Genomic DNA, 47,401 nt, shown 5'->3' on the forward strand with positions numbered 1-47,401 from the left:
ATCATGATTTCAGGGGCTGTGCTTGCCAGCCCTTTTGTACTGTGGTGTTCAGCAAACCAGTAGCGCTTGTAGCCCCATTGTTCGGCAAGCATTGCAAGCTCGCCACTTTGAACCAGGGTCTCTGAGGCGGTTTGTCCTTTAGAAATGGGGACTTGATCAAGTATGCTTAAGTGCATGAAAAATATGCCTCCCCGCAAGGTCTTATGTAGTCAGTCAAAAGGCTGCTTTTAATCGATTTGATTCCACTTATGAACGTGACGATCATGAATAAGAGGTTTGATGTTAATCCGATAGGCTTTGTAATGAGCTGTATCCATATGGCGGTCGAGGGACTCCTGGCCGCTCCAAAGTTCATACAGCATAAAGGTTTGCGGGTTATCTTGTTCTTGATGCAGGTTATAGTGAAGACAGCCTTCTTCATTTCTGGAATGTTTCATGACTTTGAGCAATACATCCTGTGTTTGTTGTTCTTTTCCTGATTTGGCTTTCAATGTAGCTATAACAGCAACAGCACTCATTATTCTTTCCTCCCGTTTTTTGGTTGTTTATGCCACTATACCGGACGTGATTTAAAAAGTCATTTGATTTGCCCATGAAAAAGCCAGTCTCTATAACTTAGAGTCTGGCTTTTTTATTATTCTGCTGAAACGTGAAGAGTAACCGCAATATTTCCACGAGTCGCCTTAGAGTAAGGGCAAACCTGGTGAGCCTGTTCGATCAGTTGCTCTGCTTCTTCCTGGCTTGTTCCTTTCACCTTTGCATGTAAAGCGACGGCAAGGCCAAAGCCCCCATCTGTATCTTTCCCGATGCTGACTTCTGCTGTCACGCTGGATTCAATCCGCTTTCTTGCCTGGCGGGCTGCAAGCTGAAGAGCACTGTCGAAGCATGCCGCATAGCCGGCTGCGAATAATTGTTCAGGATTGGTTGCACCTGCTTCTTCCTTTCCGCCAAGTGATTTTGGCATCGACAATGAAAAGTCGATGGTGCTGTCACTGGATTTAACTTTACCCTGCCGTCCACCGTCTGCTGTTGCTTTTGCTGTATATAAGGCATCTAACATAAAAAATCTCTCCTTCACCATTTATATTGTGTGCAATTTAATTGCTTGACGATAATTTAACACACCTCTAAACAATTGTCAAAAATTAAATTTTGCACAACTTAATTTGACGCATCTTTTTTCAAGGATTATAGTGTAGTAAGGAATTGAAAAGAGAAATGAGGTGTTAGAATGGAACAGGACCAATTAAAATTGGAAAATCAAATCTGCTTTATGGTTTATGCTGCTGCTAGGGAGATGACCAAACAGTACCGTCCGCTTCTGGAGAAGCTCGATGTAACCTATCCCCAGTACCTGGTATTGCTGGTGCTTTGGGAACAGAAGAAACTTTCGGTCAAAGAACTCGGAAAGAAATTATTCCTTGATTCGGGTACGCTGACACCGATGCTGAAACGTATGGAGTCACATGAGCTGATTTTTCGGCAGCGGTCAAAACAGGATGAGCGGAGTGTCATGGTTTCTCTGACAGAAAAAGGGGAAGCCCTGCAGGAGGAGGCGGCATGTATACCAGGCGCCTTGCTCGAAAATATGAATCTTGATGACCAGGAGGTTTTTCAATTAAAGAAATCACTCGGAAAAATACTCAACAGCATTCAGAAAGATTAAAAAACCTCATTCCGCCTGGAGTGAGGTTTTTAATCTAAAAATACATTTGTAAATTTGCGGTGTCTGGTGCGTTCACGGAAACTGCTCGGTGATTCACCTGTATACCGCCTGAATACCTTGCTAAAGTAATTCGGGGTATCAAACCCGCTTTGCCGCGAGATTTCCTGGACCGGAATGGTGGAATTCGACAGCCGGGCCATTGCCTGTTCGATTCTTTTTTTTGTAACGTACTGCATAGGGGTTGTCTGGAGGTGGGATTGAAACAGCTGGATAAAGTAAAATTTGGACAAGCCAGCCACATCAGCCAATTCCTCCAGGTGAAGAGGCAAGCCGAGATTTTGATGGATATGGGTAATCGCCTGCTGCAAGCTTTCCGGCATGGAGTCGGTATCCTCGGTATACCCCTGGCCAAAACGGTGCAAGGCCATGACAAATTCATAGGCGCGGCTTGAGGCCATATAGGCATCCTTGATTTCTTTGTTGGCAGCTTCCTGGTTGATTTGATGAAGAAGCTGAATCACGCGGGAAGAGTAGGGGATCTTGAGGACGGGTCCCCTTTTTTCCGTGAATGCCTCCCAGCACATTTTTGTGCTTTCGCCCACCAGGGTGATAAACATGAATTCCCATTCACTGCTCTCATCCGGCAGCCAGTATTCGTGGTCACTTGGAACATCCACAAGAAACGCGTCTCCCGGAAACAGAGAATAGGTTGTTTCATTCACCCTGATCTTTCCTTCCCCCTTTGTTGTGTATTGAAAGATAAATGTGTTATCACCATCATTCCTTGTATTCCCATTCCACCGGTAGGCGGAAGAGGTTTGGAGCTCCCATCCTGCATACCACAAGTTAGCGGGCATGGATATATCCTTTTTCCGATATTGAAATACACTATTGCCGTATGGCTTCTCTAACACCTGGTTCAGCAATTTATTACCCTCCAAAAACAGTTTTTTACCATTGATAATAGAATGTAAGCGATTTAATATTGAGTATAACAAATATTCTTACAAGTATCTTTTAAAAAAACGATAACAATAAATTGCATGTTGGAGGAGAGCGTAATGAAAAAGATTACCTTTATCGGAGCAGGAAGCACCATTTTTGCCAAAAATGTTTTGGGAGATTGCATGCTGTCACCTGCGCTGCAAAATTTTGAATTTGCGCTGTTTGATATTGACCTTAAACGTCTCAGTGAATCAGAGGCCATGCTGAACCAGCTTAAAAGGAATTTGAAATCTGACGTCACGATTAAGTCATATACGGAGAGAATCCCCGCTTTAACAGGAGCTTCCTATGTTATAAACGCGATTCAGGTGGGAGGCTATAAACCAAGCACAGTGATCGACTTTGAAATTCCGAAAAAATATGGCCTGGAACAAACGATTGCTGACACAATTGGAATCGGCGGAATTTTCCGTGCTTTGCGAACGATCCCGGTTATGCTTGATCTTGCAAAAGACATGGAAAACGTATGCCCGGATGCCTGGCTTCTGAACTACACCAATCCGATGGCCTCCCTGACAGGAGTTGTTTTACGCTTTACGTCCATAAAGGCTGTCGGTCTTTGCCACAGTGTGCAGGTTTGTACGAGAGACTTACTACAATCGCTGGATCTTCCGGCAGATGGCATAGAAGAGCGCATTGCGGGGATTAACCATATGGCGTGGCTTTTGGAAATCAAACGCAACGGGGAAGACCTTTATCCGGAAATCAAGCGCCGTGCAAAGGAAAAGCAAAAAGAAAAACACAATGATATGGTGCGCTTCGAGTTGATGGATAAATTCGGCTACTATGTGACGGAGTCTTCAGAGCATAATGCAGAGTACCACCCATATTTTATTAAAAGAAACTACCCTGAACTGATCGACAAATTCAATATCCCGCTGGATGAATATCCACGACGATGTGAGCAGCAGATCGCGGAGTGGGATAAAATGCGTGACAGCATCGTGGAAAATGAACAGCTGTCTCATGTGCGTTCACATGAATATGGATCAAGGATTATCGAAGCAATGGAAACGAATCAGCCGTTTGTATTTGCCGGAAATGTGCTGAATGTAGGAAACTTGATCTCCAATCTTCCGTCAAAAGCGGTCGTTGAAGTTCCGTGTGTCGCAGACCGGAACGGAATCAAACCATGCTATATGGGTGAGCTTCCGGAACAACTCGCAGCCCTTAACCGTACCAATATCAACACACAGCTGCTGACAATTGAGGCAGCAGTTACGGGGAGCCGCGATAACCTTTACCAGGCAGCGTTTTTGGATCCTCATACCGCTGCAGAGCTATCACTGGATGATATCGTAGCGCTATGTGACGATCTCATTCAAGCGCACGGAGACTGGATTCCGGATTTTTCCAAAGAAGAGGCAGAAACCATTAATTCATAATCCATAAAAAAATGGGTTAAAGGCTCATAGCGGGAGCAAAACGGGTTGAATTCTTCCACCCGTTTTGCTCTGTCTATACCTGGCTTTTTAGAAGCACTTCAATTGCTTTTCCGATTTTTTGAATCCCTTTGGGGATCAGATGTTTATCAACCTGAGAGACGCTGAGCCGCACGGTATTAAACTTTTTGAAATCAGGCAAATACATTTCCTCCATGCTTTCCAGCAAGACTCCATCTTTCTTTACACGGTGAATAAAAGGGTTTGCTTTTAATGGATAGGGCAGCTGAATACTTGAATAAAATCCAGAGTTAGAACCTGTATAGACAGTATTTGATGGTAAGTAATGTTGATAAGACTGCTGTACAATTTTTCCTTTTTGATGATATAAACTTCGTAATTTACCAATATGAGCTCCGTACATTCCGCTTTTTAAATAAATTTCAAGTGCCCCTTGAGTAAGAACGGGGGTATGGACATCCATTCCGAATTTTCCCCGTAGAAAGTTCTCTTTTAATGACTCAGGAAGGACGGCTAAACCAAGCCGTAAGCCGGGGAGGAGCACCTTGGAAAAGCTTTTTGTATAGATCACTCTTCCGGATGGGTCAAAAGCAAACATCGGATCTTGCTTTTTGTTGTGGTCCAAATCTCCCATATAGTCATCTTCCACGATAAATACATCATATTTCTGGGCGAGCTCAACGATTCTTTTTCTTTGTTTATTTGAATAACTGTAGCCGGTCGGATTGTGAAATCGTGAAACGGTATAAAAAAATTTAATATCTTCGTTTTGAAAAAAATACTCCAATTGCTGCAAATCAGGACCGTCTCTGTGAATCTCGATACCTATCGTTCTCGCCTTCTGGTGACGCAGGGACTCTATCATGCTGGGATGGGTCGGCTGTTCAACGCAAATGGCATGCTTTCCATTCGGGAAAGGAAGTGAGATGAGGAGATGGAGCGCCTGCTGAGAACCGGTTACTACTATAATCCGATCAGGGTTGGTGAATACTTGAAGCTCTTGCAATTGCTGTGCCAGTTCGTTACGAAGAGAAGGGAGTCCCTGGATGTCAGAGTAGGCAAACATGTTTTCTTTATAAAAATCAATCGCTTCGTTTATACAATGCTTATAATCGATGTACGGCATTAGTTTGTAGTCGGGTCCCGCAGAATGAAAATCAATCAATGGCTCATCTTCAGATCTCTTCAATACCGGACGGTGATCTTTAACTACGTAGTACCCGCTTTGCGGGACAGAATAGATGACATGCCGCTGTTCAAGTTCCTGGTATGCTTTTATTACCGTATTGATACTGCATGAAGCAACCTCTGAAAGTGCCCGGATGGAAGGAAGCCGGCTTCCTGGAGCAAACTCACCCTGAATCACTTTGTTGTGTATCATGTCCATTATCTCTACATATTTCTTCATACTCTGGTAACCCCCTTTGTATCTGTATGGGTACAGCCACTCAAAAGTGTAGTTTTTCTTGCCGCTATGTACAAGTATACTTTAGATATCAGATTTAGTGAGCTAAGTTTGTAGCCGGAGTGAAGGCCTGCACTGCGGAAATTAAAACATAGGAGATAAAGAGATGAAAGGTTTAAAAAGAGTTCTGTTATTCTTTGTAATCTTGCTTGTTTCAGGTACAATTGGCATTCAATTTACTTCGGCAAGTGGTCTGAAGGAAAAGAAGCTGGATGATCGAACGGTATTTAATCATACAGAAGGAACTTCCGTGATCAAGAACCTCAAAACGGGGCAGACCTATATTTTTAATCCGAAGAGGAGCAAGGAGCGCTTTACTCCGGAATCAACATTCAAAGTGCTCAATGCACTGATTGGCCTCCAAGCCAAAGCGGTACGAGATGAGTATGAAGTGAAGCGATGGGACGGGATTACTCGTGAGATTCCGGACTGGAACAGAGACCATACACTCGCATCCGGAATGAGGTATTCTGTCATTTGGTATTATCAGGACATGGCTCGTGATATAGGACAAGAGAGAATGCAAGACTATGTCACAAGAGTTGGGTATGGAAACCGGGACATCAGTGGTGGAATTGATCATTTTTGGTTAAGCAGCAGTTTAAAGATTTCCGCATTGGAACAGGTTCAATTTATGGAGAGACTCGTCAAAGAAAAGCTTCCTTTTGATGAACAGGTGATGAGAACCGTTAAAAGAATCATGATTAATGAGGAAGCTGATTCGTACGTTATCCATGGAAAAACGGGCACACGTTTATCTGATATGGGACTAGGGTGGTATTCCGGATATGTCGAAACCAAGAAGGGGAAGTGGGCGTTTGCCACCAATGTAGACAACAGCGGTACGGTGGCAAAGACCATTACTTTAGAGGAACTGAAAGACTTGAAAATTATTAAAGACTAAGAATAAAAGGACGAACGGGTTTTGTTCGTCCTTTTTCTTGTAGAGTTATCGTGATATTCCCAGTAGGCTAAGTTCTTCATCAATTTGCTTAAGGTCAATTCGTTCAAACAGCGGGGATACGCCGGAAACAACAATATCTTTTGGAGTAACCATTTTCCATGATGCACCACCGTCCAGCTTGAGCGCCTCACGTACTTTTTGACTGGAAAAAGGCAAAAAGGGTTCCAGAAGCTGTGCGAGATTAGCAATGATAACCACACAAGTGGCGAGTGTCCCGTTGACCCCTGTTTGATCTTCATCCTTGATCTGCTTCCAGGGCTGCTGCTCATCAAAATATTTATTGGCAGAACGGATGTAGGAAAAGATCTCGTCCAGTCCTTCTCTAAAGCGCGATCCTTCGATAAGAGAGCCAATTTTATCATAGAGAGGAGGCAGCTCGTCTATTGCAATGCTGGCGATTTTTCCATCCGGAACTCGGTCCTGGAACGACCTTTCGATAAACTTCAAGGTGCGGTTAACGAAATTCCCGTATGCTCCAAGTAGTTCACTGTTGTGGCTGTAAATAAACTCACGCCATGAAAAATCGGTGTCACGATTCTCTGGTGCATTGATCGTCAGAAAGTAACGAATGGAATCGGGATGATATCGTTTTAAAAGATCCGGAACCCATACTGCCCAGTTTTTGCTGGTTGAAAGCTTTTTCTTTTCCAATGTCAAGTATTCATTCGAAACGATATGCCGGGGAAGGGCAGGATTCTCAATTCCATGCAGGATCGCCGGCCATATAACGGTATGAAAGGGAATATTATCTTTGCCATGTACATAATAGGTTACGGTATCCTCCTGCCAGAACAGAGAATCATCTTTCCCTGTCAGCTGCGCCCAAAGTTTACTGGCAGAGTAATATCCGGAAACCGCTTCAATCCACACGTAAACTTTCTTATCTTCATAGCCTTCAATCGGAACTGGAACACCTACAGGAAGGTCACGCGAAACGGCCCGGTCGATCAGCCCTTCCCGCAGATAACGTTTGGTCAGCTGGATGGCATTAGTACGCCAGGCGTGCTTCTTATCTGCTTCTTCCACATCTTTTTCGAGTACCTGTTGAAAGGAGCGGAGAGCAAAGTATAGATGATCGGTCCGCTTGAAGACGGGTGGCTTTCCGCAAAGTTTGCACGTTCTGTCAAGGAGGTCTGCCGGATCAAGGATCGTCGAGCAGTTGTCACATTGATCTCCCCGTGCATGGCTTCCGCAAACCGGACAGGTGCCTTCGACATAACGGTCAGGAAGAAATTGTTCATAGGTTTCGCAATACGCCTGTTCGATTTCTTTAGAATAAATGTATCCTCCCTTGTATAGAGAAAGAAAGATTTCTTGAACAATTTTATGATGATGAGGATGGTCTGTGCGGGTATAACAGTCATACGAGAATCCTAGCGAGTTAAAGCTATTTTCAAACTCCGTGTGATAGCGGTCCGCTACTTCCGCCGGTGTTATGCCTTCCTGTCTTGCCCTGATCGTAATGGGGGTTCCGTTGCAGTCGCTGCCTGATACATACAGCACCTTTTCGCCTTTTAACCGGTAATAACGCGCCAGTATATCTCCGGGCAGCAAGCTTGCAATGTGACCTGTGTGAAGAGATCCGTTCGCATAGGGCCATGCCCCTCCAATAAAAATAGCCATCAGTATTCCTCCTCATTGTTGAGCCCGGTTCGTACTACCCTTTCCCGGAGCTGCTGTTATTCATACTAAACAACAAAAAACCCGCCCATATCTAAAAAACAGATAAGGACGGGGTCGGTCTGCCCGTGGTACCACCTTTATTCATGAGAGGCTTGCGCCTGTCATCTCAGCAAGTACGGAGTGAGTAAAAAGAGCACTCGTATACTGTGGTTTTGATAACAAGTGCCACCACTCGCTGCTCCCTACTTACAAGGTTCTGATTTCAGGACAGAGCTCTGAGACCATGTTCGAATCTTCATTATTGCTTCTTTTCAGCTGCCGAAGCTCTCTGTGTAAAAATGGTTAGATTCTACTCTTTCTCATCATCGCTTTTTTTATAAAGGAATTGTTTCCTTATTATAACAGGTTATTCTCTTTCAGTGAAAGCCTTTGTATATTCGGGTAAAAGAAGTAAACTATGGGAATGGATAATAAAACAAAGGCACTGATCCAACCAAGAGGTGTAGAGATATGAGAAAAGGGAAATGGAGCCTGCAGTTCACCATTATGATCCTGGTTTGCGGAGTCGTGGCGCTCTCGCTTTTTGTAACGGATATTCTGATCAGCCGCACAGTTTCCGAAACGATTGAAAAAAGCCAGGGTGAAAAAGCGGAGAATATTGCACGTACTGTTGCCCGTACTCCTCTGGTTATGGGGGCTTTGACAGGAAAAGATCCGGAAGGGTCTGTGCAAAGCTACGCCAATAAGATTCGAAAAGCAACAGGTGTGGAGTTTATTGTTGTCATGGATAACAAAGGAATCCGCAAATCCCACCCGGATCCCTCCAAGATTAACCGTAAGTTCGAAGGTGGAGATGAGGGACAGGTTCTAAAAGGAAAAGAGCATATTTCCATTTCGAAAGGAACTTTGGGGAGATCGCTGCGTTCGTTTACTCCGGTTTATGATGAAAAAGGCAAACAGGTAGGAGCTGTGGCTGTGGGCATCTCATTACAAACCGTTCAGGAAGCTGTAATAAAAAACAGGCTTAATATATATACCGGTACACTTTTTGGAATTTTAGCCGGTATTCTTGGCGCCGTTTTACTGGCAAGATATATTAAAACCATATTGTTCGGGCTCGAGCCGGTCGCGATTGCCAAACTGTTGAAAGAGCGCAGTGCCATCCTGCAGTCGGTTCATGAAGGAATTATCGCTGTTGATCCTGAATCAAGGATTACCCTTGTCAACAAAGCGGCGAGGAATACATTAAAAAAAGCAGGCATTCCCGATAATCCGTTTGGGAAGAAGGCGGAGTACTTTTTTACGGCATCGAAGCTGGAAAAAGTACTGAAAACAGGGAAGGAAGACCTGAATGAAGAGATGGACTTAAAGGGCACGCATCTTTTGGTAAACAGATTGCCGGTCATCGTGAATGATCAAATCGTCGGTGCAGTATCAACCTTCCGGGACAAGACGGAAGTCCAGCAGCTGGCTGTTCAATTAACCGGCGTGCGAATGTATGCCGAAGCGCTGAGATCACAATCGCATGAATTCATGAACAAGCTCCACGTCATCCTTGGCATGGTACACATGAAGGATTATGATCAATTATCCCAATATATCAGTGAACTTGTAGGACGCAGCAGGGATGAGATGAATTCCATAACCGAGTACGTTAAAGATCCGGTACTGGCCGGGTTTTTGATCGGGAAAATGAGTCATACACGGGAAAGGGGAGCACGATTGAATGTATCCTCCGATTTTCCCTTGCCGGAACCTGCTGACTCGGAAATCACCCATGAATTGATTACGATCGTCGGGAATTTAATCGATAATGCTGTGGATGCGGTCGAGAAAAGGCCGGTAAAATCCATACACGTTATGTTTGATTATGCTGACGAGATATTAACCATCGAAGTGCGCGACACCGGAACGGGCATCTCAACGGCCGATTTGGATAACATTTTTAATAAAGGATACTCGACAAAAGGAGAAAACAGGGGTATAGGTTTGCATTTGTTGAAGGAAAGTCTGGCAAAATTGGGAGGGGAGCTGGACTACTCTTCAAAAGTAGAGGAAGGAACGAAATTTGTGGTCTATATTCCATATAAAGCAAAGGGGATACAGGATGATTAGGGTAATGATTGTGGAAGACGATCCAATGGTAGCGGAATTTAACAAGCGTTATCTTGAACAAATTGAAGGGTTCGAAGCGGCTGTCATCTGCCGTTCTGCAGAAGAGGCGATGAAGGAACTGGAGAATCACAGTGTAGAGTTGCTTTTACTCGATATTTTTATGGCTGGGCAAAGCGGTCTCGACCTTCTTGGGTATATACGTAAAAGTGAGAAGGAGATAGACGTGATCGTTATTTCTGCAGCATCGGATAAAGAAAGAATCCAAAAGGCCATGCGGCTCGGGGCGGTTGATTACTTAATCAAACCGTTTGAATTCCAGCGCTTTAATGCGGCTTTGTCTTCCTATAGGGAAAAGTCGCTTTCTTGGAAGGACCAGAAGACGTTAAACCAGGAAGAACTGGATCAGCTGATTCACCATCAAGAGGACAAACTGCTTCCCGAAGAATTGCCAAAGGGTTTATCACAGGAAACGCTTAGAGTCATCTGGGACGTTATTGAACAATTAAGGTCTACGGCATTCTCAACAGATGATATTGTGTCCCAAACAGGGATTTCCAGGGTTTCCGTGCGAAAGTACCTCAAATTTTTAAGCGACATAGGTTTGCTTGAGGTTAACATTCATTATGGAACAGTTGGACGGCCGGTTTCACAGCATACCCTTAAAGAAGATCAAACGCATAGAATTCACCATTATTTGTAAGCAGCCCTTCCCGCTGCTTACTTTTTTTAATTACATAATGCTTAACTAAGTGAAATAAACTGGTGGAATGTGCGTAATGCTACTAACATAATACAAGTAAAAATGAAGTGTATACCGCTGTAATAAGCCTGACTGATTACAGGCTGAATATACGTTTTTTTGATAGGTGAATGGCTGAGGTTCGAATCGCAGCTGTTCTTTATTTTGGTTATGCTTCAGTAAACTTTTTAGAAAGAAGGATGTTTCATGACGAATGCAGTTATGACAAGAAAAGTTCTCAAAACAACCTTGAAGGGGAAAGAGGTTCTCAGCAACCCCTTTATCAATAAAGGCGTTGCTTTTACAAAGCAGGAAAGGGAAACGCTGGGTCTGCAGGGCTTGCTGCCATCTCAAGTGCTGAACCTGGATGAGCAGGCCAAGCGTGCGTATGAACAGTTTTCTGCTCAAACAAGCAATATCCGCAAAAATGGACTTCTTTATGATCTATACAACCGAAATGTAGTTCTTTTTTATCGATTGCTTCAGGATCATTTAAGTGAAATGCTTCCTATTATCTATACGCCAACGGTCGGGGAAGCGATTCAAAGGTACTCACATGAATATCGCCGTCCAGGTGGACTGTATCTTTCCATTGATGATCTTGAAGGTATGGATCAGGCATTTGAAAATCTGAATCTTGCAGGAAGCGGTGTTGACCTGATTGTTGTAACAGATTCCGAAAGTATTTTGGGGATTGGTGACCAGGGAGTGGGCGGTATTAACATCGCGATTGGCAAATTGGCCGTTTATACTGCAGCTGCAGGAATTGATCCAAGCCGTGTGCTTCCGGTTGTGCTCGATGTAGGTACCAATAATCAGGCGTTGATTGAAGATCCTCTTTACATCGGTAACAAATTCAGCCGGGTTCGCGGCAAACGCTATGAGGATTTTATTGATGAATTTGTTCAGAAGGCCACCACATTCTTCCCTGATGTCCTGCTTCATTGGGAAGACCTTGGCAACGTGAATGCAAGAAACATCATCGACAAATATGGTGATCAGATTTTAACCTTCAATGACGACATTCAGGGTACCGGTGCAGTGACGCTCGCGGCCATCATGTCTGCACTTCAGGTAACGGAAGTTCCTCTGAAAGATCAGCGGGTTCTTGTCTTTGGACCGGGAGCTGCAGGAATCGGGAATGCAGATCAGATCGTTGAGACCATGACGCTTGAAGGATTATCTCTACAAGAAGCCTATGACCGTTTCTGGGCTGTAGATTATCGTGGCCTTCTTACCGATGATGATGATGTATTTAAATTCCAGAAGCCTTACACTCGAAAAGCGGAGGAAGTGAAAGACTGGGAACGAAATGAAGAAGGCATTATTCCCCTATTGGAAGTCATCAAACAAGTGAAACCAACCATCTTAATTGGTACTTCTGGACAAGCAGGAGCGTTCTCAGAGGAAGTTGTAAAAGAAATGGCTAAGTATGTGGAACGTCCGATTATTATGCCAATGTCCAATCCAACACCTTTAGCAGAAGCGACTCCGGAAGACTTGATCAAATGGACAAACGGCAATGCCTTAATCGCAACAGGAAGCCCGTTCCAACCTGTTGATTATGAGGGTGTGTCCTATGAAATTGGACAATCCAACAATGCTTTTGTTTTTCCGGGTCTGGGACTTGGGGCAATTGTCGCAAAAGCAAAAGTTATTTCAAAAGGAATGCTGGCAGCAGCTGCAAACGCGGTAGCCGGAATGTCGGACAGCAGTACACCAGGTGCATCGCTTCTGCCTTCCATTGACCAGCTTCATGAGGTTTCGAAGGCTGTGGCCATTGAAGTGGCTAAGACAGCAATCGCAGAAGGCATTGCCTCGGCCGATAGTTCTGACATTGAGCAGGCGGTATCCGAAGCGATGTGGAAACCGGAATACAAAACCATCACAACGCTTGCGATGTAAGGTTTATCCTATTCAGGGAGTACCCTGCCTCCGCCTCATTAAAAAGCTAAGGCGAGTTCTTCCTGCCATTTTTAAGCAACGCCAATTTTAGGGGAAAGTGAAGTGCAGTTATTATGTCTATAGGGAGTATTTTTTTAACATTGATCCCGATCTTTTTTACGATCATCATCGGATATATGGGCGGCTATTTTAAGGTCTTTAACAAAGATTCCTCGAAGGGCCTGAATACACTGGTGACCAAATTTGCTTTGCCAGCCCACTTGTTTATCGGAATTACGTCAACATCCAAAGAAACGCTGATCAGCCAATGGGCGTTCTTTTTAACAATGACGCTTTGTATTATCGGGTTTTACATCATTATGCTGATTATCGCCCGTTTTGCCATTAAATACGATTTAACAAAAGCGTCCATGTTTTCATTGAACTCCACCCAGCCAGCATTTGCTTTCATGGGGATTTCCGTTCTGGGAAGTTTATTCGGTGCTCAGGAAGTGGCCATTCCGATTGCAGTAACTGGTATTGTGGTCAATGCACTGCTTGATCCACTGGCTACAATTGTTGGTACCATCGGACAAAGCGGCAAAGGAAAAGCAGAAGGTGAGAAATCAGGCAAACTGGGCATCATTCTTCATGGACTGAGTGAACCGTTGGCTTGTATTCCATTGATTGCCGTGGTTTTGACCTTGTTTGGTTTCCAGGCACCTGAACTGATGAAAAGTGCTTTGGATCAAATTGGTTCAGTTACATCTGGTGTCGCTCTGTTCGCGGTCGGTGTAACGGTCGGTATCCGCAAAATCAGCTTCCAGCCAGTTGCGGTCGGCATTTCAGTGTTAAAAGTAGTAGCTCTTCCGTTATTCATGGTTTTGGTTTCAAACGTGATCGGACTTAATCACGCTGATACCGTAAAGGCCATTTTGCTTGTGGCATTTCCAGGCTCCGCCGTTGCTGCTATGATATCTACTCGTTTTGATTCTTTATCTACTGAAACAGCTTCTTCGTTTGTTATCAGTACAATTTTATCGTTAATTTCATTGCCGATTTATATCTCTTGGTTAATGTAGAGCCCTTTTACTCCCTCCCGATCACGGAGGGAGTTGTTCATAAAAAGTATGCTCAGTTTTTCACAAACTTATTATAGCGCACTTTTTTCTTTTTGAAAAGTACTTTCCCCTGTTGAAAAATATCCAAAACCTGTAAAAATAGCTCATTGTGTCTATTGCCTGGTCCTATTTTTACAGCATACAATTAAGTTATCTGAAAATTTAAAATAGAACAGGGGATAAAGAGATGATGAGAAAGAAAATGATTTGGCCCGCTGCAGCAGCTCTCGTTATTACCATGGGTGTGTCTGTCTGCCAGCAAGGAAGCTCTACCGCTCCAAGCTCAATGGTAAAAGCTCAAGAAATCAATGCGAAAGCAAGGGCGGATGCCTATTTAAAAGAACAAGCGGGCGCATTAAAGCTGCCTCAGGATCTGTCCGGTCTTTCTTACGTCAATACCGTGCAGACAGAGGCGGGGAGCTACGTGAGATACCAACAAACGGTCAATGGGTACCAAGTATTCGGCAGACAGCTTGCAGTAACAGTAGATCCTTCTGGAGAATTTTCTCTTGTGGTTTCGGACTATATTCCCTACACATCAGTTGAACAGGTGGAGGACAAGCTTTCCAAAGGCCAGGCGGAGTCCAAAGCTCATAAATGGATAGGAGACAAAGGGAAGGGAGATTGGGGAACGACAAAGAATACGTTTGGCTATGTGATCCAAAATGGAATGGCCATACCAGCATACAAGGTTATTGTTCATGCAAAAGAACCTTTTGGCGCATGGGAAACCATTGTTCACGCAGGAACAGGAAAATTGTTGAAAAAGAAAGACTTAAACCAAAAAGCGATAGGGTCGGGACATGTATTTTATCCGAATCCGGCAGAGTCAAGCGGAAGTGCCTCTAGTCTTGTGGATAATAACGATGCCGATTCCCCGGAATTAACCGCACAGCTTAAAAGGGTGGCGTTGCAGGGACTTGATGGATCAGGTACACTTACAGGTGATTTTGTTAATGTCTATTCCAAAGCAAAAACAAAAAACAAAAGCAATGTTTTCCATTATACCCGGTCCGATGACCGGTTTGAAGATGTCATGGCTTACTATCATATCGACCGGCTGCAACGCTACATTCAGTCGCTTGGCTTCACAAATATCAATAACCGCTCTATAACAGCCAATGTGAACACATATAAAGGAGATAACTCTTTTTACAGCCCGACCAAAAAAGACCTGACCTTTGGATCAGGCGGTGTAGATGATGCAGAGGATGCAGGGGTTATTGCCCATGAATATGGCCATTCCATGCAGGATAACCAGGTTCCGGGGTTTGGAGATTCAATTGAAGGTGGCTCCATGGGTGAAGGCTTTGGGGATTATCTCGGTGCTGTTTATGAAGACGCACTTTCCGGAAATTCCTTTGGAAGAGCTTGTGTAGCCGAGTGGGATGCGACCTCGTATTCCGCAGGCGATCCCCCTTGCCTGCGAAGGCTCGATGAAAACAAAGTGTACCCGAAAGATGCGATAGGGGAAGTTCATGCCGACGGAGAAATCTGGTCTCAGCCTCTTTATGAATTGGCAAATGCACTGGGACGGGATGCTGCCACCACAATCATATTGCAGTCTCATTGGTCGCTTACCCCGAATGCATCATTTAATGAAGGGGCCCGTGCCATTAAACAGGCAGACGAGCTTCTTAACCGCGGGAAAAATGGAAAGTTGATTGACCGGATCTTCAATGCCCGGGGATTATCTACAAAATAATAAAATCCATAAAAAAAGAGCCGGCCGGCTCTTTTTTTGATTAAAGATGTGTTGGAGTGTCGCGGATTACGCCGTGCTCGGCCTCAAAGCTTCCGTTACTTGCAACTGCACCAATAAGCGCAGTCAAAACCAAAAATGTTCCAAAAAGAATTTTTGCTGTCTTCATCTTAAATACCCCATTTCTTCGATTTTGGTTTTAGCGCGGAACGCCTGGTAAAAATAAGTACTGGCTTTTTCAAATTGTTTTTCATGATGAAGAAGGGTAGCAAGAGATTCTGTATAGTCCTGCACAAAACCCCAAAGCTGTTTTTCTTCAAAGTATTTCAAATGCTCACTAACAATCTGTTCAATTTCCTCAAAAGGAAGATCAGAGTACTGGGCATTTAAAATTTGGAGGTGATGGAGATACTCTTCATTTTGAACGTTGCTGCACACATCCATGCCCTGATGAAGATAATAAAATCCATTTCCCTTATCATTCATCTTGAAGTATTCACGTGCAAGCAGAAAGGAAAGCTTGTGAGGAATAAACTTTTTACTGTACAGTTCGCCGAGATGCCGGATGGCGATATCGGATAAATTTTGTTCAGAATAAAGAAATCCCAGGTTATAGCGAATAAAGTTAAGCAATTCTTCGTTTTTAAACTTTTCTGCGATATCCAGAGAATCTAAAAAATGCTCTTCTGCCTGTTCATATTGTTTGAGGCTGAGGCTGCACAAGCCCAGGATGTTTTCACAATCAGCGCATCTTAAATCATTCTTTGAAACTTCTTCAAACGTTTCCCTTGCCATTTTTGCATAACTGATGGCAAGCAAAAATTTGCGGGTATGGTAGAAAGCGGCAGCCGCTTTATAATAGAATTCGGCTACTTCAATTTTATCCTCCACACAGCCTAAAAAACGCTCTGCGATCTGATATCTGGAAACAGCATCCACGTGCCGGTTCATGCTGGATGCAAACATGCCGTTAAAAAAGTGATAATAAAATGCCATTTCAGGGGAAAGTTGTCCTTCAAGCAGTTCCAGTTGCTGCAAAAGGACTTCGGTGTCGTCATACCTTTTATGGATGAGTGTATACCGCGTCTCCAGCAGAGAGTGCCACAGCAGTTCCTGATGATCCAATTCGGCAGGATCAAGCAGTTCCTGTATCTCAATATTTAATTCCTCGATAACTGCCAGATTCCGATCCCTCATACTTACATTCCATCGACTGAACAATTCAATGACTTCAGACGCCTTTTCTGTTTGTAATATCATGATAACTCCCCTTAAGAAGGTTATATAAAAATAGTAGCATATAATGGAAAAAGTAAACTTGGGAAAGTGAACCCAAAAATATTATAATAAGTGAGGTGTTTATGACCCCATTTTCCCAAGTTTTTATAAAATTTAGATTTAATTGTTTCGCATAATGGTGTTTATGATTGTTGCTGCCGTGGTATGTAGCTATGAGGAAGGTGTAAGTAATGTATAAATTTTGGGTGGCCATACCGCTTCTGCTGTTGGGGATATGGCTCGGATATGAAGGACAGGATAAGGCGGAAACCTCCGAAAAAAAGGCAAAGGCAAAGGATTCTGAGTCCATCCACACGCTATCCAGTGTAATTGTTTCAACCAATCAATTACATCATACCGACCAAAGGATTTTGTTGGAGCAAGTCATTTCAACGGATCAGCTCTTTCAGGACCAGCCGGTGAGGAAAATTCAGCCCCAAAATAATAGAAATCAGGCTGAAAAAGAAAAGGTGGAAAAGACGGAGCGTAAAGCATTAGAATCTAAGTCCGAAAAGAAAGAGAGAAAAAATACAGAGAGACCAAAAGACAATAATGACCATAAGGGCAAGGAAAAAAAGGAGAAAGAGAAGCAAAAAGGAAAGCAAAAAGGAAAGCAAAATGGAAAGCAAAAAAAACAAATCAAAAATATGAAAGAGATAGAATCTTCTGGGCCTGATAAGCACCCGTCTAAAGGAAAGCCGGACAAAACGGAAAAGAAACCGAAGAAACCGGAACCCCCGCAAAATGAAGATCCAAAGGATAAACCGGTTGTCGAGAAGAAGCCGGATCCTGCAGGAGATGAAGAAGCAAATGATCCTGGTGATCAAAAAGGGGCGCCGCCGCCAAGTGAAAATAATGGGAATGATCAGCACGAAGGCTCAAATCCATTAACTATGGAAAAACAGGATACTGAATAAACAAAAAAGCCTTTACTAAAGAAAAGGCTTTTTTATTTCCAAAAATCAGCTGTTTATTGAATGATTGGAGGCACTGTAAGTGTATATATTTACCGGAGCTGAAATTAAACAAATCGATAAAGTTGCTCAAAAAAGCGGGCTTGATGTTTTCGCATTAATGGAAAACGCCGGGAGAGCCTTATTTGAGGAAATGAAGAAGCACATTGGCGAAACAGACCGGATTTTGATCATGTCAGGAAAAGGAAACAATGGCGGTGACGGAATTGTACTGGCCAGGTATTTGCAGCAGCATGGCTATTTATGTGAATTGGTTTTTCCTGTAGGTACACCTAAAAGTGAAACGGCACTGAAGCATTTTGCCCACTATACCTCTTGCGGACGTAAAGTATCGGAGATCGAGGGAACATACGATGTTATTGTTGATGCACTTCTGGGGGCAGGAGCGACTCCTCCACTACAAGGTGAAATACAAAAGGTGATCCACTGGGCCAACGAACAGCATGCTCTTAAAATTGCAGTTGATCTTCCAACGGGTGTATCGGCAGATGAAGGAGGAGCTGACGAAGCGTTTCAGGCGCATTATACGTACTGTCTCCATGGCTATAAGCCTTCCGCTTTTTTGGAAGGCAGCACGGATTTTTATGGAGAAAAAAAAGTGCTATCCATTGGGCTGCCTCAAGAATCAAAGTGGCAGGTATGGACAGAAGAACAGGTGAAACGGACCTTTCATAAAAGGGAGCAGGGTGCGCATAAGGGAACGTTCGGAACAGGCCTGCTGCTAGCTGGTTCGGATGAAATGCCGGGAAGTGCTCTTCTTGCAGGCATTGGCGCTTTGCGGAGCGGGATAGGAAAACTGACGATTGGGACAAGCCGGTTTGTGGCAGGCATTCTGGCTGGCCGTATTCCAGAAGCTATGTATGCGCACGACGGGCTTGAAAAAGTAGTGGACGGCCAGGTGCCTAAAGGAATGAAAGCTTGTGCCATCGGGCCGGGGCTTCAAGATCAAGAAGCCGTCGAAGGGGCATTAAAGGTTTTGTTTCAATCCGATCTCCCCCTTATTATTGATGCCGGTGCACTTGGAGAACGCCAATATCCGAGCAGGAAAGCTGAGATTGTCCTGACTCCCCATCCTGGAGAATTCAGCAAAATGACAGGAGTTCCGGTACCTGATATTCAAAAAAAACGTCTGCATTATGCCCAAAAGTACGCACAGGATCAAGAAGTTATTACTGTTTTAAAAGGAAGAAATACCGTCATTGCCTTTCCGGATGGAGATCTGTTTGTCAATGAAACTGGGAATGCAGGACTTGCGAAGGGAGGCACCGGCGATACACTAACCGGTATGCTGCTTGCTTTTGTCTCTTCGGAAAAAGACATCAAATCGGCCGTGGCAAATGCTGTTTATTTTCATGGCTGCAGTGCTGACCTCTGGGAAAAAACAAAAGCACAGCGCGGATTATTGGCCAGTGATGTAAGTGAACTGCTTCCCGTAGTCATGAAGAAGTTTGAATAACAAGCAAAGGAGAAAAAGTGGTTTTAAGGAGGGGGAGAATGGATAAACATTGATTATGTATGTTTTGTCAGATTAAGTCGAAAAATACCGAAAGGAGGAGAAGAAGGGTTAACGGAAATCACTAAGGAGGAAATTATGTCAGACCAAGGACCATTCAAAAAATCGATATCATTGTTAGATCTTATACTCATTGGACTAGGAGCTATCTTCGGATCAGCCTGGCTGTTTGCTGTAAGTAATGTGGCATCAAAAGCTGGGCCGATCGGCAGTTTCTCATGGATTATCGGCGGCCTCATCGTTCTCCTCATTGGGTTTGTTTATGCCGAACTGGGTGCGGCTCTCCCTCGTACAGGAGGTATTTTAAGGTATCCTGTTTATTCTCATGGACCGCTGGTAGGCTATTTGATTTCTTTTATCACCATTGTTGCCTACACAAGTTTAATATCAATTGAGGTTACGGCAGTACGACAGTATGTTGCCTATTGGTTCCCTGGCCTGACAAAGTCAGGATCGGATTCTCCCACAATCGCCGGGTGGCTGCTGCAGTTTGCATTGCTATGCTTATTTTTTCTCTTAAATTATTGGAGCGTTAAAGCTTTTACGAAATCCAATATTATTATTTCGATCTTTAAATATTTTGTTCCTCTAACCATTATTACCGTGCTGGCGTTCCATTTTAAGTCGGGTAACTTTTCTGCAGAAGGGTTCGCACCATTCGGTTTTCAAGGGGTTCAGGCGGCCATATCAACGGGCGGTGTGATGTTTGCCTATCTTGGTCTTCATCCCATCGTTTCTGTTGCTGGAGAGGTGAAAAATCCACAGCGGAATATCCCAATCGCGCTGATCGTATGTATTGTACTCGCGGCCATCATCTATACACTTCTCCAGGTTTTGTTTATTGGAGCGATTCCAACCGATATTCTTTCAAACGGATGGCCAAAAATTGCACAAGAGTTCTCGCTACCATTCAAAGATATTGCCGTTGCCCTTGGATTGGGTTGGCTTGCCACCATTGTCGTGTTGGACGCCATTATCTCCCCAGGTGGAAACGGAAATATTTTTATGAATACCACATCCCGCCTTGTGTACGCCTGGAGCCGGACGGGGACGCTGTTTAATGTCTTTTCAAGAGTAAATGAGAAGACAGGGATTCCAAGGCCATCATTGTGGCTGTCTTTCGGAATGGCGGTTTTTTGGACGCTTCCGTTTCCATCATGGAATGCCCTGGTTAATGTATGTTCCGTTGCATTGATTCTTTCTTATGCGATTGCTCCGATTTCTTCGGCAGCGTTCCGCATTAACGCCAAAGATCTTCATAAGCCTTTTACATTAAAGGGAATGAATATTATTGCACCTTTATCGTTTATCTTTGCCACGTATATCGTTTACTGGTCGGGCTGGAAGACGATTTCATGGCTGATTGGCTCGCAGCTTCTCATGTTTCTCATTTATTTGTTATTCTCCAAATTTGTTCCGAAAAAGGATGTCAGCCTTGGTCAGCAAATTAAGTCATCCTGGTGGCTCATTGCCTACTATATAATGATGATGCTAATCTCTTACATCGGATCGTTTGGAGGCGGCAAAGGAATATTGAGCAATCCATGGGATTTGATTATTATCGCCGTCGGTGCGCTCGCCGTTTATTTCTGGGCGAAGCATTCAGGTCTTCCGAAAGCTATCATTGATAATGATGACGAAGATCTTGCGGGGGATGAGAATCCAGAATTAAAAGGACCCACGGTCTAGAGCCAGGTAAAGAACGGAGGAGCCTTCTCTGACAAAGGGGAGGGTTCTTTATCCATTTAAAGTTATTATAGTTGACAGGTGTGTAGTAAAGAATTAAATTTAATTTTGCGTTGCAAATGCAGATAGGAATATTGGAGGGAAATACATGACATCACGAGAGTTTACAGAAGTGCTAAATGAACGGCATTCCGTTAGAAAATATGATCCTGAAGCAGAACTGACAACAGAGGAAATCACAGAATTACTTGAAGATGCGGCAAAGGCTCCATCATCATGGAATCTGCAGCATTGGAAGTTTCTTGTGATTCATGACCAGCAAGCTAAGGAACAATTATTGCCAATTGCCTACAACCAGCAGCAGGTGGTGGAGGCAGCGGCTGTTGTTGCAGTTTTGGGTGACCTTGAGGCAGACCAAAATGCTGACAGGGTCTATCAGGGGGCAGTCGATGAAGGTTACATGTCAGAGGAAGTAAAAACGACTCTTGTGAGCCAGATTAAAGACGCGTATGCTACAAAACCTGATCTGGCAAAGGATGAAGCCATCCGTAATGCTTCTCTTGCATCCATGCAGCTTATGCTGGCAGCAAAAGCCAGAGATCTCGATACGTGTGCCATGGGCGGATTTAATGCCGAGGAGCTTGTCCAATCATTTGATATTCCTGAAAGATATCATCCTGTAATGCTGATTTCCATCGGAAAAGCAGTAAAACCTGCTCATCAGACGGCACGCTTTCCCATTCAGGAAGCCATCGTCTGGAATAAATTTTAATACGTGAGCCATCAAAACAACTTTCCTCTGGGAAGTTGTTTTTTTATACACTTTTTTATACATAATTACTTGACGTAAATTAGTTATTTATTTAAACTTGCTAACATTAAGTAATTTAAGGAAACAAATATTAATTGGTTGGAGGTTATTTGAAACGATGAGAGGGAAAGATGCAGGAGCATTTATTTTAAGAATTTTTATCGGGATTGCTTTTTTAATTCACGGGATTTTAAAATTTCAGGGGGGAATTGGTAATACAGCAGGCTGGTTTGAAAGCATTGGTTTACCTGGCTTTTTAGCCTATGTCGTTGCGGTTATTGAGCTGGTGGGAGGGATCTTAATGATTCTGGGATTGGGAACCCGGTTGCTCGCCTTTTTGTTTGCCGTGGTTCTGCTCGGTGCGATTCTTACGGTAAAAGCACAAGCGGGCTTTACTGGAAACGGCCAGGCAGCTGGATATGAACTTGATCTAGCCTATTTGGTCATCTCTGTATTTTTGTTGTTGAATGGCAGCCGTTTGTTGTCAGTCGGTGCCTTGTTCCAAAAAAATAAAACCGATCATTACCAATAAAAAAAGTACCAGCTGGATAAAAGCTGGTACTTTTCTATGCTTATTCGCCGTTTGTTACAGGAACAGCGTTAAAATATTCTTCGAGTGTTTCATGCTTGGCTACAATCTTTTTGGAAACGGATGTTCCGACATAACGTATATGCCAAGGTTCATACTTATAGCCTGTGACGTTTTCCTTGCCTTCGGGATACCGGATAATAAAGCCGAAATCAGGAGCATTCTTTGCCAGCCACTTTGCTTCTGGGGTGCCCCCGAAACAATCCTGTGCAGGACATTTGCCCCCATCGCCAGCTACATCAATGGCCAATCCGGTTTCGTGCTCACTGGTGCCGGGCAATGCGCTGTATGTGCGGGCTTTTTCGTAGCCATCCCGTTTGGCATAATTGTTAAAAAGAGCCGTTTGGGTGGCATGTGAACGGTAGGCGGATACGCCGGTAAGATTAATCCCGTCTTTTTTTGCAGCCGCAAACATATTTTCAAGAGCCGTTGCAGCTTCTTTTCGCATCATTCGTTTTTCAATTTTCTCACTGAAAATAAAAGGAACATCTGGATAAACAAGGTCTGACGGACTATAGTCTTCCGGAAGCTTCGAACGCTTGTTTACAAGTACCGGAATGCTTTCAGGGTGTGCCACCACAGAAACACTGTCGTCATTCTTGGCTGGAGGCTTTGGCTTTTTGTGATCCTGAGTCGGTTCGCTTGGATCGTTCTTCTTTTGCTCTTGTCCGTCCTTTGATTCGGGATCCTGGCTTACTTTTCCACCACTATTTTTTGAATCATCGCTTGGCTTGTTTTGGTCTGCATTTTTGTTATGTTCATTTGTTTTGGACTGATCTTTATTTTTTTGTGTTTCTTTTGCATGATCTTCAGTATTGTGAGATGTGCTTTCTTTTTTTGCAGGCTCATCATTTGAGCAGCCTGTAAAAAGAACTAAACTCAAAGCTAAAGATATGCCGGATGCCATTTTCACTTTCATATGTAAAACTTCCTTTCAGATGACGTTCAAAAAAATACTTTACCATCTTTTAAGATGAATGAAAAGAGGAATTTAACCTTATTATAACTAAAATTCCCACAAGACCCTCGGATGAAACCGAACGTTATATGAACTACTGATGAATCAATGAACCAATTCGTTAAACTTTCATAAAATAAATCATTAAAAATATTAATTTTTATGTTTAACCCTAGTATAGGGAGGGAATAGAGTTAGAAACTTGTTAAGGAGGGATGGACATATGGAAATCAATCAAGTTGAGCAGCCCGTTTCGAAGCAAATAACGCAGTCCGTTCCTAAGCAGCCGTTATTAAGGGCAGCGGGGACATTGGAGAAACCGGATGAAAACAGAAAACCAGAGTATGAATTGACCTTTCTAAACCCAAATTGATTTACAGGAGACAATGCAAATGTTGAATTAAAAGGCCTGAACCCCAATTTCACAGGAGTTCAGGCCATTTATTATGGATTAAAAAAGATTTTCCAGCAGAGAAGCCCCGTGTTATCCTGAATATGGAAGAAAATTCGTAAGGGGGATGGCGATGGAATTCCATGAGGTTATTACGACCGAAGAGCAATTTGAAGAGCTGCAAGCCCAATGCGGCAGCCCCAGTATCCGTGCAGCCAATAAAGTCATTGATCGATTGGATGAAAACTGTGTACATTTTATTTCAAAGTCTCCATTTCTTTCATTGGCCACTTATGGAGCGGATGGGCGTTGCGATGTTTCACCCCGGGGGGATCAGCCAGGCTTTGTAACCGTATTGAATGAACATTACTTGTTCATTCCTGAGCGCAAGGGAAATAACCGGTTGGATTCAGCAAAAAATATTATAAAGAATCCTGCAGTCGGATTGCTGTTTATGATTCCGGGCATGGGAGAAACCTTACGAATCAATGGCAAAGCGATGTTATGCCGAGATTCCAAACTGTTGGAGCGACACGAGGTTAACGGAAAACCTCCACTTTTCGGTGTAGTTGTAAAAGCAGAGGAATGTTTTATTCATTGCGCCAAGGCTTTTATCCGTTCGGGAATCTGGAATCCCCAAACGTGGCTTTCCAAGGAAGAAATCCCATCTGCAGCCGCGATCATGGCAGCTCACATGAATATACCGGCCATGAGTGAGAAGCAGGTGGCTAAAGGATTGGAAGAGAGCTATAAAACCCGGCTATATTAAAAAGGAATGCCCTTTGGCATTCTTATTTAATTTGTCTCTTTTTTAGGATGAATAACGTTTTAAAGCTATGATTCGAGCCCTTGCTTGGTACCAGTCTGCAGCTGGTGTTTTTACGGTAGGCTGGCTATAGCTGCGTTTGCCACTTTTAAAATTTTTGATTTTACAAAAATAAAGGAAAATACTAGATAACGAGAGAAGAAAAGTAGAATCGTAAACAGAAACCGGGAGGCGGTCTATGTGAATCATAACGAAGAAGTTAGAAATGAAGTGCTGGAAATGGTAAATGACTTAACGGACAATCAATTAAATGAACCTGAAGAAAAGGGAAGGTGGTCCATTATGCAGACACTTCACCATCTCTACCTCATGGAACGGTCGGTGGCGATCATTGTCTCAAACCGTCTGAAAAGCAAAATAACAACTCCTGCCGAGAGGAAGCCGATTGACAGGACGGTGGATCGAAGTGTGAAAGTCAGTGCGCCTGTGTTTGTGGTTCCTACGAAAAAGTACATGACCCTGGAAAAAATGAAAAACAAATTGGAAGAATCGAGAAATGAGCTGAATAAAGTGGCTGCCGGCGCAAATCAGGAAGAGCTGAAACAAAAATCGTATCCGCATCCTGTTTTTGGCCCGATGCCGTTGGAGCAATGGATCCCATTTGTCGGCTATCACGAAAAAAGGCATTTGGAGCAAATTAAGGAAATAAGGGACAAGGTGCTGGCGAGGATATAAAAGATCCACTATAAAACAGAGTTGACTTATCGGAATACTTCCACTAAAATGAATACAACAAAAACACAATAGGAAAAGCTGATCAGAAAACTGAAGGCACTTCTTTGCGATGCAGGGCAGTGTCTCTTTTACTGTGCTCTGCTGCGCTGGCAGGAAAGGAATCTTCAGCAAGAAGCTCCTGGCTTTTCTCGACTTTGGAGGAGTTTTCGATATGTCATTTAGCTTTGTAAGCCATCTTGTATGTCCAAAATGCTCTAAAACCTATGATCACAATGAACTTCACCAGCTTTGTACCTGTGGTTCACCTCTGCTTGTGGAGTATGATCTTGAGAGATTGAAAGAGGAAGACACAATTATTGATCAAACACGCGATGACCTTTGGCGTTATCATAAGCTGCTGCCGGTTACGAATGAGGAACATGTTGTATCTCTCGGTGAAGGAATGACCCCTTTATTGCCGATGACTAAGCTAGGTGTAAAATTGGGAATCGAATCGTTATATATGAAAGATGAAGGTCTCATACCTACGGGTTCATTCAAAGCCAGGGGAGCAGCAGTAGGGGTTTCAAAAGCAAAAGAGCTGGGGGTGGCCCAGCTCGCGATGCCCACCAATGGGAATGCAGGAGCCGCATGGTCGCTTTATTGCGCGAGGGCGGGGATTAAGCCGACGATCGTAATGCCTGTTGATGCACCGGTCATTACCCGGAAAGAAACGGCAATTTCCGGAGCAGAGCTTTACCTTGTGAACGGCCTGATCAGTGATGCGGGAAAAATGGTTGCCAATCTGGTAAAAGAAGAGGGATTCTATGATGCTTCAACATTAAAGGAACCCTACCGGATCGAGGGCAAGAAAACGATGGGTTATGAAATTCTTGAGCAGTCCGGAAGCGAAACGCCGGACGTCATCCTGTATCCTACCGGCGGAGGCGTTGGTTTGATCGGTATTTATAAAGCATTAAAGGAATTTAAGGAACTTGGTCTTTTTAAAGGAAACACGTTCCCGCGTCTTGTAGCCGTTCAGGCAGAGGGATGTGCTCCTATTGTGAAAGCGTGGGAGGAGCACAAAAATGAATCAGAATTCTGGGAAGACTCCAAAACAGCAGCGTTCGGCATTAATGTCCCAAAAGCCATCGGAGACTTTTTAGTTCTTGAAGCCATCTATGAAACCGAAGGCTGTGCGGTCGCTGTTTCAGAAGAAGAAATTCAAAAAGCGGTGGGCCATGCTGCTGAACTTGAGGGAACTTTCATTTGCCCGGAAGGAGCGGCCACATTTGCAGCGGCCAAAAAATTAAGAGATAAAGGCTGGATTCAGCCAGGGGAACGCGTAATTTGCCTGAATACCGGTCAGGGGATCAAATATCCGGATACTGTGGAAGTTAATCCGCTTGTGCTCCAGCCGGGCGAGGATCTTCCGAGAAATAAAGAGAAGGTCAATTAAAAGACAAAATAGAATAACGGTTTACTGTTTCTTATGTAGAGAGGGGGAGGGAATGGCCCGATGAATCCTCGGCAGCGGACTCGTTTAGAGTACTGTGCCAATTCCACAAGCGTATTGCTTGAAAGATAAGAAGAGCCGAGCACTTTGAAATATTCGCCTCTTCTTGCTTACCATTTATGCAGGAAGAGGCTTTTTAATTTTGAACAGCTGCTGATTGGTCAACCAAAGGCGCCATGTCATTTGCATGATATGCGTTTATTTTTTGTCCGAAAGGAGGAAAAGTCTTGGGAAATCAATTGCGTAAAGCAGTAGAAAGCAAAAGAAACCAGCTGATTACAAGTCTCATTAAGATGGGTGTGTACAAGAAAGAAGAACGTCATCTGTTTCAGCTGACCTTGACCGACCTTGAAGAAGAATACGGCAAGGCCGTCAGTCATAAAAAGTACAGAAAGCAAAGAAAAGAGATAAATTAATTATTGAAGGATACGTGCTTTTTTCAATCGCTGTTTTTTATTAGAGAGTATCCTAAAAAGCGGCCTGCTTAAAATCAGGGACAACAACAGAAAAAGGACAGGAAAGAGAACGAGATGCCAGATGTCTGAAAGGACAATCTCTTTGATCATGCCTCCCGTTGCTTCGCGCAGCAAGCTGACGCCATAAGTAAAGGGCATATATGGATTGAGCCTTTGAAAAAAAGGGGAGGTCATCGACACGGGAAACGTGCCTCCTGAACTTGAGAATTGCAGAACAAGGAATATAACCGCCAATCCTTTGCCGATGTTTCCAAAAATGAAAACGAGCGAGTAGATGATGGACATGAATACGATGCTCAACAGGATGGAAAACAGCACAAATTGGGGCTTATCCACAATGTAGGCAGAAATCACAAATAAATTTCCAAGGGAAACCACCAGTGCCTGGAGCATGCCGATTGAAATAAACGTAAGCCATCTTCCCCAAAATAACGCCATACCTAATTGGCCCTCTTCACTTACTGTTCTGCCGGCTTTAAGAGAAGAAATGAGTAGCATGCCTCCTACCCACAGTGCCAAGACGGTATAAAAGGGAGTCATAGCAGAGCCGTAATTGGGGATGGGGAAAATTTTATGTTCTTTTAGAACAATCGGAGAAGCAAGAAAATCACTTTCCTTACCAGGGTTGTTTTTTAGCGCCTGGATTACATCATTCAAATTGTTATTCCGTTTAAATTCTCTAATTTTGTTCGCTGTCTCTATAATGGATTTCTCCATTTGAGGAAGATCATTTTCAGCCAGGCTGGCCGCCCGGTGGATGGCTTTTTCCATTTTGGGTATATCCCTCTTCATTGCGGCTGCGGCAAGAGTAAGGTCTTTTTTTATTTCGGGAGAATCCCTTTTTAGTCTGGCTGAAGCCTCGCTTATATTTTTCTTGGCAGCAGGCCAATCTTCCCTGTAATAGACCATGAGATCCTGCAGGGACGTAAGGTTCCCGTTCTGTTCCCCCAATGTACGACGATTTTTTTCTGTTAACACCCGCAGATTGTTAAGATCATTTTTAATGGTGGTTAACTGTTCAGTTGGATAAGACAGGCCAGGGGAAGCCTTTTGGGCTTCTCGGGCTTTTTGAATCGCTTGATCGGTCATAGACTGAAGCTCCAATAGGGTGCTGTCTAATGAAACAGCTGTTTGCTCTATGGATGGAAGTATGGAAAGACGGTTATCTATGGCTGTGGCCTGATCCAGCACCTGCTGTATTTGTGGAACGGCTTTTTCCGTTTGTGTAAGAAGTGAGCTGACCTTCTCGAAATCGGAAGATAATTTTTGAAGGTTCAGTGACACTGTTCTTTTATGCAATAAGGCGAGCTTTTCATCAAGCAAAATAATGCGCTTGGACATTCGATTGATTTTCGGAAGCTCTTTTTCAAGAGCAAAGAGTTTCTGTTCAAAGCTTTGGATCGTCGGCAGGTTCCTTTCAAGAGTGATTCCCGCCTCGTTGAACTTTGAAAAAATAACTTTTCCTACATTTCTTGTGAAGCTGTCGCTCACCTGGTTAATAATGGTGGAGACGCCACTCTGGGTAATTTTTGGAGACACTGCATTGATTTTCTCATTCACCGCATAGTCGATGACCGGTTTTTCAGGAGACTGACTCGCAATACTTGCAATCTTTTTGGAAAAGTCTTTCGGGATGTAGAGGCTTGCATAATAATCGCCCATCACCACACCGTTATGGGCTTTTTCCTTTGTAACAAACGTCCAGCCGAGCTTATGATTATTCTTTAAATTCTGGACGACTTCATTTCCGATATTGATGTTTTTATCCTGAAACATGGCTCCTCTGTCGTCATTGCTGATGGCAATTTTGATGCCTTCCGTGTTTTCATAGGGATCCCACATTGCTTTTATGTTCACCCAGGCATAGACGGACGGAAGAAAAATGAGGCCCATGATTAAAAGGGCGGCAGAAGGGATCCTTAAAACCTCTTCCCAGTCAGTACGAAACACATTAAATGCTTTTTTCATCATATTAGATCCTTTTTTTTAAGTATTGAATCTCACATCTTTCTTAGTTTTTGTTTGAAAGGAGCGTTTATGTATTCATTTGATAGTGGACATACCAAAGGGCGTTGTGGTGTACTTAGGTGAGCAGAAATATTGGAGGAAATGATAATGAACGAACATTTGGCCAATGAAATTTTATCGGATTTGCGAAATGGACATCTCAGTGAATATATTGTGATAAAGGAGGAATTTCCTTTATTTCGTGAGGTTCTTGTAAAGCAGGAAGACAAAAAAGCATTTAGAGGAATTATTGTTCCTGGCGGTGGGGGAAACATTAAATATTTTTACCAGCCGGGCTGGACAGCATAAAAAAATCGGCTCCTTTTAAAGGAACCGATTTTTTATTTTACGATGATGACAGGACAACTTGCCAATTGGGCAACATTGTGACTGACACTTCCTAGCAGTGCTTCTTTTATCAAGCCTTTTCCCGTGCTTCCAATGACGATCGCATCATAGCCATGCTCGTTTGCATAAGAAGCAATCACATGGCCGGGATCCCCCTCGAAGGTGTGAGTTTCATACTCAATTCCCGAATCGGAAAGAAACTTCACCGCAGGAAGCAATAATTCCTTATCTTCTTCCTCAATCAGCTCATCAAGATTTATGGTCATTACCGGTTCTTGCATGGGAAGGTTTTTATTCACATGAACGATGGTCACTCGTTCGGATTCGAATTTTTTGGCCAGTTCCGTCCCGTGCATCAGTGCACGGGCAGAAGAAGGTGAGCCGTCAAAAGCAATCAAAATTTTATTATACATAAGTATGACCTTCCTTTTAATTAGTGAGAAGCTGTATCAACGTGTGCTAAGTGTTTACGTCCAAATGCAACGACAAGCATGGCGAACAGGACAAAGATTGCTCCGGTTACAAAGGGAACATGAGGCGAATAGGTTTCAGCCAATTTGTTTGCCAGCCATGGACCGATGGCTCCTCCGATAAAGCGGACAAAGCTGTAAGCTGCTGAAGCGGTTGCCCGTTCAACAGGTGCTACTTGCATCACAGCTGTTGTAATTAATGTGTTATTTGTACCAAGGAACAAGCCGGCCACAATTACAGCAATGATCACCACAATAGCATGATCTGTCCAAATCCCCATAGAAAGCAGGGTCAAAGCAAACAAAATAAGCATGGCACACATGGATTTAACAGTACCGAATCTAGCTTGAATCTTCGGTGCTACAAATACAGAAGTAATCGCAAGGCAAAGTCCCCATCCAAGGAAAACGTAACCTAAGCCGTGTTCATCCAGATTCATAACAAATGGAGAATAAGCCATCAAAGTGAAGAAGCCGATATTGTAGAGAAAAGCCGTAAGTCCGAGCCTGAGCAACCCTGGATATTTTAAGGCTTTAATCGGATCAAGGATTGAACTTTTTACTTTTGGTTTTGGCACCTGAGGCATTTTAATCAGTAAAGCAAAAAAGGCGATGACCATTAAGACACTGACACCGTAAAATGGTCCGCGCCAGGAAATGGAACCGAGTTCCCCTCCGAGAAGAGGCCCGACGGAAATTCCCAACCCAATCGCGGCTTCATAAAGAATGATGGCTTTTGCCGTTCCGCCGATGGATAATCCAACGATGGCTGACAGTGCGGTAGCAATGAACAGGGAGTTTCCAAGGCCCCAACCGCCACGGAATCCAACGATTTGAGAGATTGCGTTGGATGAACCTGCTAATGCTGAAAAGACAATAATAAGTAATATACCCGTTAATAACGTCCATTTAACGCCAACCCGGCTGGAAACCACACCGGTAATCAGCATTGCAACACCGGTAATCAGGTTATAACTTGAAAACAGTAACGAAACCTGGCTCGGAGTTGCGTTAAGCTGCTTGGCGATAGCAGGGAGAATCGGGTCGACCAATCCTAATCCCATAAACGAAATAATCGTGGCAAAAAAGATGACCCAGATGACCAGTGGCTGTTTGGCGGACTGATTCTGGATCTCAAGCGTTTCTTGACGCATGCTGAAAAACCCCTTTTCATGAAATTTAGTTAATAAAGTTAAATGTAGTGCACGCAAAATAAAATCAATACTCACCCAGTATAATACAGGTTAACCTTTACGTCAACGTAACCATTTCCTTTTTTATATTGATTTATGTTATTTTGAATATAGAGTTTTGGAATCCAACGTTTTTTTAAAAGGAGATTTTTGAAATGACGGGTTTAAAAATAGATGAAGTAGCAAAACAAAGCGGACTGACAAAAAGGACAATCCGTTACTATGAACAGATCGGGCTGCTTTCTTCACCGCCCAGAAGTGAGGGAGGATTCAGACTATATTCAGAAGACCATGTTAATTTCTTGAAGAAGATTACAAATGCCAAAGAAGTTATGGGTTTTTCTCTTGCTGAACTTCAGGAATTTATTAAGCTCAGCGACATGCTTGAACTGCAGCGGCATGACTACAGAAAGGTTAAAGGCACAGAACTGCAAAAAGAAAAGCTGGAAAAGGTCTTTCATACCGTAGAAGAGCAATTAAAACTTTTGGAGCAGAAAAAGAAGAATATATTAAAGGTTGAAAGTGATCTGGTTTCTCTCAGGGACCGTGCACAAGCAGCACTCATTCGTTTTGAAGAGGAGAAATAAAAATGCCGGCAGACAGGCCGGCTGATGAAACGATTTAATGGGTTTGTTGAATAACATTTCCTTCTGCCGGAATGGGATTTTCCTTGAGTAAACGTGCAAAGTGATACAGGTTGTATCCCATAATTTCGGCATGCTGCATGGTAAATTCATTTTCATATCCTTTCGCTTCGATATAAGAAGGTCCAGGGCCCGCTTCTCCTACCCAATAGGTGTCTACATTTGGCGGAATGGTAAAGCCGATGTGCGAAAGTGCATAAATCACGGAGCGGCTTACATGTTTTGCCCCGTCCTCATTGCCCGTGACCACAACACCGCCAACTTTGTTATAAAAGATGTATTGACCTTGCTCATTAGTTTCACTGCTTGCCCCGTATAGACGTTCGATCAAAACAGTGGTCAGACTGCTTTGTTGCCCAAGCCATATGGGAGAGCCAATGACCAAAACGTCCGCTTCTTTTACTTTTTCATAAATGACAGGCCATTCATCCTGATCGCTGATTGCCTCTCCGGTAACGCCATATTCAATATTATAATCAGCAAGTGTAACAATTTCTGTTACCATTTCCTTTTTGTCAAAAATTTTCACCACTTCATCTATTAAGGCCCTGGTATTTGATGGTTGATTGCTTTTATTTAGTGTGCAATTAATTACTAATGCCTTTAATGTCATTTTTTTGATTTCACTCCTTGTCGGCTGTTTTTACTTCTATATCTGTACCCCTTTCTGTTTTATAAAAACATCGAGCTGTTTTATACAATACATCACCACAAACAAACCGCAGGCTTCCGGAAGGCCGCCTGCGGTGAGTATCCTTTTTATTAATTTACGCCTACATTGGTCCATGCTGTTTTTACTGCATTGTATTCAGTGCTGGTGCTGCCATATAAATCTGCTGTTGCACTAAGTAATGCCGCACGTGCACCACTGAAATTGGTCGATGGTGTCATGTAGCGGGTCAGTGCTCTGTAATATATTTGTTCGGCTTTCGCTTTTCCAATCGCGGTAATGGTATTGTAGGCGGCTTTGTTTGGAATTCCGCTGTTCGTATGCACGCCGCCATTGTCACTGGACGTGTTCACATAACCGCTCATGTGGTCGGGCTGTCCGTAAAGTTTTGGATTGGATAAACTGCGCAGACCATCTCCAGCTGTGCCAGGTGTATAAACATCTTCTCCCATCAGCCAGTCATTTGGATCAAGGAAATAACCGAATACATCAGACATGGATTCATTCAGTGCCCCGGACTGATACGAGTAATTGAGTCCGGCTGTCCGTTCTGTTACAGCATGTGTTAACTCATGTGCTACAATATCAAGTGCTCCTGACAATGGACGGAAGACTTGTCCATCTCCATCTCCATAAACCATCTGTGAACCATTCCAGAACGCATTGTTGTAACCGGAACTATAGTGAACGGTAGACCTGATGGTGGAGCCTGCATTGTCAAAGCTGTTGCGTCCATGCGTAGTTTTATAATAATCATACACTTTGCCGGCATAGTAGTTCGCGTCTACATCCGCGCCCTGGTTGGAGGCGGTCCAAGCGTTGTTTGTATCTGTTGAATAAACACCAGGAAGGCTTGATCCGTTTCTTGCTGTGTACGTCTCAATCACACCGGACATGGCTTTGGTTGTGTCATACAAATAGTAGGTGCCGGCAGACAGGTAGGTGTTCAGCGTTTTATTGTCGCCAAGAACACCGTAGCCAGAACCGGTCGCAGGTCCGTCACTATTCACGGCGTTAATGCTTTTCAGGACTTTGCCGCTGTTTGCATCCACATATACCTGCCAGTTTGCAGGATAAGGATCAATGAATTGAAGCGCCACCCGGTAGGCGAGCTTGTATTTATTTTGGTCCTTGAAGATGACCAGTTTTGACTTTTCGACCGTGTCGCTGATCTTTGCTCCTTTAAAAGCAAGCGGTTTGCTTTTCTCTTTTTTCGGTTTTTCACCGATATGTTTCCAGGCAGCATTGATCGCGCGGGTATTTGTGAATTTTTTGGTTGATTTTATATTTTCAGGAAGGTTGGCATGAACATCTCCATTAATCGCCGTGATTTTTCCTTGTTGATCGGTGTGGACCATGAACACGGCTCCATCAACAGGTACACCATTGATGGATTGGTTAAATACATAATGAGTCATGCCCAGGTTGTCCTTTTCTTTCGAAAGTAAATGAAGATGATGAGAACCATTGAATTGAAATAATTGTTTATTGCCGTCAATAAAGGCGAGGACGTCTTTCTCGGTATGGTATGTACCTTTTGAAAGTTTCCCTGCAATAAAGGAAGGAATGGCTTTGCCTTTGGTTGTTGTGACTTGGACTTGAGGAGTAAGGGTTTTGCTATTCTCATGAAGAACAAGCTTTTGCGATTTTGTGCCAGGTTCGTTGGCTGCTGCTGCCTGATAGGCGGAACTGAACAACAGACCGGCGGATAGTAAAGCAATGAAACCTTTTTTCATAAAATACCCTCCTAATGTTCTTTATAGGGGGCGCCCTTAATTTCATCATAGCACAGGGGAATATTTACGGTATTGGGAAAAAAAGAGTGTTTTCCTTTTAAATTCCTCTATCTCCGGCATGTTGTTTTCCCAAGTGTCAAGACACTAAAAATAGAGTATAATTTTTTGTCATGTTTATCACAAGTCTGGAAAATCTTGAAGTCTTATCCTGCCGGGAAGCTGAAGTGGACAAGTTATTGGAGGAGATCCGTACCAAATCCAGATTGATTATGCCAGGAGAGAGGAACTTTAAGGATCGGGCTGCTGTGAAGAGGAAGTGCTGTTTTTTTATAATTATGACTTTTTGCCTGAAAATAATTAAAAATATGATTATTCCCATAATCTCTTTAAACAAAACCTGTTTTGTGCTATAATTAATAGAATAAATAAAAAAATATTTGGGTTTTTTCGCTTTTTGCCCCTCATATTGGAAAGGGGATTGATGACCATGAATCAATCTAAAATTCAAGAGATGTTGGTCGATTTAAAAGCAAAACAATACATTGAATCAGAAATAACCCACACATTAAGTCAAAATAACATTCCTTTACTTTCAATCAGCTACAGCAAAAAGGAACATGTTTTTCAACTAAAATATACCGACAATCAAGAGATCGTTTCATTTGCAAACGTAACAGCCGCAATGGATGCAATAACCGCGGAATTTTGCAGACATAAATGAGCACCGTGTTTTCACGGTGTTTTTTTTTGGGGATGAAAGGCGGAATTATATTACAACTCCCGGGTTATGGTATAATCAGGCGAAATTAATTATAGAAAGAGGCAAAGCATGCTATCATTTGAAGAAAAAATAGAACTTATTGAAACTCACTTTCCACAATTGACCAGGAAAAATATTTCACTTGGACGAGTCAATTACCATCTGGAGGACAGCAAAAGGGACAAGAAAATAGTCGTACAGCAGCTGCATCCGAACGGAAATGGCTTTGTTTACGCAGGCCATCTTGACCGCCGGCAAAAGAATGAAAAAGAATTGGTTAACATTCGCGACTACAGCTCAGAGGCTCTTATTTCACTCATTTCAGGTTCTATAGACTATTTAAGCAGCGAAGAATCAGTGGCTGCTCCTGAGCCGGAAGTACCTGTGAAAGAAACATGGACAGGCGGTGCCGACAATGAAAGACTTCTTCTCGTTCATGAGGATGAACTATGGAATATTTATGCAGGCCTGAATTTGGAAGCAGCGTTTGAATCTTATAAAGAAGCACACGATTATCTTGTGGAAGAAGGATTTGAAAAAATTCCAAGCTCCTCTCGCTAGGCATTCTGTAATGGGGAAAGGAACCTTTTTATAGAGAGATATTTCATTTTACAAGGAGTATTTTAATGAATAAAAACCAGGAATTACATCAGTTTCTTTTAAAAAGGGCCAGGAATCTGACCGAGGAATGGTATAATTCTCTCGATAAAACCAGCACTTCCGGCGTGTATACTTCTCATGATCCGACAGTGATAGAAACGCTGAAAGCTCAAAATTATGAATTTCATATTCATTTATGCGAGGTTCTTGTAAAGCCTGAAGAGGCTTTCTTTAAAGAATTTGAAGAGTGGATCATAAAAATTGCCAAAGACAATGAGCATATGCGCACTCCTATCCATTTGATCATTAAAGAGTTCATGAGGGTACGCCAACAATATTTTGATTATATCAGTGAGTTTGCGGCATTAAACCGGGATACATTGCATCAAGAGGAAATCGATGAATGGAACCGTCTGGTCATTAAGGTCTTTGATTCCGTCATGCTGCAATTTATCGAGGAAACCCATAAATATTCCACCGATCGATTGCGTGCCCAGCAGGAACTACTTAATGAATTAAGTTCTCCTGTGATTTCCCTGAACAACGATACGGCATTGTTGCCTCTTGTTGGGGATGTTGACACAACGAGAGCCAAATATATTCTAGAAAATACATTGAACCAGTGTGTACAAAAGCGGATCGCCCATTTGTTTATCGATTTATCAGGGGTAGTCATGATCGATACAATGGTAGCACACGAACTGTTTCAGTTGATTGATGCCCTGGATCTTGTTGGTGTAAAGACAACATTGTCCGGGATCCGCCCGGAGATTGCCACAACTGCGGTTCAACTGGGTCTGTCCTTTGACCGTGTATCGGTGACCTCAACGCTTGCCCAAGCGATTGATTTTAAAAACCAAGAGAAATAATACTTATCCGCATAAAAAACAGCATTTACATTTCGTAATGCTGTTTTTTTTTTCAATTTTTAAATCAAGAGGGTATGATATACATAAAAGCTTTTTCAAAAAGAGCTGCAGGATCTAACAACAAAGGTTCGAAAAAGGAGGAACTATGGAATTAAAAGGGATACACCACGTTTCTGCAATTACGGCAAAGGCAGGAAAAAATTACGACTTTTACACAAAGGTACTGGGCATGCGCCTGATTAAGAAAACAGTGAATCAGGATGATACCTCTGTTTACCATTTGTTTTACGGCGATGAAAAGGGAAATGCCGGAACCGAATTAACATTCTTTGAAATTCCGATGGCAGGAAGAAATCATGATGGTGCCAACAGTATTTCGGAAATTTCGCTGCGGGTAAAAAATGATGAAGCATTGAACTATTGGAAGAACCGATTTGAAGAAATGAACGTGGTTCATGAGGAGCCTTCAGAACGATTTGGCCGTCTCTCTCTCGCCTTTAAGGACAACGAGGGACAGCGTCTGTTACTTGTATCAGACGAAACCAATACAGGAGTTTCTGCTGGTGTGCCCTGGGACAAGAGCCCGGTTCCAAATAAATACGGCATCACCGGTCTTGGACCTGTCAGGCTGACTGTACGCACGAAAGAGCTAACAGAGGAAGTCATTACGGAACTTTTGGGATTCAGGAAAAAAGGAGAATACCCGTCGTTCCAACCCGGCCAGCCGGATATTGTGGTATATGAAACAGGCGAAGGAGGCACAGGAGCGGAGCTTCACATCGAAGAACGAAAGGACTTGGCCCCTGAACGTCTTGGAAGAGGCGGGGTGCACCACGTTGCTTTCCGCGTCCATGATGAGGAGGAGCTAAAGAAATGGATAGAGAAAGTCCAGAATGCCCAGTTTCCGAATTCAGGATTTGTCGATCGGTTCTACTTTAAGTCGCTTTACTTCAGGGAATTAAATGGTATTTTGTTTGAACTGGCCACGGACGGTCCGGGATTTGCGACGGATGAAGATCTGGAGCATCTTGGGGAATCACTCGCCCTTCCCCCTTTTCTTGAATCCAAACGCCAAGAGATTGAAGCCAGGTTGAAACCGCTGGATACTAAATTAACGTAAATTCAGTGTATGTGTTTCCTTTCTTTGTATCATATTAATTATGTACAAATGATAAAGGAAGGGATAATGATATGACGACTATATTATATATTACGGCACATCCCCATGATGATACACAATCCTACAGTATGGCGGTTGGAAAAGCATTTGTTGAATCTTACAAACAGGCAAATCCTTCTGATCAAGTTGTTCATCTGGATCTGTATAAAGAAAATATTCCCCAGATTGATGTGGATGTGTTCAGCGGCTGGGGAAAGCTTAGATCGGGTTCTACCTTTGATCAGCTATCACAAGATGAAAAGACAAAAGTACAGCGGCTTTCCGAACTGACCGATCAGTTTGTAGCGGCAGATAAATACATTTTTGTAACGCCTATGTGGAATTTTTCATTTCCACCCGTTATGAAAGCCTATATTGACTCTATTTGTACGGCAGGAAAGACCTTTAGATATACGGAACAGGGACCTGTTGGACTGCTTACAGACAAGAAGGCACTGCATATCCAAGCCCGCGGAGGCGTCTATTCGGAAGGGCCTGCAGCAGGACTCGAGATGGGCCACCGGTACATTGGTGTGATCATGAACTTTTTTGGCATTCCATCATTTGAAGGCTTGTTTGTGGAAGGACACAATCAATTTCCCGACCGGGCGGAAGAGATTAAGCAACAGGCCATTACTAAAGCAAAAGAAATGGCACAAACCTTTTAACTTCATCAAAAAAAGCGAAGGCGTAATTTGCCTTCGCTTTTTATTTAGGTGGAGAACCATTCTCCTTTTAATGCTTTACTATATCTTTTTGCAGATCGCTGGACTGATTGTGAGGCATTTTCCGCCACAACCCTGTGGAACGCGTTGTATAACCGGTTAAAAGGTATGGGCTCTGCAATACTGGCCATGCGCTCCACGGTAGAAGCCGGAAGTGGAATCAAGTTGGGGTAACTGTACATGAAACTGACCCAATTTCTGTCTGCTGCCACCTGGATGATGTCCCCAGTCAGAAGCACTCCTTTTCCTCCATTTCCTTGAGACCAGTGGACGACTGCTCCACCCTTATAATGGCCTCCAAGCCTGTACAAGGTAAGCCCTTCACTGAGCTCGAGCGTTTCACCGGACCAAAATTTTATCAAGGGGCTTGAACGTGTGACCCATTCTTTGTCATCTTCATGAATATAAATGGGTGCTTCAAATGCTTCCGCCCATTCCACCTGGGTGGAATAATAATGAGGATGGGAAAGAGCGATGGCATCAATCCCTCCTAATTGCTTCAGGTACGCTATCGTTTCTTGATCAAGATAGGTCAAACAGTCCCACAACAGGTTGAAATGATTACCCTGTACAAGGTAAGCTGTTTGCGAAATCGCAAAAGCCGGTTCGGTATGTATGCTGTACAGGTGAGGTTCATCTTCTTGTATGGTATTTTTAAAATTACGGTTTCTCATCTCTTGCAGCGTGGTCCAGGACTGCCCCTGGGGTGAAACATATTGTCGTTCCTCTGTGCAGATGGTGCAGATTTCGGGAGGGTGTTCTGTTGGCGGATATTGGACTCCGCAGGTGATGCAAATATACGGCTTCATTCGATCATCCCCATTTTTTTTATTTCCGTCTGCTTTGATTATAAAGTAAAAAAACTGTAATGATAAGCAATTACTGGCAATGTGGGCATTACATATTCCACTCCAATATACAAAAACTAACGACAGAACAGGGGTGGTTTGATGAGTCAGACAAAATGCAGCTCCCCCTCCGGCCAAAACAGCGGAGGCGGGAGTTTAAAATGGTGGCAGCTTTCGTTAATGGGAATCGGATGTACCATCGGAACAGGGTATTTTTTAGGATCTTCCATCGGGATTATGATGACCGGTCCCTCCATTGTCATTTCTTTTGTCCTTGCTGCACTTGGCACGTATATTGTTTTTAATGTATTGGCAAAGATGACAGCAGAAGATCCGCAAAAAGGATCGTTTTGCGCCTATGCAAAAAAGGCATTTGGCCATTGGGCAGGTTTCAGCTGTGGCTGGAACTACTGGGTCTCCAATATCCTGGTCATGGGCAGCCAGTTGACAGCACTCTCCATATTGTCGCGGTTTTGGTTTGAACAAGTACCTTTGTGGGCGTTTGCCTCAGGGTATGCGATTCTTGCTATCATCGTTGTATTAACCGGGACAAACGGCTTTGACAAAGTTGAGAACATCCTTGCCGTTGTAAAAGTGGCGGCTATTTTAATGTTCATTATTTTAGCGGGAGCAACGCTCCTAGGCTGGCTGGATGGCGATGTTAAAAAGCCAGGTCTGCCTGACAGCACAGGTGATTTTTTTCATGATGGATTTCCGGGGTTTTGGTCTTCGCTGATCTACGCGTTTTATGCGTTTGGCGGCATTGAGGTCATCGGGCTGATGGCCATGCAGTTGAAAAGAAAAGAAGACGGGCCCAAAGCTGGTAAAGTCATGATGTTCGTTTTGGCTGTGATTTATGTGGTGTCCATGGGGCTGGCAGTCACCATGGTTTTTCAAGGGGCGTTTGATGATAAGGAAAGTCCGTTTGTGACCGCTCTTGACGATTACCATCTTGCCTTTTTTCCGCATGTATTTAATGGAGCGATCATTATAGCAGGTTTCTCCACCATGACAGCTTCTCTTTTTGGTGTGACCAACCTCCTTTGTACAATGTCAGAAGATGGTGATGCTCCGTCACTGTTCAGCAAGAAAATTAAAAAATTGAAGGATCTGCCATTAGCCTCTCTGGGACTTGGGGCCGCAGGTCTCCTTGCTTCGATCATTACCGCATTGTTAATGCCCGGAAAGATTTATGAATACATCACCACTGCCGCAGGAATCCTGCTTCTTTATAACTGGCTGTTTATTATTCTTTCTTCCATGAAAGTGCTAAAGCAGAAGATATGGAGCAAAGTGTTCTCTGTTATGGGGCTTCTTTTAATTTTGGCGAGCATCAGCGGAACCCTTGCTGAAAAAACGATCCGTCCCGGGTTTTATGTCAGTATCCTGTTAGCTGGAATCATTGGTATCGTGGCTTTTTTTATGAGGAAGGTATGGAAGAAAACCGAAACAAGCTAAATAATCCGTCATAACTTGTCTTTTCCTTTGATACATATGAATGAGGTACAAAGGAGGAGATGAAGGTGGACCGGCAAACATGGGAAAAAAGCGCAAGGTTCGAGCATCAGTTTTGGCTTCAGGTACTGGGGGATCATGCCCGTTTCTTTTTGGATACCCTGGCTTCGAAGGAAACAAAAGAAATTGAAGCGGCCAAACGATATAAGGGAGGTTTCGACGGACTGCTTCAGCAGGCAAGAGGAAACGCGGATCTCACGAAGCTAACTGCTGCAGCGGAAGAAATGGCGACATCAATCAGGGATTTTAAGCTTCACATGCTCAGAAGGCACCTGACAGGAAAAATAAGCATTCACCTTTCACCAACCTTTCTTAATCATATGGTGAATGAGGTGGAAGAGTATTTAGGAATTCTGAAGTATTTAAAAACAGAACAAATGCCGCCGCTCTATCATGAGCTGCATTATCATATGGTATGGCTTCCCGACGCTGCAGGACATGCAGGAGCCATATCGGATACCATGGATGCGGTAGAAAAAGATATAAAAACACGAAGCAAGGAATACAGCGTTCATTTTGAACAATTTTATATCAAGGCGGTAGAATTGGCAGGATATTTAAGGACAAACCTGAAAGAATTTCCGGCTTTGAAGCGCATGAATCAAGAAGTGAAGATGGAAATTATGTTGTTTCGAAAGTTTTTAAAAGAAATCGAGGAACTGGAACTTTCGAATGAGGTGCTTGGTACGTTTTCTGCACTGATGGCCGATCATATGGCAAGAGAAGAATGTTATTATCTCACGAAGTTGGCCATGGCCTCACAAACGACAGAACCGGGCTGTAATCCCACAAAACCAAGGGTGGAAGAAAATTAAAAAACCTCCTCAGCGGGGTTTTTTTTAAGTTCATGCTATGTTGTTAGTATTGCGAATGAATTATTTTCGCCTAAACCAAAATAAAGGAAAAGAAATTGAAATAAAAATGAACTTATTTCATCATTTTACGTCTTTTTAACTAGAAGCCATTTTTCTTAAAGGCAGTCTGTCCAGAAACGGGTGAAAAAAGTGTGGACCAAGAACTTCAGCAATTAATCGTAAAAGCTAAGAAAGGAGACCAGGATTCCTTTTCTGAACTTATTCAAAGATATAAAGGAAAAGTGTTCCGGCATGCTTTTGCGATGGTCCATGATCAGATGGAAGCTGAAGATATTACTCAAGAAGCTTTCGTCAAGGCCTATTTTTCAATGGATCATTTGAAAGAGGCGTATGCCTTTTCCTCCTGGCTTACAAAAATTGTAACCAACCTTTGTTATGACCGGATAAAGAAGAGGGAGAAACGGCCACAGTTGCAAATGGATCCGGCACAAACAGAGTTAATGGCCGATACCTATTCGGAAGTTGAAAACCTGCAGTTGAGGATCAATTTGCAGCTTGCCATGCAGAGGCTTACTCCCGAACACCGGACAGTAATTGTATTAAGAGACATCCAGGGATTTTCCTATCAAGAGATTGCAGAAATATTGGAAATACCAGAAGGGACGGTTAAATCCAGAATTAATATAGCCCGAAAAGAACTGAGAAAAGAACTGATAAGGGGTGATCGGGATGCATGAAGAAATACATGAACTTCTATCCGCTTATGTGGATGGTGAGTTAGACAGCAACCAACGACAAGAAGTTGAAAGGCATATGAGTGACTGCGGGAAATGTAGGGAAGAAGTGGCTCATTTATTGGAATTAAAGGCTTTATTGTCATCCACTTATGAGGAACTTGAGATGAAAAATGGCAATATGGAGCAAACGGTGATGGCCAGGATCCGTTCAGAAACTACACCTGAGACACTTCTTTCCCGGGGAGGTATGGCTGCAGCCATAGCGGGGGCTATTGTTCTGGCCGCTTTTCTATGGTTGGCCTCATCGATTATTACGAAAGGGATTCATGTGGGGGTTACTCTCACTTCGATTTCCTTCAGTTTAATACGTTCGGCCTTTACCGTGGCGGGGGCTTTGCCAAATCTGCTTGAAGTTTTCTTAGTGCTGGCGCTGGTCGTGCTGGTCGCATCAGGATGGTCTGTGCGAAGATTACTGGATACAAAGTCAACAGGTTGAGGAGGGACGGCGATGAAAAAGTACCCTGTCTTAATAAGCATAACAATGGTTTTCATGGTGGCCCTCACACTTGCAGCTCCCAACGTATATGGTGCTGAAAAGAATGTGATCAAACAAAAAGATGTGATTGTACCTGCAAGGCAAAGTATTGAAAATATCATTGTTTTTGGACACGATGCGATTGTAAAGGGGAAGGTGAAAACAGCCGTCATTGTTATTAATGGAGATGTAGACATCAAGAAAAATGCAAAAATAAAGGAACTGGTACTTGTTATCGGCGGGCATGTCAAACAAGAAGCAGGCTCGAAGGTGACCGATAACATTATAGCCATAAATCTGAATAGTCCATCCCAAAACAGCCTTTTTCTTGGGGGACTGGTCCTGATTAGCGGATGGCTTCTCCGGCTTATTTCAAGCATCATGCTGGTTTTCTTAACAGTAATTGCCGGCCTGTCGCTTCACAAGCGAATAAACAGCTTGGCAGGATTAACAAAAGGACAGGCTCCGCGTCTGATATTATCAGGAGCCATTATTAGTGCGGCACTGTTGGTTGTAAGTGTATTACTCGCTATTACGGTCATCGGTATTCCTGTCTCGATTTTGCTTCTACTCTTTCCGGTACTTGTATTTATTACAGGGCTTGCCATCTACAGTCATGAATTGGCGTCTCAATTTTCAAGCTTGGAGGATAAACCTCCGTGGCTTCGGTATTTGACAGGGTCTTTTGTGCTGGTTTCCCTGTTCAACTTTCCGATTATCGGCAGTATTTTCTTCCTTCTTCTCTTTTTTTTGTCGTTGGGGGGAGCATTTAAATTTTTGTTTGAACGCTTTCGAGCTCGTAAAAGAAAAAACATCTAGTTCCTGGCGGAATTTGCCAGGACTTTTTTTTGTTTGTAATGAACTTTTTGGCACAACATCCGTCTTTTTAAGTGTGCAAGATTTATTAATTGAAATTTTATTTATAAAACAGGTGATAAAAAATGAGAAAAATATTATTTTTGCCGTTTTTACAGATGCCATCCGGCCACCATCAGGCTGCTGAGGCATTGATCGATATGCTGAAAATCAGAAAGAAGGATATTGTTTTAAAAAAAGTAGACTTGTTGAGCTATATGAATGTTTCTCTTGAAAAAATGGTGACTAGAACCTACCTGAAATGGATAAAAAATTGGCCTGGTACCTACGACCGTGTATATAAAAATCTAACGTATTCCGCCATAGGAAGAGATTCTTTTAAAGGGTATGACCTTTTGTTTTCAAAGAAAATGCTCAAACTTTTGGATGATGAACAGCCTGATGTGATTATCTGCACACACAGCATACCGTCCTATCTTGTAAATGAACTCAAGCGAAAAGGGAAATGCCATGTTCCCGTTATGAATGTGTACACGGATTTCTTCATCAATGATGTGTGGGGAAAAGAAGAAATCGATTACCATTTCGTTCCTAACCAGGACATGAAAACAAAACTTATGGTTGAACACCATGTGCCTCATGAGAAGATCATCGTCTCTGGGATTCCGGTTCATGAGCAGTTCAAAAGAAAAGCAATAAATTTACCAACAAACACCAGGAGAAAAGTTTTAATCTCCGGCGGCAGCAGCGGATTGGGTGATATTTATGAATTGATTACCGCCGCTGGTTCTTCTGGCGCCTTTGACTATTATGTTTTATGCGGAAAAAACAGAAAACTATATGAAAAGATCCGATCGCTGGGTTCAGCTAATATTCATCCGCTGCCTTATATTTCTTCAAGGAGCGAAATGAATGAATGGTATGACAGAGTAGATGCAGTCGTTACAAAGCCAGGCGGAATTACGGTGAGTGAAGCACTAAGGAAAAACCTGCCGATATTCGTGCATTCCGTACTCCCGGGACAAGAAGAAATTAATCTCGAGTACCTGGAGAAAAAGAATTTGGTCTTCCGTATCGATAAGTCATTGCCGCTGGAATCTCAATTGAAACGGGTACTCCGAAATCAACCTGCCATGAAAAATTGGCAAGCCGCCAAAAACGCTTATGAGAAAGGGCTTGAAATGTTATCGCCTGATCAAATGACCAAATTTATCCAGTCTTTGCTGGAGCCGGCCCTTACCTTAAGCCGGCAAGCTTAAGATCATTACATCAAGGCTGGAGTATATCGTATGTTCAAAGAGCATCACAATGCAGCAGCTGGATGGTCACCATCAATGGTTTCAATCTGGTTCATTGGCGGTCTGCAGCTGATGGGAAACGGGGAATTTATCGGTAAAATCCTCATTGAAGTAATAAGGCGTCCTAAATATTCATTTGAGACGGGTCTCCATTTGAATAAAGCGGGAAACAAGTCCAAAGTTCTTCAAGATCGTTCCTTGCGGTAATGTGAATCGACCAAAGAAAGGGGAAAAAATGAATTACCAGTGGTTTCAAGACATTAATAATTTATCCGTTTCTCATCCTGTATTGGATGGTTTTATGATCTTCTTAAGCCAAAAGGCGCTCTATCTCTATGCTATTGTTCTTTTGGTCCTGTGGCTTATGAATGAATCGTATAAAAGATCAGCAATCTATTCCGGGATCACTGGAATATTGGGGCTCATCGTAAACTATATCATCACTCTTTTTTATTATGAGCCAAGGCCATTTGTCAGCCACCACGTGCATTTGCTGTTTAAGCATGCCGCTGATGCTTCATTTCCAAGTGACCATACGACAGGTGCGTTTGCTTTATCGTTTGCCGTATTCTTAACCCATAAAAAGCTCGGCAGTGCGATGCTGGCAATAGCGGCATTAACCGGATTATCACGAATTTGGGTAGGACAGCATTATCCATTTGATGTTGCTGGAAGTATAGTTGTCGGGGGGATCATCAGTATCCTTGTTTACCTGATGTCCCCTGTCATTGATCCGTTTGTAAAAGTTACTCTTCGTAAATACAATCAAGTTTCACATATATTAAAGAAGGCCATTTGGAGCAAATAGTCTTCAGCTTGCCCTTTCCTTCCTATGGATGAATCGCTAAAATAGGAAAGAAAGGGTTTTTTTAGTACTTAAGAAGGGGAAATAAGTGTAGGTAAAGATCAGAGAGGGTAGAATGAAAATAAAATCTATACATATCGCATGACATGATTATTGATGAGAGAGAGGATCCAATGGGAAGGTTATTCAAATTATTAAAAAACGGTAATAAATCCGCTTTTTTGGCGGCAATTGTGAATACCATTATTGCGATTATTAAAGGCGGCACCTATATTTACACCGGGAACGTAGCTATGTTTGCTGAAACCATGCACAGCCTGGGAGATGCGGCCAATCAATTTTTTGTATTTATTGGTTCCGCATTGAGCAAAAGAGGCGCTACGAACCGCTTTCCGAATGGATTTGGCAGGCTGGTTCATCTGGTTCTGCTTGGAGCGGTTATTATTGTAGGCATTATGTCTTTTGAAACGATCAAGGAAGGGTTTTCTCATATTTTTCACCCGACTGAATCCACTGGTTTTTTAATCAACATTGCCGTGCTTGCTGCTGCAGTTGTGCTTGAGGGATTTGTTCTCTTTAAGGCCATGAGGGAGATTATGCATGACGTCGGCGACACAACGAGCGGTTTTGCCGTGTTCTTTAAAAGCTTTGGTCACCTTCCAAAAGCCAAACCGGCCACCAAGCTTGTCTTTATGGAGGATCTTGTCGCAACAGCGGGAGGGGTCCTGGCGATTGTCGCCATCGTTATCTCCCATTTCACACCCTTTCATCAGGCAGAAGGAATTGCTTCGATTATTATTGGTCTCATGATGTTCTTTGTTGTGGGCAAAGTGTTTCTCGATAATGCGGCAGGAGTCCTTGGGGAGGCTGACGAAGAGATGGAAGACAAAATTGGAGAACTCGCCTTGCGTGACCCTGAAGTAAAAGATGTAGTGGAAGTGGTTGTTATCAAAGAAGGCGAGGAACTCCATGTGGAGCTTGAAGTGGAGGTAGATCCTTTACTGACGGTTGCCCAGGCCGACGATATTAAAGATCGGCTGGAGGAAAAGATCCTGCAGGAGAAAGGTGTCACCGATGTGACCATTGAATTTGATGAAGATGACGGCATACAGCGGTGGGAAAAGCAAAGTCATCCAGAGAAGTTAGAGGAATAAGCTTCATTTCGAAAAAACAAGGGAATTCCACAGAGGGGATTCCCTTGTTTTTTTATGTTTACAGAGAAACACAGGCCGAAAAGCCAAAGGTACCGTCCAGAATCGTCAGGGTACTGGCCGCGGGATTAAAACATGCCGGGCGGGTAGTAGTAAGGATAAAATACCTGTTGAGCTTGCTGTCCCTGCTGGGACTGCCCGCCTTGCTGGGCTTGCTGCTGTTGACCGCCAGGCATACCGGGGAAAAGCCCGGGAAATTGTGGCATCTGCTGCCCGCCCTGTCCCTGCTGGGATTGTCCGCCTTGCTGCCCTTGCTGCTGTTGACCGCCAGGCATACCGGG

General features: G+C 43.3%; 50 protein-coding genes, 1 riboswitch and 1 other annotated feature (1 of these 52 only partly in view). Of the genes, 35 read left to right on the plus strand and 15 right to left on the minus strand.

Going from position 1 to position 47,401, the window contains the following annotated elements:
• From BLT53_RS00600 to BLT53_RS00610, 3 genes are all read right to left on the minus strand, one after another.
• Positions 1-176, minus strand: partial view of an LLM class flavin-dependent oxidoreductase gene (locus BLT53_RS00600; protein ID WP_090231982.1) — the beginning only. The gene continues 820 nt to the left of window position 1, outside the view; 176 of the gene's 996 nt are visible here — the first part of the coding sequence; the start codon lies at positions 174-176; the stop codon falls past the left edge of the window.
• A 51-nt stretch (positions 177-227) separates the two neighbouring features.
• Entirely contained in the window at positions 228-518 is a 291-nt protein-coding gene (locus tag BLT53_RS00605; RefSeq protein WP_090231984.1) for a putative quinol monooxygenase, read from the minus strand.
• 116 nt (positions 519-634) lie between these two features.
• Entirely contained in the window at positions 635-1,060 is a 426-nt protein-coding gene (locus tag BLT53_RS00610; protein WP_090231986.1) for an organic hydroperoxide resistance protein, read from the minus strand.
• 171 nt (positions 1,061-1,231) lie between these two features.
• On the opposite strand from BLT53_RS00610, the gene BLT53_RS00615 reads away from it, so the two are divergent.
• Positions 1,232-1,666 carry a MarR family winged helix-turn-helix transcriptional regulator gene (locus BLT53_RS00615; protein WP_090231988.1) on the plus strand — a complete coding sequence of 145 codons (435 nt, stop codon included), beginning with the start codon at positions 1,232-1,234 and terminating at the stop codon, positions 1,664-1,666.
• Between the two features lie 29 nt (positions 1,667-1,695).
• Here BLT53_RS00615 and BLT53_RS00620 read toward each other — a convergent pair whose 3' ends face one another.
• Positions 1,696-2,592 carry a helix-turn-helix domain-containing protein gene (locus BLT53_RS00620; RefSeq protein ID WP_090231990.1) on the minus strand — a complete coding sequence of 299 codons (897 nt, stop codon included), beginning with the start codon at positions 2,590-2,592 and terminating at the stop codon, positions 1,696-1,698.
• Between the two features lie 135 nt (positions 2,593-2,727).
• Here BLT53_RS00620 and melA point away from each other — a divergent pair, with 135 nt between their 5' ends.
• The gene (gene melA / locus BLT53_RS00625; RefSeq protein WP_090231991.1) at positions 2,728-4,056 is read left to right on the plus strand and encodes an alpha-glucosidase/alpha-galactosidase; all 1,329 of its coding nucleotides are present in this window, start codon (positions 2,728-2,730) and stop codon (positions 4,054-4,056) included.
• Between the two features lie 73 nt (positions 4,057-4,129).
• Here the strand turns inward: melA and BLT53_RS00630 are convergent, their stop codons facing one another.
• The gene (locus BLT53_RS00630) at positions 4,130-5,482 is read right to left on the minus strand and encodes an aminotransferase-like domain-containing protein (protein ID WP_170834179.1); all 1,353 of its coding nucleotides are present in this window, start codon (positions 5,480-5,482) and stop codon (positions 4,130-4,132) included.
• 163 nt (positions 5,483-5,645) lie between these two features.
• Here BLT53_RS00630 and blaOXA point away from each other — a divergent pair, with 163 nt between their 5' ends.
• On the plus strand, positions 5,646-6,443 hold the full coding sequence (gene blaOXA / locus BLT53_RS00635) for a class D beta-lactamase (protein WP_090231993.1): 798 nt from the start codon (positions 5,646-5,648) through the stop codon (positions 6,441-6,443).
• A gap of 45 nt (positions 6,444-6,488) precedes the next feature.
• On the opposite strand, the gene metG is transcribed toward blaOXA, so the two are convergent.
• On the minus strand, positions 6,489-8,126 hold the full coding sequence (gene metG, locus BLT53_RS00640; RefSeq protein ID WP_090231995.1) for a methionine--tRNA ligase: 1,638 nt from the start codon (positions 8,124-8,126) through the stop codon (positions 6,489-6,491).
• A gap of 101 nt (positions 8,127-8,227) precedes the next feature.
• Positions 8,228-8,501 (minus strand) — a binding site (T-box leader).
• Positions 8,502-8,636: 135 nt separating this feature from the next.
• Between metG and dcuS the strand changes: the two genes are divergently transcribed.
• The 5 genes from dcuS (at position 8,637) to BLT53_RS00665 (ending at position 15,690) form a co-directional block, all read left to right on the plus strand.
• A complete protein-coding gene (gene dcuS, locus BLT53_RS00645) occupies positions 8,637-10,241 on the plus strand; it encodes a DcuS/MalK family sensor histidine kinase (protein ID WP_090231996.1) in 1,605 nt (534 codons plus the stop codon).
• A complete protein-coding gene (locus BLT53_RS00650) occupies positions 10,234-10,941 on the plus strand; it encodes a response regulator (protein WP_090231998.1) in 708 nt (235 codons plus the stop codon). Before dcuS ends, BLT53_RS00650 begins: the two co-directional genes overlap by 8 nt.
• 246 nt (positions 10,942-11,187) lie before the next feature.
• Complete coding sequence (locus tag BLT53_RS00655; RefSeq protein WP_090231999.1) at positions 11,188-12,885, plus strand: NAD-dependent malic enzyme; 1,698 nt, start codon at positions 11,188-11,190, stop codon at positions 12,883-12,885.
• 113 nt (positions 12,886-12,998) lie between these two features.
• Complete coding sequence (locus tag BLT53_RS00660; RefSeq protein ID WP_090232001.1) at positions 12,999-13,946, plus strand: AEC family transporter; 948 nt, start codon at positions 12,999-13,001, stop codon at positions 13,944-13,946.
• Positions 13,947-14,172: 226 nt separating this feature from the next.
• Positions 14,173-15,690 carry a M36 family metallopeptidase gene (locus BLT53_RS00665; RefSeq protein ID WP_425284645.1) on the plus strand — a complete coding sequence of 506 codons (1,518 nt, stop codon included), beginning with the start codon at positions 14,173-14,175 and terminating at the stop codon, positions 15,688-15,690.
• 40 nt (positions 15,691-15,730) lie between these two features.
• Here BLT53_RS00665 and BLT53_RS25560 read toward each other — a convergent pair whose 3' ends face one another.
• Both BLT53_RS25560 and BLT53_RS00670 read right to left on the minus strand, forming a co-directional pair.
• Positions 15,731-15,856, minus strand: coding sequence for a hypothetical protein (locus tag BLT53_RS25560; RefSeq protein WP_280138787.1), 126 nt, complete (start codon positions 15,854-15,856; stop codon positions 15,731-15,733).
• Positions 15,853-16,947, minus strand: coding sequence for a tetratricopeptide repeat protein (locus tag BLT53_RS00670; RefSeq protein ID WP_090232003.1), 1,095 nt, complete (start codon positions 16,945-16,947; stop codon positions 15,853-15,855). Before BLT53_RS00670 ends, BLT53_RS25560 begins: the two co-directional genes overlap by 4 nt.
• A 209-nt stretch (positions 16,948-17,156) precedes the next feature.
• Between BLT53_RS00670 and BLT53_RS00675 the strand changes: the two genes are divergently transcribed.
• The 5 genes from BLT53_RS00675 to BLT53_RS00695 all read left to right on the plus strand — a co-directional run bounded on the left by BLT53_RS00675 (position 17,157) and on the right by BLT53_RS00695 (position 22,481).
• Positions 17,157-17,882 (plus strand): hypothetical protein, encoded by a 726-nt coding sequence (locus BLT53_RS00675; protein WP_090232004.1) that lies wholly within the window; start codon positions 17,157-17,159, stop codon positions 17,880-17,882.
• Positions 17,883-17,961: 79 nt separating this feature from the next.
• Complete coding sequence (locus tag BLT53_RS00680) at positions 17,962-19,395, plus strand: NAD(P)H-hydrate dehydratase (protein ID WP_090232006.1); 1,434 nt, start codon at positions 17,962-17,964, stop codon at positions 19,393-19,395.
• 135 nt (positions 19,396-19,530) lie between these two features.
• Positions 19,531-21,141: an APC family permease gene (locus BLT53_RS00685; RefSeq protein WP_090232008.1), complete on the plus strand. Its 1,611-nt coding sequence runs from the start codon at positions 19,531-19,533 to the stop codon at positions 21,139-21,141.
• Positions 21,142-21,286: 145 nt separating this feature from the next.
• The gene (locus BLT53_RS00690) at positions 21,287-21,910 is read left to right on the plus strand and encodes a nitroreductase family protein (protein WP_090232009.1); all 624 of its coding nucleotides are present in this window, start codon (positions 21,287-21,289) and stop codon (positions 21,908-21,910) included.
• 157 nt (positions 21,911-22,067) lie between these two features.
• Complete coding sequence (locus BLT53_RS00695) at positions 22,068-22,481, plus strand: DoxX family protein (RefSeq protein ID WP_090232011.1); 414 nt, start codon at positions 22,068-22,070, stop codon at positions 22,479-22,481.
• A 40-nt stretch (positions 22,482-22,521) separates the two neighbouring features.
• Here the strand turns inward: BLT53_RS00695 and BLT53_RS00700 are convergent, their stop codons facing one another.
• Complete coding sequence (locus BLT53_RS00700; RefSeq protein ID WP_090232013.1) at positions 22,522-23,457, minus strand: M15 family metallopeptidase; 936 nt, start codon at positions 23,455-23,457, stop codon at positions 22,522-22,524.
• Positions 23,458-23,719: 262 nt separating this feature from the next.
• Here BLT53_RS00700 and BLT53_RS24870 point away from each other — a divergent pair, with 262 nt between their 5' ends.
• The 5 genes from BLT53_RS24870 to BLT53_RS00720 all read left to right on the plus strand — a co-directional run bounded on the left by BLT53_RS24870 (position 23,720) and on the right by BLT53_RS00720 (position 27,299).
• On the plus strand, positions 23,720-23,869 hold the full coding sequence (locus tag BLT53_RS24870) for a hypothetical protein (protein WP_156412545.1): 150 nt from the start codon (positions 23,720-23,722) through the stop codon (positions 23,867-23,869).
• 151 nt (positions 23,870-24,020) lie between these two features.
• Positions 24,021-24,656 (plus strand): pyridoxamine 5'-phosphate oxidase family protein, encoded by a 636-nt coding sequence (locus tag BLT53_RS00705; RefSeq protein WP_170834180.1) that lies wholly within the window; start codon positions 24,021-24,023, stop codon positions 24,654-24,656.
• Between the two features lie 237 nt (positions 24,657-24,893).
• On the plus strand, positions 24,894-25,388 hold the full coding sequence (locus BLT53_RS00710) for a DinB family protein (protein ID WP_090232016.1): 495 nt from the start codon (positions 24,894-24,896) through the stop codon (positions 25,386-25,388).
• A 211-nt stretch (positions 25,389-25,599) separates the two neighbouring features.
• A complete protein-coding gene (locus tag BLT53_RS00715) occupies positions 25,600-26,826 on the plus strand; it encodes a threonine synthase (protein ID WP_090232018.1) in 1,227 nt (408 codons plus the stop codon).
• A 28-nt stretch (positions 26,827-26,854) separates the two neighbouring features.
• Positions 26,855-26,958, plus strand: a riboswitch (SAM riboswitch).
• Between the two features lie 152 nt (positions 26,959-27,110).
• Positions 27,111-27,299 carry a Fur-regulated basic protein FbpA gene (locus tag BLT53_RS00720; protein WP_090232019.1) on the plus strand — a complete coding sequence of 63 codons (189 nt, stop codon included), beginning with the start codon at positions 27,111-27,113 and terminating at the stop codon, positions 27,297-27,299.
• On the opposite strand, the gene BLT53_RS00725 is transcribed toward BLT53_RS00720, so the two are convergent.
• Positions 27,300-29,327 carry a YhgE/Pip domain-containing protein gene (locus BLT53_RS00725; RefSeq protein WP_170834181.1) on the minus strand — a complete coding sequence of 676 codons (2,028 nt, stop codon included), beginning with the start codon at positions 29,325-29,327 and terminating at the stop codon, positions 27,300-27,302.
• 147 nt (positions 29,328-29,474) lie between these two features.
• On the opposite strand from BLT53_RS00725, the gene BLT53_RS00730 reads away from it, so the two are divergent.
• Positions 29,475-29,675 (plus strand): hypothetical protein, encoded by a 201-nt coding sequence (locus BLT53_RS00730; RefSeq protein ID WP_090232022.1) that lies wholly within the window; start codon positions 29,475-29,477, stop codon positions 29,673-29,675.
• 32 nt (positions 29,676-29,707) lie between these two features.
• Here the strand turns inward: BLT53_RS00730 and BLT53_RS00735 are convergent, their stop codons facing one another.
• Together BLT53_RS00735 and BLT53_RS00740 are read right to left on the minus strand one after the other, a co-directional pair.
• The gene (locus BLT53_RS00735; protein ID WP_090232024.1) at positions 29,708-30,127 is read right to left on the minus strand and encodes a universal stress protein; all 420 of its coding nucleotides are present in this window, start codon (positions 30,125-30,127) and stop codon (positions 29,708-29,710) included.
• A gap of 20 nt (positions 30,128-30,147) precedes the next feature.
• Positions 30,148-31,338, minus strand: a complete 1,191-nt coding sequence (locus BLT53_RS00740; RefSeq protein ID WP_090232025.1) for an MFS transporter — start codon at positions 31,336-31,338, stop codon at positions 30,148-30,150.
• Between the two features lie 194 nt (positions 31,339-31,532).
• On the opposite strand from BLT53_RS00740, the gene BLT53_RS00745 reads away from it, so the two are divergent.
• On the plus strand, positions 31,533-31,964 hold the full coding sequence (locus BLT53_RS00745; RefSeq protein WP_090232026.1) for a MerR family transcriptional regulator: 432 nt from the start codon (positions 31,533-31,535) through the stop codon (positions 31,962-31,964).
• 34 nt (positions 31,965-31,998) lie between these two features.
• On the opposite strand, the gene BLT53_RS00750 is transcribed toward BLT53_RS00745, so the two are convergent.
• Both BLT53_RS00750 and BLT53_RS00755 read right to left on the minus strand, forming a co-directional pair.
• A complete protein-coding gene (locus BLT53_RS00750) occupies positions 31,999-32,634 on the minus strand; it encodes a flavodoxin family protein (RefSeq protein WP_090232028.1) in 636 nt (211 codons plus the stop codon).
• Positions 32,635-32,783: 149 nt separating this feature from the next.
• Positions 32,784-34,427 (minus strand): M4 family metallopeptidase, encoded by a 1,644-nt coding sequence (locus tag BLT53_RS00755; RefSeq protein ID WP_090232030.1) that lies wholly within the window; start codon positions 34,425-34,427, stop codon positions 32,784-32,786.
• Between the two features lie 487 nt (positions 34,428-34,914).
• Here BLT53_RS00755 and BLT53_RS00760 point away from each other — a divergent pair, with 487 nt between their 5' ends.
• The 5 genes from BLT53_RS00760 (at position 34,915) to BLT53_RS00780 (ending at position 38,483) form a co-directional block, all read left to right on the plus strand.
• On the plus strand, positions 34,915-35,148 hold the full coding sequence (locus BLT53_RS00760; RefSeq protein WP_090232031.1) for a hypothetical protein: 234 nt from the start codon (positions 34,915-34,917) through the stop codon (positions 35,146-35,148).
• A 108-nt stretch (positions 35,149-35,256) separates the two neighbouring features.
• Positions 35,257-35,748 (plus strand): hypothetical protein, encoded by a 492-nt coding sequence (locus BLT53_RS00765; protein ID WP_090232033.1) that lies wholly within the window; start codon positions 35,257-35,259, stop codon positions 35,746-35,748.
• A gap of 65 nt (positions 35,749-35,813) precedes the next feature.
• A complete protein-coding gene (locus BLT53_RS00770) occupies positions 35,814-36,656 on the plus strand; it encodes an STAS domain-containing protein (RefSeq protein ID WP_090232034.1) in 843 nt (280 codons plus the stop codon).
• 145 nt (positions 36,657-36,801) lie between these two features.
• The gene (locus BLT53_RS00775) at positions 36,802-37,776 is read left to right on the plus strand and encodes a ring-cleaving dioxygenase (RefSeq protein ID WP_090232036.1); all 975 of its coding nucleotides are present in this window, start codon (positions 36,802-36,804) and stop codon (positions 37,774-37,776) included.
• A gap of 71 nt (positions 37,777-37,847) precedes the next feature.
• Entirely contained in the window at positions 37,848-38,483 is a 636-nt protein-coding gene (locus BLT53_RS00780; protein ID WP_090232037.1) for an FMN-dependent NADH-azoreductase, read from the plus strand.
• Positions 38,484-38,527: 44 nt separating this feature from the next.
• Here the strand turns inward: BLT53_RS00780 and BLT53_RS00785 are convergent, their stop codons facing one another.
• A complete protein-coding gene (locus tag BLT53_RS00785) occupies positions 38,528-39,349 on the minus strand; it encodes an MBL fold metallo-hydrolase (protein ID WP_090232039.1) in 822 nt (273 codons plus the stop codon).
• 141 nt (positions 39,350-39,490) lie between these two features.
• On the opposite strand from BLT53_RS00785, the gene BLT53_RS00790 reads away from it, so the two are divergent.
• The 10 genes from BLT53_RS00790 to BLT53_RS24875 all read left to right on the plus strand — a co-directional run.
• The gene (locus BLT53_RS00790; protein ID WP_090232040.1) at positions 39,491-40,846 is read left to right on the plus strand and encodes an amino acid permease; all 1,356 of its coding nucleotides are present in this window, start codon (positions 39,491-39,493) and stop codon (positions 40,844-40,846) included.
• Positions 40,847-40,911: 65 nt separating this feature from the next.
• Complete coding sequence (locus tag BLT53_RS00795) at positions 40,912-41,718, plus strand: DUF2935 domain-containing protein (protein ID WP_244520321.1); 807 nt, start codon at positions 40,912-40,914, stop codon at positions 41,716-41,718.
• Between the two features lie 191 nt (positions 41,719-41,909).
• Positions 41,910-42,455 carry an RNA polymerase sigma factor gene (locus tag BLT53_RS00800; RefSeq protein ID WP_090232044.1) on the plus strand — a complete coding sequence of 182 codons (546 nt, stop codon included), beginning with the start codon at positions 41,910-41,912 and terminating at the stop codon, positions 42,453-42,455.
• Entirely contained in the window at positions 42,448-42,951 is a 504-nt protein-coding gene (locus BLT53_RS00805; RefSeq protein WP_090232046.1) for an anti-sigma factor family protein, read from the plus strand. The genes BLT53_RS00800 and BLT53_RS00805 overlap by 8 nt, the downstream gene beginning before the upstream one ends.
• Before the next feature lie 12 nt (positions 42,952-42,963).
• The gene (locus BLT53_RS00810; protein ID WP_090232047.1) at positions 42,964-43,809 is read left to right on the plus strand and encodes a hypothetical protein; all 846 of its coding nucleotides are present in this window, start codon (positions 42,964-42,966) and stop codon (positions 43,807-43,809) included.
• Between the two features lie 122 nt (positions 43,810-43,931).
• Positions 43,932-45,065: an MGDG synthase family glycosyltransferase gene (locus BLT53_RS00815; RefSeq protein WP_090232049.1), complete on the plus strand. Its 1,134-nt coding sequence runs from the start codon at positions 43,932-43,934 to the stop codon at positions 45,063-45,065.
• Positions 45,066-45,095: 30 nt separating this feature from the next.
• A complete protein-coding gene (locus tag BLT53_RS00820; protein ID WP_090232050.1) occupies positions 45,096-45,311 on the plus strand; it encodes a hypothetical protein in 216 nt (71 codons plus the stop codon).
• A 28-nt stretch (positions 45,312-45,339) separates the two neighbouring features.
• A complete protein-coding gene (locus tag BLT53_RS00825) occupies positions 45,340-45,912 on the plus strand; it encodes an undecaprenyl-diphosphatase (RefSeq protein ID WP_090232052.1) in 573 nt (190 codons plus the stop codon).
• A 170-nt stretch (positions 45,913-46,082) separates the two neighbouring features.
• The gene (locus BLT53_RS00830) at positions 46,083-47,063 is read left to right on the plus strand and encodes a cation diffusion facilitator family transporter (protein ID WP_090232053.1); all 981 of its coding nucleotides are present in this window, start codon (positions 46,083-46,085) and stop codon (positions 47,061-47,063) included.
• Positions 47,064-47,107: 44 nt separating this feature from the next.
• Positions 47,108-47,401 (plus strand): hypothetical protein (locus BLT53_RS24875; protein WP_170834182.1); only part of this gene is annotated, 294 nt, incomplete at its 3' end.

Origin of the sequence: Fictibacillus solisalsi, assembly GCF_900103485.1 — a bacterium.
GTDB lineage: Bacteria > Bacillota > Bacilli > Bacillales > Fictibacillaceae > Fictibacillus_C > Fictibacillus_C solisalsi.

What these genes read in the sequence shown, in the direction of transcription:
- BLT53_RS00605 (WP_090231984.1), bottom strand. Translation starts at nt 518, where the DNA reads ATGAGTGCTGTTGCTGTTATAGCTACATTGAAAGCCAAATCAGGAAAA.
- BLT53_RS00610 (WP_090231986.1), bottom strand. Translation starts at nt 1,060, where the DNA reads ATGTTAGATGCCTTATATACAGCAAAAGCAACAGCAGACGGTGGACGG.
- BLT53_RS00615 (WP_090231988.1), top strand. Translation starts at nt 1,232, where the DNA reads ATGGAACAGGACCAATTAAAATTGGAAAATCAAATCTGCTTTATGGTT.
- melA (WP_090231991.1), top strand. Translation starts at nt 2,728, where the DNA reads ATGAAAAAGATTACCTTTATCGGAGCAGGAAGCACCATTTTTGCCAAA.
- BLT53_RS00630 (WP_170834179.1), bottom strand. Translation starts at nt 5,482, where the DNA reads ATGAAGAAATATGTAGAGATAATGGACATGATACACAACAAAGTGATT.
- blaOXA (WP_090231993.1), top strand. Translation starts at nt 5,646, where the DNA reads ATGAAAGGTTTAAAAAGAGTTCTGTTATTCTTTGTAATCTTGCTTGTT.
- metG (WP_090231995.1), bottom strand. Translation starts at nt 8,126, where the DNA reads ATGGCTATTTTTATTGGAGGGGCATGGCCCTATGCGAACGGATCTCTT.
- dcuS (WP_090231996.1), top strand. Translation starts at nt 8,637, where the DNA reads ATGAGAAAAGGGAAATGGAGCCTGCAGTTCACCATTATGATCCTGGTT.
- BLT53_RS00650 (WP_090231998.1), top strand. Translation starts at nt 10,234, where the DNA reads ATGATTAGGGTAATGATTGTGGAAGACGATCCAATGGTAGCGGAATTT.
- BLT53_RS00655 (WP_090231999.1), top strand. Translation starts at nt 11,188, where the DNA reads ATGACGAATGCAGTTATGACAAGAAAAGTTCTCAAAACAACCTTGAAG.
- BLT53_RS00660 (WP_090232001.1), top strand. Translation starts at nt 12,999, where the DNA reads ATGTCTATAGGGAGTATTTTTTTAACATTGATCCCGATCTTTTTTACG.
- BLT53_RS00665 (WP_425284645.1), top strand. Translation starts at nt 14,173, where the DNA reads ATGATGAGAAAGAAAATGATTTGGCCCGCTGCAGCAGCTCTCGTTATT.
- BLT53_RS25560 (WP_280138787.1), bottom strand. Translation starts at nt 15,856, where the DNA reads ATGAAGACAGCAAAAATTCTTTTTGGAACATTTTTGGTTTTGACTGCG.
- BLT53_RS00670 (WP_090232003.1), bottom strand. Translation starts at nt 16,947, where the DNA reads ATGATATTACAAACAGAAAAGGCGTCTGAAGTCATTGAATTGTTCAGT.
- BLT53_RS00675 (WP_090232004.1), top strand. Translation starts at nt 17,157, where the DNA reads ATGTATAAATTTTGGGTGGCCATACCGCTTCTGCTGTTGGGGATATGG.
- BLT53_RS00685 (WP_090232008.1), top strand. Translation starts at nt 19,531, where the DNA reads ATGTCAGACCAAGGACCATTCAAAAAATCGATATCATTGTTAGATCTT.
- BLT53_RS00690 (WP_090232009.1), top strand. Translation starts at nt 21,287, where the DNA reads ATGACATCACGAGAGTTTACAGAAGTGCTAAATGAACGGCATTCCGTT.
- BLT53_RS00695 (WP_090232011.1), top strand. Translation starts at nt 22,068, where the DNA reads ATGAGAGGGAAAGATGCAGGAGCATTTATTTTAAGAATTTTTATCGGG.
- BLT53_RS00700 (WP_090232013.1), bottom strand. Translation starts at nt 23,457, where the DNA reads ATGAAAGTGAAAATGGCATCCGGCATATCTTTAGCTTTGAGTTTAGTT.
- BLT53_RS24870 (WP_156412545.1), top strand. Translation starts at nt 23,720, where the DNA reads ATGGAAATCAATCAAGTTGAGCAGCCCGTTTCGAAGCAAATAACGCAG.
- BLT53_RS00705 (WP_170834180.1), top strand. Translation starts at nt 24,021, where the DNA reads ATGGAATTCCATGAGGTTATTACGACCGAAGAGCAATTTGAAGAGCTG.
- BLT53_RS00715 (WP_090232018.1), top strand. Translation starts at nt 25,600, where the DNA reads ATGTCATTTAGCTTTGTAAGCCATCTTGTATGTCCAAAATGCTCTAAA.
- BLT53_RS00725 (WP_170834181.1), bottom strand. Translation starts at nt 29,327, where the DNA reads ATGAAAAAAGCATTTAATGTGTTTCGTACTGACTGGGAAGAGGTTTTA.
- BLT53_RS00730 (WP_090232022.1), top strand. Translation starts at nt 29,475, where the DNA reads ATGAACGAACATTTGGCCAATGAAATTTTATCGGATTTGCGAAATGGA.
- BLT53_RS00735 (WP_090232024.1), bottom strand. Translation starts at nt 30,127, where the DNA reads ATGTATAATAAAATTTTGATTGCTTTTGACGGCTCACCTTCTTCTGCC.
- BLT53_RS00740 (WP_090232025.1), bottom strand. Translation starts at nt 31,338, where the DNA reads ATGCGTCAAGAAACGCTTGAGATCCAGAATCAGTCCGCCAAACAGCCA.
- BLT53_RS00745 (WP_090232026.1), top strand. Translation starts at nt 31,533, where the DNA reads ATGACGGGTTTAAAAATAGATGAAGTAGCAAAACAAAGCGGACTGACA.
- BLT53_RS00750 (WP_090232028.1), bottom strand. Translation starts at nt 32,634, where the DNA reads ATGACATTAAAGGCATTAGTAATTAATTGCACACTAAATAAAAGCAAT.
- BLT53_RS00755 (WP_090232030.1), bottom strand. Translation starts at nt 34,427, where the DNA reads ATGAAAAAAGGTTTCATTGCTTTACTATCCGCCGGTCTGTTGTTCAGT.
- BLT53_RS00760 (WP_090232031.1), top strand. Translation starts at nt 34,915, where the DNA reads ATGAATCAATCTAAAATTCAAGAGATGTTGGTCGATTTAAAAGCAAAA.
- BLT53_RS00765 (WP_090232033.1), top strand. Translation starts at nt 35,257, where the DNA reads ATGCTATCATTTGAAGAAAAAATAGAACTTATTGAAACTCACTTTCCA.
- BLT53_RS00770 (WP_090232034.1), top strand. Translation starts at nt 35,814, where the DNA reads ATGAATAAAAACCAGGAATTACATCAGTTTCTTTTAAAAAGGGCCAGG.
- BLT53_RS00775 (WP_090232036.1), top strand. Translation starts at nt 36,802, where the DNA reads ATGGAATTAAAAGGGATACACCACGTTTCTGCAATTACGGCAAAGGCA.
- BLT53_RS00780 (WP_090232037.1), top strand. Translation starts at nt 37,848, where the DNA reads ATGACGACTATATTATATATTACGGCACATCCCCATGATGATACACAA.
- BLT53_RS00785 (WP_090232039.1), bottom strand. Translation starts at nt 39,349, where the DNA reads ATGAAGCCGTATATTTGCATCACCTGCGGAGTCCAATATCCGCCAACA.
- BLT53_RS00790 (WP_090232040.1), top strand. Translation starts at nt 39,491, where the DNA reads ATGAGTCAGACAAAATGCAGCTCCCCCTCCGGCCAAAACAGCGGAGGC.
- BLT53_RS00805 (WP_090232046.1), top strand. Translation starts at nt 42,448, where the DNA reads ATGCATGAAGAAATACATGAACTTCTATCCGCTTATGTGGATGGTGAG.
- BLT53_RS00810 (WP_090232047.1), top strand. Translation starts at nt 42,964, where the DNA reads ATGAAAAAGTACCCTGTCTTAATAAGCATAACAATGGTTTTCATGGTG.
- BLT53_RS00815 (WP_090232049.1), top strand. Translation starts at nt 43,932, where the DNA reads ATGAGAAAAATATTATTTTTGCCGTTTTTACAGATGCCATCCGGCCAC.
- BLT53_RS00820 (WP_090232050.1), top strand. Translation starts at nt 45,096, where the DNA reads ATGTTCAAAGAGCATCACAATGCAGCAGCTGGATGGTCACCATCAATG.
- BLT53_RS00825 (WP_090232052.1), top strand. Translation starts at nt 45,340, where the DNA reads ATGAATTACCAGTGGTTTCAAGACATTAATAATTTATCCGTTTCTCAT.
- BLT53_RS00830 (WP_090232053.1), top strand. Translation starts at nt 46,083, where the DNA reads ATGGGAAGGTTATTCAAATTATTAAAAAACGGTAATAAATCCGCTTTT.